This is a genomic window from Tessaracoccus coleopterorum (genome assembly GCF_011174705.1).
Taxonomy (GTDB): domain Bacteria; phylum Actinomycetota; class Actinomycetes; order Propionibacteriales; family Propionibacteriaceae; genus Arachnia; species Arachnia coleopterorum.
In genome coordinates, this window is sequence record NZ_JAANIJ010000001.1 from 3,443,954 (window position 1) to 3,499,451 (window position 55,498).

A 55,498-nucleotide genomic window follows, 5' to 3' on the forward strand; every position below is an offset into this window, starting at 1 on the left:
CGATCGTCAGCCGACGAGTCAGGCCACCTCGGAAGCATCATCTGCACCACGTCGGACCCCGGTGCGGCCTTCCTGCGGTCCGCCTTGTATCTCCATCGAGCAGGATCGATCACCAAGGCAGGGCGCGAGCGGATCGCCAGGTAGAACGCGGTGAGGATCTCGCCGAAGTCACCGGACATCACCGAACCAGGATCGGGGATCTTGGCAGCAGTGATCACAGAGCTCGCGACATTGCCCGCTTGCGCTCGCTCGACAAGTTTGTCGTCCGAGATGTAGCAGCGGCGGGCGGGAACCCCAAGGAGGTGGCTCCACTTCTGGCTTTCCTTGGCGTCCGCGCGGACAACAAGGAAGGGCGTGTCGCTCACATCGACGAAGGATGCGGCGAAGGCGTCGAGGTCGAGTCCTAGAATGATGGCGCTCCTCGCCACGACAACGTCGTGCGCATAGATGGCAGGCAACCCGCATTATTTCACCCTTCCCTCGCCTCTGCATGCAGCGAGCCCACAGGGTGCCGACGTCGGCGTCGCCGCACGCCCTTCGGGCATCTGCGGACATCCACTCATCGGAAGTTTGCGGACATTCTCGACACGGCATGAGCGTGATCCCGCACGGCCCATCCTTGTCATCCCGCGAGGACACACCCATGAGCAGGGAGCCGCCACCGCAACAGGAAGGCCCATCCCGACTCTCGACGAATTTCCGCCCGGGCGTCCCGATCTACACTGCCGAGCGCATACGCCATTGGGCAAAGCCCAGCTCGACACCTCGTCCGTCCTGCAGAAGCGACCAGCTTTGTCCGACGGCCACCGTGGTGCGGACCATATGGGACGTCTCGACGGCCAGGAAATGCATTCACGGGCCGGCCACTAACCCACCGCACTCTATACGGGACTGCTAGCTATGGTGGGGACAGGGTGATTCAAGGAGGAAGCTCAATGGATGAACCACAGGAGTCGCAGGTCCCACCGTGGCCACGGCTGACCGCACCGTGCCTGAGAGCGCTTAGTGATGGGTCGGTGAAACAGCGGCGGGCCGTCCGATCCGAAGCCGTTCAGTTGGCTGACCTCCCTCCCGGAGCGGAAGAGGAAAGACTCAATTCCGGTGGCACGCGCCTGCACCAACGCCTCAACTGGGCCATCACCCACCTGAACAAGGCTGGCCTGATCGAGCAGATGGGCAGGGCGCAGTACCGCATCACCGACAAGGGGCGCCAGTGGCTTACCGCGCACCCCAACGGGATGGACTACTCCGAGGCGAACCTCTACTTCAGCCCGTACTGGCCCGAGAAGACAGCCCGTCCAGTCCCGAAAGCAATCGAGACGGCGCAACCCTCCGCCATCGAGGACCCGGATGAGGTCATGGACGCCGCCCAGGCAAGCAACCGTGCCGCCGTCGGAGAATCGCTGCTGGAACAGTTGCGGGCCTCGGATCCCAGTTTCTTCGAGCAGGCGGTGGTCGATCTGCTCCTGAAGATGGGGTACGGCGGCGCCGAGAAGCGCGGCACGGCTATCGGGAAGAGCGGGGACGGGGGCGTCGATGGGGTCATCGACGAGGACGTGCTGGGCTTGGACCGCATCTACATTCAGGCCAAGCGTCATGCCGATGGAAACAACATCCCCGCAGATCGCATCCAGGCATTCGTGGGTGCATTGCATGGACGGGCAGCGACCAAAGGTGTGTTCATCACCACGAGCAAGTTCACGCCGGCGGCTTTGACCTATGCAGAGAACTTGCCCACCCAGGTGCGCCTGATTGATGGTGAACGGCTGGTGGCGTTGATGATGAAGTACGAAGTCGGGGTGCAGACGAAGACGACCTACACGACGGTGGAAGTCGATCAGGACTACTTCGAGTGAACAGGTAGAACTCATGGTTGGAGACGGGCTTGAGGAGTGACTTTCTAACGGGTTTGCTCCCGTGCTTGGGGCGTCGTCGGAGCTCGGCTTCAACGTCTTCGACGTCATGCACCACGGTCTCCATGAGAAGCAGATCTCCAACGTCTTCCGGTGGCTACTCGACTCCGGAGGGACCCACCGCATGGGTGACACGTTCACCCGCATCTTCATGGACGAGGTCAACCGTGCCAAACCATCTGAGGATCCGTTCCCTCTCGATGGTTACTGGGTTCGGCAGGAGGTGAACACCTCGGATCCGACCGACCCCGAGGACATCGCCGATTTGGTGTTGGAGAGCCGGACCTCTGTGGTGGTGATCGAGAACTTCGTCACCTCCGACGGGCACGGACACGACTACGACCGCTACTTGGCCTACAGCCAGCGAAAGGGTGGGCGAGGCGTTGTGGTGCTGCTGTGCAGGGACGAGGACCGCTCGCTCCAGACGAACGGCTGGCAACATGCTTGCGTCGTCACCTACGCCACCCTGATCACCCGCCTGCGGGAGGAATTGGCCAGCGACGGTAGGTGGGGACGAGACAATCCAGAGGCGTACACGTTCATCGAGCAGTTGTACCGCAAGTTCGTAAGGGGGAGAGGGCCCGTGCAGGATGGGAAGTGCTGGATTTCGTGGTGGCGATGTGCCAGACGGGCGAGGCGCGCAGGTACCAGATATCGAGCAAGGCTGTCGCAGCCGAGCAGTTCGCCAGCGACGTCGCCGAGCAGGCTCGCGAACGCTTTGGCGAGGGGCGAGAGCTGCTGCAGCGAGTCAGGACGAAAGTCAGGAATTTCGGCGCTGACGTACTCGCACCCCAGCTGAACGCGACCCTCGGGAGGGAACAATCACCAAGGTCGGTGCAGCCTTTCGAGGGATCTACCAGTGGACCGTCAACTTCGATCTGGGTTCGGAAAGCGGAGAGTTCGGTGAGCCTCCCCTTCAGATCAAGTTTGGACCGTCGGCGTGGTTCGCCATCGAAGAGGACCCTAACTGGCAGCACACAGTCGACCCGGACGTCGCGGACTACTCGCGTTTGTTCCTCACGAGGTCAGCGCAGCGTGAGATCCGGCAGTCAAGCGTCACCTTGCAGGAGGTCCTCGACGGGCTAGAGCCTACGGATCGCCGACTTCACGATGAGATCCTGCAGCTGATCAGACCTCCGGCTACTGCGCCTGAGGGTGGCGCATTTTCATGATGCGTCTGAACATGGCTGTCTCTCGGGAAGTCCGCGCGGAACTCGAGCGTCAGGAGTTGAAGCCGAAGGCCCTCACCTTCTGGCTGGGCGTGGGAGACGCCAAGGCGCGGTCGCTCTGCGCCGGCAAGTCGGTGTGGACACTGGCTGATTTGGAGTCGGTCTCCGATGGGCTCGGCGTCGATCTCCCGGAGATGCTTGCTCGATGTGCCGCTCGGCTGCAACCACAGTAGAGGGGGCGCATCCGACAGGTTCGTCAGCGGTACTGGCGTTGCTGAGCTGAAACGATGGCCGCGACCATGTCCGAGGGCAACTCCACTACTTCGATGGTCACTCCCAGATCCGAAATTGCCGCCGCTTGCCAGGATGATCCTTGTAGATGCCGGACGGCAGCCGCGTCGCTGACGCAAAGCACAAGCCGTTCAGGAGGAGGATCAATGGAGCGGGCCACCCAATGGAGCTTCACCGCATCGGTCACGAGTTTGCTCTTCTGAGCGACTTTGGCGGGCCCCTGATGTGCCCAGCACTCGACGAGGACGGTGAGGTCCTCGTCAGCGCCGTCCAGCTCAACCCGCGGCCCGGACGGGTGTACGAAGCGTCGAGGGCGGAGGGTGACTCCGAACCTCTCCGAGAGGCGATCCAGCATGATTCTCTCGGCGGCTCGCTGCTCATGTGACGACCCTGCTGGTGGCGTGGCGGAGGAGGCTGTTCGATCTAGTTGCTGTGGGGCGTCCACCGGTGTGCTGACTCCGTAGACCATCGCGGTGTCGTTGGTTTGATCGAGTATCTCGTTCACGATCTTGCCGGCTGGCCCGATGGCTCTGCGCACCAAGCCCTCGGCTGCGAGCTGTCGGCAAATGGCGTTGACGGCTTGGCGCGGCTTGACGCCCGTTCTCTGGGACAACTCATCGTCGTCCAGTGGAGTACTGGAGGTCTCGATCGCACGCAGAACCTTGTGACGATTACTCAGGACAAGGCCATGGTTCACGGGTTTCTCCTTCGGGCGACCCCTGAGGCGAATCCACTCCTGTCATTGACGTGTCTCGATCTCAAATCCGAGTCGCTGCAATTGCGTTGCTGCCGCAGGGTCGAGACCCATATCGACGAGGTTACAGACATGTCCGCGAAATCCTCCCCATTCGCAGAGGATCCGTCACGCCGATCTTCGATAGGTTGGTGCCATTGAGGGAACTCAACGTCCGATGCAGGAGGAAGATTAGTGGCTCATCACAGATGAGGGTGTAGGGGGCTGTTCGGCGCGTCGGGCCGGGTAGGGGTCGAGGTCTCCCGATGATGGAAGTTCTCACACTGCCCATCTGGAAGACCTCGACGTGTCTGATGCTACCCCTGTGGCGGGGTTCGCCTGCCCTGACCTGACCTCGTTCTGTCGGCTCGACGAGCTCGGCTTGGAGGTCACCGGCCAACTGCTGGAGCCTGGCCGCGCGGTCCTCGCCTGCCGGGTGGTGGAGCCGGATCAGTGGTGCCGACGTTGCGGCTGCGAGGGCCTCGCGCGTGACACCGTGACGCGGCCGTTGGCCCACGAGCCGTTCGGCTGGCGGCCGACGACGTTGCTGGTCACGATCCGCCGCTACCGCTGCACCGGCTGCGGGCATGTGTGGCGACAAGACACCAGCCTCGCCGCGGAGCCGCGGGCGAAGCTGTCACGCCGCGGGCTGCGGTGGGCGTTGGAGGGCCTGGTAGTTCAGCACCTCACCGTCGCCCGCGTCGCCGAGGGGCTGGGGTGTCGTGGAACACCGCCAACACGGCGGTCCTGGCTGAAGGCAAGCGGGTCCTGATCGATGACCCGACCAGGTTCGACGGCGTGAAGGCCATCGGCGTGGATGAGCATGTGTGGCGCCACACCCGCCGCGGTAACAAGTACGTCACCGTGATCATCGACCTGACCGGCATCCGCGACCGGACAGGGCCTGCCAGGCTGCTCGACATGGTCGAAGGGCGCTCCAAGCAGGCGTTCAAGCAGTGGCTGTCCGAACGCGACCAGGCATGGCGCGACAGAGTTGAGGTCGTCGCGATGGACGGGTTCACCGGGTTCAAGACCGCCACCACCGAAGAGTTGCCCGACGCGACCGCCGTCATGGATCCCTTCCACGTCGTCCGCCTCGCCGGCGACGCCCTCGACCGATGCCGGAGACGCGTCCAACAGGCCATCCACGGACATCGAGGACGCACCAGTGACCCGCTCTACTCGGCGCGCCGCACCCTGCACACCGGCGCCGACCTCCTCACCGACCGGCAGAAGGACCGGCTCACTGCCCTGTTCGCGGGCGATGATCATGTCGAGGTCGAAGCCACCTGGGGTATCTACCAACGGATGATCGCCGCCTACCGTGAACCCGACCGGACCAGAGGCCGGGCCCTGATGACCAGCCTGATCGCCTCGGTCAGCCACGGCGTCCCGCCGCGTTGAGCGAGGTGATCACACTCGGCCGAACACTGAAGAAGCGAGCAGACGATGTGCTGGCCTACTTCGACCGGCCCGGCACCTCGAACGGTCCGACCGAGGCCCTCAACGGCCGCCTCGAACACCTCCGCGGATCGGCACTCGGCTTCCGGAACCTCACCAACTACATCGCCAGATCACTGCTCGAGACCGGCGGATTCAGACCCCGACTACACCCTGGATTGTGATGAGCCAGATTAGTGAGCGAGTTGCTGCCCGGCCTCCAGGCCATGCGGCTGCGCGCCGGTCTGATCGACTACCTCACCACTACCTTTGCTCTCGTCGACTCCGATGCGCAGGCCGCGCTTCGCGAGCTCCTGGAGGACGAGGCAGAGGGGATGTTCAAGGGCCCCTATCTCCGCACCGGGATGCCGTTCAGCGCAGCCCCACGCCGAGCAGTCTCTCCGTTGGACTGGATGCCGCCCGGCTTCGACCCCTACGCCCACCAGGCAGCAGCGTTCCGGCGGCTCTCCAGCCTGAACGGCCATCCTCGGCCCACGTTGGTCACCACTGGTACCGGCTCGGGGAAGACGGAGGCCTTCTTGCTACCCATCCTGGACCACTGCCTGCGTGCCCGTCGGCAGGGCGTCGCTGGCATGAAGGCGCTCATCCTCTACCCGATGAACGCGCTGGCCAACGACCAGGCGCAGCGCCTTGCCCGCCTGATCACCCGGTGCCCGCACCCCGAGGCGTCGCGGGTGCGGGCAGTTCCGTCAGGCCACCCGGAGCGTCGTCACGCAGGTCGGGTCGTCGTCGCTGGTGCCGAGGTTCACCTGGCCGGTGCGGCCGTCCTCGGTGGTGACGGACAGCGTGCCGGTGGTGCCGCGTGGCAGCCAGGTGCCGACGAACCCGTTGGCGCCGGTGCGGGTCTCGGCGGTGTGGACGACGGTGCCGTCCCGTCCGTGACGGTGAGGGTGACGGGCGTGTCGACGAGCTCGCCCTGGCAGGTGGTGAGCGAGTGGTAGAAGCACTCGTGGGTCGTCTCGGCGAAGGGTGCGACGGAGACGTAGAAGAGGTCGGCGGGCAGCGGCAGGGTGGCTTCGCCGGCGTCGGTCGTGAGGAGTAGGTGGTCGGTGCGGACGCTCGCCATGAGCTCGCTGGGGCGGTCGTCGCCGCCGAGGGTCTCGAGGTGGTCAACGAGCTCGCGGCCGTCGCGGCCGGTGAGGTCGAACGGTGCGAGCAGTGCTGCGGCGTCGATGGCGGCCGGTGCGGTCGACGGCGCGGTGGGGCGGCGTCGGGCCCGGGGGTGCAGGCGCTGAGCACAAGGGCTGCGGCCAGGGCGGGTGCTGCGGTGAGCAGGTGGCGGCGTCGCACGTGCGGTCTCCTTCTGTCGGGACTCAAGGCCCTAGGCTACCCAGCCGGGGTATCGTGCGCGGGAGGGACGAAGGTCCTTCGAATCTGACACGCGAGCAACGTTGCAGCGAGCACGCATATGCTGGGTGCGTGACCCGCAGAGCGCCCAGACCACGCCCGCCACGACCCAGCCCTGGTGGCGCGAGGCCGTCTTCTACCAGGTGTACCCGCGGTCCTTCGGGGACACGACGGGCGACGGTGTCGGCGACCTCGCCGGCATCACCGCCCGCCTCGACCACGTCGCCTCGCTCGGTGTCGACGCCCTCTGGCTCTCGCCCTTCTACCCGTCGCCGCAAGTCGACGCGGGTTACGACGTCGCCGACTACTGCGACGTCGACCCCATGTTCGGCACGCTCGACGACCTCGACACGCTCGTCGCGGCCGCGCACGCGCGCGACCTGCGCGTGACGATCGACCTCGTCCCCAACCACTGCTCCGACCAGCACCCCTGGTTCCAGGCCGCGCTCGCGGCCGGCCCCGGCAGCCCGAGCGGGAGCTCTTCCACTTCGTCGACGGACGCGGTGAGCGCGGCGAGCTCCCCCGAACAACTGGCGTTCCGCGTTCGGCGGACCGTCGTGGACGCGCGTCACCGAGCCCGACGGCACGCCGGGCCAGTGGTACTACCACCTCTTCGCGCCCGAGCAGCCCGACTTCAACTGGGGTCGCCCCGAAGTCCTCGCCGAGTTCGAGCGCATCCTCCGCTTCTGGCTCGACCGCGGTATCGACGGCTTCCGCATCGACGTGTCCGACGCGCTCATCAAGGACACGGCGTGGGAGGACACGCCTGACGGCAACCCGCTCATCCCCAAGGACGACGCGAGCGGAGTCCACGAGATCTACCGGGCGTTCCGCGCCGTCATGGACTCCTACGACGGCGACCGCATGGCCGTTATCGAGACGGGGGCGCCCGACGATGTCGTCGCGCTCTTCCTCCGGCCCGACGAGATGCACCTCGCGTTCAACTTCCGCTTCGTCAAGGCGGGTTGGGACGCGGCCGCGATCCGCGCGGCGGTCGACGACTCGCTCGCGGCGTACGGCGCGGTGGGTGCGCCGACGACGTGGGTGACGGACAACCACGACACGACGCGCTCGGTGACGCGCTACGGCGCGGACGTGCGGCTCGAGGGCGAGTACGTGCCGGGCTCGACTGCCGAGCTCCCGCTCGACGACGCCGCGCTCGCTCGCGGCACGCGCCGCGCTCGCGCGATGGCGGTGCTCCTGCTCGGGCTGCCGGGCGCGGCCTACGTGTATGCGGGCAGGAACTTGGGCTCCCGGAGGTCGTCGACCTCCCTGCCGAGGTCCTCCAGGACCCGATCGTCGCGCGCTCGGGCGGCACGTCGCGCGGGCGCGACGGCTGCCGCGTGCCGCTGCCGTGGGCGGGCTCGCGGCCGCCGTTCGGCTTCGCGCCCGACGGCACGACGACGTGGCTGCCGCAGCCGGAGGACTGGGCGTCGCTGACGGCGGAGTCCCAGGCCGACGACGACGCCTCGATGCTCGCGCTCTACCGGGCGCTCGGCACGCTCCGGCGTGCCGAGCCCGCGCTGCGGGCGGTGACGTCGAGTGGCTCGAGCAGACGGCGACGCGCCTCGTGCTGCGCCGGACCCCTGCCGCGGGCGTCGGGGGCCGGGCGCTCACGCTCGTCGTCAACCTCGGTGAGGAGGCGGCGCCGCTGCCCGACGGTGAGCTGCTCCTCGCGACTGCGCCGCTCGTCGGGGGATGCTCGCGGGCGAGTCTGCGGGTGTCCTCGCCTGACCGCGGGCGGTCGGGCGGGTGAGGGTGCTCGGCGACGGGTGACCCACTTCTGTACCGGTTGCTGACCCCCGTGCGCGTTGTCAGACTTCTGAGTGCACGACCCCTGTCCGCTCTGCGCCAGGGAAGGCGGTGCGCCCGGAACGATCCGGTCGCCCTCACACCGAGGAGTCCTGCGATGGCCGCAGACACGACGACGCACTCGCACCCGACGACGGTGTCGGAGCCGCGCGACGCAGCGGAGGATATCCGCGTCGCCCTGCATCGGCTGAGCTCGTCGGCGCCCGAGGAGTTCTTCAACATCGCCAACGACCTGCGCGCGCTCGGCTGCGACGACGCGGCCGTGCCGTTCTACGAGAAGGCCATCGAGGCGGGTGTCCCGAGGCCACATACAACCTCGCGCTGCTCCACCACGAGCGTGGCCGCACCGAGATCGCGCGCTCCGGGTTCGTTGCGGCCTCGGAGGCGGGTGACGCCAAGGGTGCGTTCATGGCGGCGCAGATCTTCGAGGCCTGCGGTGACGACGACCGTGCGGCGCTCCACTACGCGCGGGCGCTCGAGCTCCCGGAGACCCCTGTGCGGCTTGCGTGCGTCCTGCGTCGCATCGGCCTCGCACAGGAGGCCGACGACATCGTCGCCGAGTCCGCCGCCATGAGCTGGGAGTCCGCCGTCGAGCACGCGCTGCGCGACGCGACCCGGTGGCCGAGGGCTCACGCACCTCGACCACCACTGGTCGCGCGGCGAGACGCGCGTCGCCGTGACGCTTGCGCTGCTCCTCGAGGAGGACGGCCGGGCCGACGACGCCGAGGCGGTGCTCCTCGTCGCCGCCGAGGCCGGTGACGTCCAGGCGCTCACGAACCTCGGCACGCGCTGGCGTGACAACGCATCCATCACGCCGATGTTCGATAGGTTGAGGCCGTCGAGGGAAACTCATCGTCCAGTGCGGGGAGGGTACGTGAGCGAGCTGCTGCCGGGGTACCAGGCCACGCGCCTGCGCGCCGGTCTGATCGACTACCTCACCACCACGTTCGCTCTAGTCGACTCCGATGCACAGGCCGCTCTCCGCGAACTCCTGGAGGACGAGTCGGAGGGGATGTTCAAAGGCCCCTACCTCCGCACCGGGATGCCGTTCAGTGCAGCCCCGCGCCGTGCCGTCTCACCGCTGGACTGGATGCCCGCCGGCTTCGACCCGTATGCCCACCAGGCAGCGGCGTTCCGACGGCTCTCCTGCCTGAACGGCCGTCCCCAGCCGACGCTGGTCACCACTGGTACCGGCTCGGGCAAGACGGAGGCCTTCCTGTACCCGATCCTCGACCACTGCCTCCGCGCTCGCCGGCAGGGCGTGGGTGGGATGAAGGCCCTCATTCTCTACCCGATGAACGCACTCGCCAACGACCAGGCGCAGCGACTTGCCCGGCTGATCACCCAGCGGGACTCGGACGGGCACCAGCCCCTCGGTTCGGTCACAGCCGCCCTCTACACCGGAGAGGCGGCCGTCTCCGCCGATGGGAAGCGCTCCGGTCCCACCACCAAGGTCACGGAGACCGGGCTCATCACCGACCGGGCGATCATCCGGGACGACCCACCGGACATCCTGCTGACCAACTACAAGATGCTCGACCAGCTTCTGCTGCGTTCCGTCGACCAGAAGCTGTGGGAGAAGTCGGCTGATTCGCTGACGTACCTGGTGCTCGATGAGTTTCACACCTACGACGGGGCGCAGGGCACGGATGTCGCGATGCTGTTGCGTCGGCTTGGTCTGGCGCTGAAGTCGTACTGGCCGGAACGGGGAGCGCTGGCGACACCCACAGTGTCGAGGAGTGGGGTCGGCCGCTGGGACGAATCACGCCGGTGGGGACGTCCGCGACACTCGGGCCGCGGGAGGATGCGCCGTCGGGTGCGATGGACATCGTCGATTTCGCCACTCGGGTGTTCGGGGAGAAGTTTGATGACGGCTGTGTCGTCGGCGAGCAGCGTTTGGCTCCGGATGAGTGGTCGGATGTGGGGCTGGGTTGGGCGGTCGGCCGCCGGTTTCTGAGGCTTCGAGGCTCGCTAGCGCTCGCACCTCAGCCAGCGGGAATGGAGCTCGCACGTCAGTCGGCGGAGTTGGCGCGAGTCAGGAGGCTTCGAGGCTCGCTGGCGCTCGCACCTCAGCCAACGGGTTGGGGAGGTCACGGAGCAGGTGGCCGCCGACGTCGTGGCTCAGATTGACGACGACACCGATCCAGCGGAGCTGTGTCGGATCGTCCTGACCGCTCTTCACGAGGATCCGCACACCGCCGACCTCAAGACGCTCGCGAAGTCCAGCGCATTCATCCGAGACTTCCTGGCTGCCACCGCCCAAGCTACCCACGTCACCGAAGTCGCCCGGCTCATCCGTGGCACCCGGAGACGCTGGACGTTCGCCGTCGGTTCGTCATCGCCGTCCACGGGCCCTCGGTCACCTGCGGGCGCGCGGCAAGGACGGCGGGCCCGATCGCGACATGCCGTCCACCGAGGCGCACATGTGGGTGCGGGAACTCAGCCGCATCGACCGCTACGCCGACTCCGCCGCCCGCTTCCGCTGGGGCGACGACGGTCCGCCCGTCGCGAGCGAGGACGCCACCCAGGGCGGCGGTATCGCGTTCCCCGCCGTCCACTGTCGGTTCTGCGGCCGTTCCGGCTGGGGTGTGGAGCTCGGACCGGTCGGAGACCAGCTCGCGGCCAACGACGAGAACATCCGACGCCACCACGTCACCCGCGAGGGCAGGTTCAGACCCTCCTCAACGCCTCGGCGGATGTCGACTCCGACGCCCCACCCGAGACAGGCCTGGCCTGGTTCGACCCCGCGAGCGCCGGATCACCACCACTCAGAGTGACGTCGACCCCACCGCCGTCCGCGAGGGCCGCGTGCTGCGCGTCGTCACCCACGTCGGGAGGACGCCGACGACGACTCCGCCAAGGACACCTGCCCCAGCTGCGGCCAGACCGACGCCATCCGCTTCACCGGCAGCGCCATCGCCACCCTGATGTCGGTGACGCTGTCCAACATGTTCGGCCAGGCCACCCTCGACGAGGCCGAGAAGAAGTCGCTGGTCTTCGTCGACTCAGTCCAGGACGCCGCCCACCGCGCCGGCTTCGTCTCCTCCCGCTCCCACACCCTCACCCTGCGCTCCGTGCTGCGCGCCGCCGGCGACGCGCCGCGATCGCTGCCCGCGCTGGTAGAGCACGCCGTCGAGCAGGCCAAGGACGACAAGTTCAAGCGCTACCGGCTGCTGGCACCCAACCTCACCGCCCGCGAGGAGGAGTTCAAGCCCTTCTGGGAGAAGGACAACCCGCCGGCCAAGCTCACGGCCATCGCGCGGGAGCGTCTCCTGTTCTCCGCCACGCTTGAGTTCGGCCTCACCAGCAGCTTCGGCCGCACGCTGGAGCGCACCGGCACCATGAGCGCCCACGTCGCCATCGACGGCGCCGACCTGTTGCGCTCCGCCAGGAAGGCACTCGACTCGCTCGACCCCGGCCTGTTCCCCACGACGTCGACGACTGGATGCTCACCGCCTGGGCCCGCGGCGCCGTCGAACGCATCCGCACCCAGGGCGGCATCTGGCACCCCTGGCTGCAGAGGTACGTCACCGAGGACGGCAACCGCTGGCACCTGTGGAGCCGCAAGGGCCGCGCCAAGTACATGCCGCCCTTCCCTCCCGGCCGCTCCACGCCCGCCTTCCCGCGGGTCGGCGGGGCGAAGATCGAGCCGAACAAGGCGCTGCTCGACCCCGTCACGGACACCCGGGCCTGGTACGCCCGGTGGGCCAGGCGCTGCCTCGGCTTGGACGGCGCCGCCGGGGAGTGCTCGCCCGCACGCTGCTGGACCAGCTCGCCAAGGATCAGCTGCTCCGAGCCGTCGAGACCCGCAGCGGCGCCACGGTCTACGCCATCGAGCCCGCGCGTGTCGTCGTCGCCCCACCGAGGATTCGGATGTCGACGCCGGCCGCCACACCTTGCGCTGCACCACCTGCCACGGCGAGTTCCCCGTCAGCCTCGCCACCGGCGCGGAGCTCGCCGGCGGCCCTGCCTCCACGCCACCTGCGCCGGCACCCTCGCCCCGCACCCGGGCGACGCGGACAACTACTACCGCCGCCTCTACCGCTCCTCCGAGGTGCGGCGCGTCGTCGCGCGCGAGCACACCAGCCTCCTCGATACCAAGAAGCGCCTCGAGTACGAGAACGCCTTCAAGTCCAGCGCCGACGACCCCACCGCGCCCAACGTGCTGGTGGCCACCCGACGCTGGAGATGGGCATCGACATCGGCGACCTGTCCTCGGTGATGCTCGCCTCCCTGCCTCGCACCGTCAGCAACTACGTCCAGCGCGTCGGCCGCGCCGGCCGCCTCACCGGCAACGCGCTGGACCTGGCGTTCGTCCAGGGCCGCGGGGAGTTCCTGCCCCGCCTCGGCGACCCGCTCTCCCTCATCAACGGCGCCGTCACCCCGCCCGCCACGTACCTCAGCGCCGAGGAGATCCTCCGCCGCCAGTACATCGCCCACCTCGCCGACAGCCTCGCCCGCGACCCCGACGCCATCCACCCCGCACCACCGGCACCGCCCTCGCGCAACCCACCGGGGGAAGAACACCTTCCTCGACCAGCTCGTCGAGGCCTCCCGGAAGCCCGGCGCCGTCGACCGCTTCCTGGCGGCGTTCGCCGTCGACGGCGACCTCACCGCCACCCTCCGCCCAGACGCCGCGGAGGCGCTGCGTGCATGGGCCACCCGGGGCCGGACGGCTCCAGCGGGCTGGTGGCCACCATCGGCCGCGCCGCCCAGCGCTGGCACGCCGAGCAGCAGGACCTCAAGGACCGCCTCGACCAGCTCGTCGGGAACTGCCCGACCTTGAGGCCCGCGAGCAGGACAGCGACGACGACGCCCGCGCGCTCAAGGAGGCCCGCGCCGAGCAGCGCATGCTGGAGGCCCAGATCGGCGCCGCGTACGGCGACTTCTGGATCTCCGCGCTCGAGCGGATCGGGCTGCTGCCCAACTACTCGCTGGTCGACGACTCCGTCCAGCTCGACGTCACCATGAGTTGGATCGACTCCGACACCGGCGAGTACCACTCCGAGGCCGCCGACTACTCCCGCGCCAGCGCCAACGCCCTGCGGACTTCGCCCCGGGGCGTCGTTCTACGTCGGCGGCCACCAGATCGACATCGACGCCGTCGAGGTGGGCCACGACGGCTCCGCCATCCGCACCGTGCGGCTCTGCCCCACTGCGGCTACAGCCACGACGGCGACGACACCCCACCACCTGCCTGCGCTGCGGGAAGTCCGGCATCAACGACGTCGGGCAGCGGTTCGAGACCATCGAGCTCACCCGCGTCTCAGCGTTCGTGCGGCGCGACGAGTCCCGCATCGACGACTCCAACGACGAGCGCGTCCGCGCCGGGTTCGCCATCGTCACCGCCGCTGACGTCGACCCGCAGACCGTCCAGCACCGCTGGTACACCACCGGGGGCTGGGGTGGCGTACCTCAAGGGCATGGACGTGCGCTGGTACAACCTCGGCCCCGCCGCCACACCGCCGGCGAGATCACCATCGCCGGCAACCGGCTCGCCGGGCCGCGGTTCCGGATCTGCGAGGCCTGCGGCCACCTCGACCGCACCGGGCTGGCCAACAAGCGCGACGAGCACCGGCCCTGGTGCAAGCACCGCCACAGCCACGAGGAGCACACCCGCTCCGTGCTGCTCACCCGCAAGCTCACCACCGAGGGCGTCGTGCTCACCCTGCCGCAGGGCATCGCGTTCGGCGACGACGTGTTCGCCGTGCCCAGCCTCACCGCCGCCGTCCTGCTCGGGCTGCGCGAGAACTACGGCGGCGCGCCCGACCACCTCGACGTCGCCTTCATCAAGGACCCGCTGCTCGACAACCGCGACGCCCTCCTCCTGCACGACCTCGTCCCCGGCGGCACCGGCTACCTGGCCGAGCTGGCCGACCCCGCGAGCTGTGGCAGGTGCTGATCGGCGCGCTGGAGCGGGTCAAGGACTGCGCCTGCGCCGAAGAGGGACGGCTGTCCTGCCACCGATGCCTGCTGCCCTTCGCCGCCCGCACAACCGCGAGGTCACCTCCCGGGTCGCCGCCGAGCGGCACCTGCGCACCCTGCTGGGGATCGACGGCGGGGAGCCGCCGCTGGTGCCGTCGTGGAACGTCACGGAGGCCCGCCGGCGCCGGATCCGACGGGGAGTCGTGGCTGGAGGAGCGGTTCCGCGCCGCGTTCCTGCGGCTGGCGGCCAAGCTGGGCGGCACCGTCAAGCAGACCCCGAGCATCTCCGGCGGCAACATCATCACCGTCTCGCTGGGCTCCCGTACGTTCCGGCTCCGCCCGCAGGTGCACATCGCCAACTCCAAGCCCGACTTCGTCCTCTCCAGCGAAGGTCTGCCGGACGTCGCGATCTTCACCGACGGCTGGCAGTTCCACGCCTCGCCGAAGTGCAACAACATCGCCGACGACGCCGCCAAGCGCCGCATCCTCCGCCAGGGCGGCACGCTGGTGCTCGCGATCACCGCGCAGGACCTGGCGCTCGATGAGGCGGGCGACGCGGCCACGGCACCGTCGTGGTTCAAGGCGCCGCTGGTGCAGAGGCTGAACGCCGAGCCGGCGATGCAGCACACCGCGGCCGCACGCGAGGCGCTACTCGGCGGGCCGCTGGCGTTCCTGGCCGGCTGGCTACAGCAGCCCGACCCCGACAACCTCGAGCGCTTCGCCCGGGCGGCCGCGTTCTCGGTGTTCGCCTCCGGTGCCCCTGGGGACAGGTCGGTGGACGAGCTCGCCGTCGGCCTGGTGTCCGGGTCGGGCGTGCAGACCCGCGTCTGGCGCCACGGCAGCCTCACCGTCGCGGTGGGCGTCCCGGCCCCGGGCTCGGTGCGGCTGGCCGCGGTGCTCGACGACACCGTCGACCTCACCACCCCGAGGCCAAGGAGGCCTGGCGCGAGTGGCTGCGGCTGGCCAACGTCCTGGCGCTGCTGCCCGCGTCGATCGCCGCGTTCGAGGCCCGCTCGGCCGCCGCGCTCCCGGCAGCCCCGGTGGTGGACATCGTGCACGGTGGAGTCGTCGTCGGCGCCGAGTGGCAGCCCATCGTCGAGGAGCTGGCGGGGGAGTCGGCCGAGGTGCTCGACCTCATCGCCGCGCTGAGCGACGCCGGCGTGGCCGCGCCCGACGGCGAGGTGGGATACGAGCTCGACGGAGTGCCGTTCGAGCTGGTGTGGACGAGCGAGAAGATCGCGGTGCAGCTGGACCCGGCCCCGGGCGTCGAGGTGGACGGATGGCGCATCCTCGCGCCCGACGCGGCTGTGATCGCGGGTGCATGGAAGGAACGAAGCGATGCCTGAGAGCGTCATCATCTACCCGAAGCAGGACAAGCTGCTCGACTCGTCCATCAAGCAGAAGGCCTACAGCTTCCTCGAGAAGCTCGCCCAGGACGACAGCGCGCCCGGCCTGCACATCGAGCCCGTCAACAACGCCGCCGACGCGCGCGCCCGGACCGGCCGGGTGGACCAGCAGTACCGGGCGCTGCTGTTCAAGCTCACCACGCCCACCTCCACCGCCTATGTGGTGCACGGCATCTACAACCACGACGACGCCTACAAGATGGCGGCCAAGGTGCAGCTGACGATCAACCCGATCAACGGGCTGCCGGAGTACAGCTCAGTGGCCGCAGCGGAGCCCGAGCTGACGTGGGCGGAGCCGGTGGCCGTTGAGGCGCTGCCGTCGGCACCTCAGCCGCTGATCGCGTTCAGCGCCGCCGACCTCACCGTCTCCCTCGGCATCCCGCCCGCCACCGCGGAGCAGGCGGTCGCGCTGACGAGCAAGGACGCGATGCAGGCCTTCGCTCAGACGCTGCCCGAGTGGCAGGGCCTCGCGCTGCTGTTGCTGGCCGACGGGGAGTCGATCACACAGATCCAGCAGGAGCTGGAGATCATGAACCGGCCGATGAGCCCCGCGGAGGCCGCCACCCGGTTCGTCGAGCCGGAGCCGGTCAGCGACCAGGAGCTCCTCGACAGCTTCGACCACCCCAGCGCACAGATGGGATTCGCCAAGCTCGCCGGCGCCGACGAGCTGCGCCGGGTCATCACCGGCGGCGACTTCTCCGCCTGGCGCGTGTTCCTCCACCCGCAGCAGCGCACCTGGGTGCGGGGCAGCTGGAAGGGGCCGTACCGGATCTCCGGCGGCGCCGGGACCGGCAAGACCGTCGTCGTGCTCCACCGGGCGCGGCGGCTCGCGGTCGAGGACCCGGACGCGCCCATCGTCGTCACGACGTTCACCACCAACCTGGCCGCCGAGCTGTCGCGGAGCCTCGAGCGCCTCGACCCCGACCTGCGCTTCGCCGACGCCCTCGGCGCGCCCGGCCTCCACGTCAAGGGAATCGACGCGCTCGCCCGGGCGGTGGTGCAGTCGGCGGGTGCGGAGGTGAGCGAGGCCGTCGCGGCCGTGCTGGGCGTGGGGCGGACGGACATCGGGGCCGGACCGACACCGACGCCGCCTGGCGTCAGGCGGTGCTGCGCGCCGGTGAGGACCTCGACGAGAAACTGCGCAAGCCCGCGTTCCTGGCCGCGGAGTACGAGATGGTGATCCTGCCGCACCGCATCACGCAGCTGGCGGACTACCTGAAGGTGGCGCGGCCGGGTCGCGGAGTGCGGCTGTCGCGGGCAGGGCGCAAGGCCGTGTGGGCCGTCGTCGAGGCCTACCGCGGGGCCGCCCGCGAGGCGGGGACGCTCGACTTCGCGGAGGCCGCCTCCATCGCCGCGGCCCACCTCGAGGCGACGGGGGAGCGACCCGCCCGGCACGTGCTCGTCGACGAGGGGCAGGACTTCAAGCCCTGCCACTGGCAGCTGGTCCGGGCGCTGGCGGCGGAGGCGCCCAACGACATCTTCATCGCCGAGGACGCCCACCAGCGGATCTACGGGCAGAAGCTGATGCTCTCGGCGTACGGGATCCGAACGCAGGGCCGGTCGCGGGGCTGAAGCTCAACTACCGCACCACCGCGCAGAACCTGGCGTGGGCCGTCGGCGTGCTGACCGGGCAGGAGGTCGTCGACTCCGACGGCGAGGCCGAGACCATGGCCGGCTACCTGTCGGCGCGCACCGGCCCGAAGCCGGAGGTGCGCTCATTCCCGACGCTGACGGCGGAGCTGGACTTCGCGGCGGACCTGGTCGGCTCGTGGGCCTCCAGTGGCGAGGTTGCGCCCGAGACGATCGCGGTGCTGGTCCGCGACCGGGTCACGCGAGACCGCGTCGTCGCCGGCCTGGGGAGCGCGGCGTCGACGTCCGGGCCCTGGAGGCCGGCACCGTCAAGCCCGGCTACCCGCTGGCGCTGACGATGCACCGCGCGAAGGGCACAGAGTTCACCCGGGTGCTGCTGTTCGGGCTGAATAGGGACTCGATGCCGATGGGGCTCAAGGCCTACGACTACGACGACGAGGAACTCGGCGAGGCGCAGCTGCGGGAACGGTCGCTGCTCTACGTTGCCGCGTCCCGTGCCCGCGATGAACTGGTGGTCACCTACAGCGGCACCGCGTCGTCGCTGCTGCCGCCAGTGGGGTAGCCCACGCCGGTTCGCTCCCGGCCGACGGCGCCGAGGTCAGCCGGATGCCCCGGTTCGCTGACACTGTCGGTGCCAAGCGGCAAGATGGCGATCGTGGAAACCGCAGTACGAACGCCGATGCAGATCTTCAACCTGCCCCAGCAACTGGTGGTGCCGCTATTCCAGCGGCCGTACGTGTGGGATGAACAGAATCAGTGGTCCCCGCTCTGGCAGGACATCCGCCGCCTCGTCGAGGCCCGGGAGCGGGATCCCTACGCTCAGCCGACCCACTTCCTCGGCGCGATCGTCGTGCAGGCCAACGACATGCAGCTGGGCCATCTTCCCGGCAGCAACATCATCGACGGCCAGCAAAGGCTCACCACTCTCCAGCTCCTCATGGACGCCGCTGCCGGCGTGCTCAAGGAGAACGACCTCGATACCCTCGCCGGGCAGCTCGAAACCCTGACCCACAACCAGATGAACTTCGTCGGGCCCGACGACTCGGCGCTGAAGGTTCGCCACACCAACAAGGACCGGGCCGCGTTCGACGAGGTCATGGAGGCCGAGCCGCCGGTCCCACACGAGGCATTGAAGCACTCGGGGTCGACCATTACCCGGGCCCACGGCTACTTCACCCGGATGGTCTCGGACTGGCTCGGTGACCCCGACTCCGAGGGTTTCTCGCGTCGCGCCGACAGCCTTGTCTCGGCGCTGCTCAATGGCCTGCAGTTGGTCGCGATCAATCTCACGGCGGCCGAGAACTCCCAGGAGATCTTCGAAACCCTCAACGCCCGCGGCACCCCGTTGACCGCGGCCGACCTGATCCGCAACTTCGTGTTTCAGAGGCTCGCGGCCGAAGGCGCCGACACGCGACGCGCGTACACCGAGGACTGGCCGTTCGAGAAGAGGTTCTGGGAGGACGAGCTCAGCGTAGGACGCAGTCTCGTGAGCCGCAGTTCGCTGTTCTTCAACCAGTGGCTCGTCTCCCGGGTGGGGGAGGAGGTCGGCCCCAGCAGACCTTCACCCGGTTCAAGGCCTATGTCGAGCACGACGGCAATCACCGGATGACCGAACTGTTGCCGATCATCAAGGCGCAGGCCGATCTCTACGAGGCGTGGACCAAGGCTGCGAACGACACTGATCGGCAGCTCACCGTGGTGGAGATGGCCGTCTACCGGATGAAGGCAAACGGTATCGAGCTGCTCAAGCCCCTACTGATCTGGCTGCACTCGCCCGAACGGGACCTGCCCACACAGGTCATCGACCGCGTCGTGGCCGCGGCCGAGAGCTGGCTCATGCGCCGCCTCATGCTGCGGCTCGCAGGTTCTGACCTCGGGCGCGTCGTCGCCGACGTGATCCGGGTCTTCAATCAGACACCTGCGGCAGATCTCGTGGACGGCGTCACCTCGTATCTCTCGCGCCTGGACGCCGTGAGCACCTACTGGCCCGGCGACGAGGAGATCAGGACGGCGCTCGCCACGGAAGGCGTGTACCGGCGCTTCCGGCGTGGCCGGCTGAGGGTCCTGCTTGAGGCGATCGAGAACGACTTCAGGGCGGGCACCGACCAGCCGCAGGTCCCGCGAAGGGGATACCCCATCGAGCATGTCCTCCCGCAGGCATGGTCGGATCACTGGCCGGTCGAAGGGGAAGCTGCGGAGGCGGAGCGTGCCGCGCACGTCCACCGACTCGGCAACCTGACGCTGTTGACGAGGTCGCTCAACTCCAAGGTGTCCAACGCGGACTGGACCAGGAAGCGCGAGAAGCTGCGTCTGAACGACACCCTGCTGCTCAACAGCCGCCTACTCAACGGTGCCGGCGACGCAGCCTGGGACGAACAGCAGATCGACGCACGCACGCCCGCCCTGGTCGACGTCCTTCTCTCGACCTGGCCCGTGCCCGCCGGCCACACGGGAACCGTGGTCGATCCGCACAACAAGGTCAAGAGCGATTGGATCGAGGTCAAGCACCTCGTTGCTGCGGGCCTCCTCGCCCCGGGACCGTCCTCACGCCAGGTCCCGACGGACCCTGGAGGCACCGGCATGCGACCGTCCTCGCCGACGGTCAGCTCGCGGTTGAGGGCCGGCACTTCGACTCGCCGTCAGGTGCGGGGAAGTTCGCAAAGGGCGGAGTGACCAACGGCTGGTCTTTCTGGAAGTTGGCCGACGGCCGTCGGCTGCTCGACGTCCGTTCGGCCTTCACCGGCAAGCACAATCCCAGCGAGCGCGCGGGCTACTTCGACTGGTCCGCGCTGCACACCATCCTCGAATCGCTCCCGGCCGGTCACTGGACGACCTACGGCAGCCTGGCGGAAGTGATTGGCACCTCGCCCCAACCGCTCGGCGGTCACGTCGCTGGCTGCGGCCAATGCTCGAACGCCCACCGGATTCTGCAGCGTGACGGCTCCGTCTCTCCGGGCTTCGCATGGACGGATCCCGATGACACCCGCAGCCCGATCGACATGCTGGAGGACGAGGGCCTGGTGTTCTCCAACGGCAAGGCCGACAAGGACCGCGAGTTGTCCGCAGACGATCTCGCCGCTCTGATCGACGACTGACGAAGCTGCGAGTGATGGAGTCTGCGCCATCATCTGCGCCATCGCCCTCCCGGTGCGCTCGATGGAGGCCGGTGGGTGCTTACGATCGACAACGGAATGCCGTCAGTGCCGACTGGGACCATGGAGGTGTCGAGGGGAGAAGCGTTGAGGGAGATCGCTGAGGTTCCGTTCTCTCTGGCCGGGCTGCAGGTTGATGCCGTGGTCGAGGTCGAGACCTGGCTGCAGACCCAGGCGGAGCCCGAGTTCGCGCTGTGGTGGCGTCCGTCCGGCGCCCGGAGTGTTCGGGTGCGCAGCACCGCGCAGCTCACTGACTGCCTTGAGGGCTGTGGGGCCTGACCGCCTGGGGGTGTTGGAGCGGGAGGGCGGGAGCCCGTGGGGCAGACGATGCGCGTCCGGGCGGTTTCGTCGTGGAAGTGACGGGGACGGTTGGGCGCAGCGCGTCACACCGATCGGCAGCCTTGGCCCGGACGGGTCCCCGTACCCGGGCCACCAACTCCGACAGTGCGAGCTTCTCTGGGACCTCGTTCTTGGAGGGGGAGAACATTCCCACGGCCTCGGGTGTCGCCCAGATCCTGTGGGGTTGGGTGTGCGGTGGCATTCTGCCGGCGGGCTATCAGCTGCGCGATGTCCTCGACCGTGGCGAATGACCATTTGCAGCCGCGGCTCGTCGAACTGCCCGGGCGACTCGTCGATCGGGTTCATGTGGTGTTGGACAGACTCCCAAAATGAGAATGTTCCGCCCCGGGATACTGGAGACAGTGAAGCCACGGAAAGGAAAGTTGACTTCATGCCAGCACCCGTAAGTACCCCAGGAGTTGCGTGAACGCGCGATCCGGATGGCCCTGGACATCCTCGATGAAGACCCTAACGCCCGTGGCGTGTTCAACCGGATCGGTCACCAGCTCAACGTGTCTCCCGAGACCCTGCGCGGCTGGGTCCGGCAGGCCCAAACCGACGGCGGACAACGCCCCGGGACCACCACCGCTGACGCCCGCCGGATCGCCGAACTCGAACGCGAGAACCGTGAACTCCGACGCGCGAACACGATCTTGAAGTCGGCCTCAGCTTATGTGGGTGATCGCTGTCAAGCGGTGGCTTGATCGAGGCCTTCGAGGAGGTTGGTGTAGATCTCGGCGCGGCGGGTTTGGCCTTTGGCGCAGGCGTCGTCTCGTTGGGCGATGAGGGTGGGCCGGTGCTGCTGGGTGGTGAAGAACATGGGGCAGGTTTCGCAGATCGTTTCGTAGCGGCAATCGAGCTCGACGGGCCGGCGGCAGTAGCCGTTGCCCAAGAGTCGTTTGTTGACCTCCGCATGCAGGGCGGTCATGGCTGGCCCGGCGGCCTCGGCGGGCAGGACGGGGATGGCGGGCTCAGCATCTTGGTAGAGGGCTTCGATCTTGCTGGTGACTTGGAAGTACTGGTCGGCGACGGTGCGGTCACCGATGCGGGCGTAGACCATCGTCATCGACAAGTCGGCGTGGCCCAGTAGCGCGGCGATCGCTTCGAGGCTCATGCCGCGGTTGATGGCTTGGGTGGGGGTCTGTCAAATTAACGGTGTATCTCATGGTTGTTTGACTCTCAGTATCGGCGGCCGGCGGAGAGCCGTCCGTCGAAGGTGATCTCGAACGCGTTCAGGGCACCCTTCCAGCGCTGCGTCCAACGGGCTCTGCCCTTCCCGGTGGGGTCCAGCGCCATCACAGCGAGGTAGACGCACTTGAGCGCGGCCTGCTCGTTGGGGAAGTGCCCACGGGCCTTGACGGCCTTGCGGATCCTGGCGTTGACCGACTCGATCGCGTTGGTGGTACACACGATCCGGCGGATCTCCTTGTCGAACTGCAGGAACGGAACGAACTCGGCCCACGCGTTCTCCCACAAGCGCACGATCGCCGGATATCGGGTGCCCCACTGCTCGGTGAACTCCAGGAACCGGTCCTCGGCCGCCGAGACGGTGTCAGCGGTGTAGATCGGCCGCAGCGCGCGGGCGATCTTGTCCCAGTCCTGCCTTGCCGCGTAACGGAACGACCCGCGGATCAGGTGGACCACGCAGGTCTGCACGATCGTTTGCGGCCACACGTTACCCACCGACTCGGGCAGCCCCTTCAGCCCGTCACACACCAGCATCAACACGTCCGTCACGCCACGGTTCTTGATCTCGGTCAGCACCTGCTGCCAGTACTTCGCGCCCTCGCCGCCGTCACCGGCCCACAGCCCGAGGATGTCGCGGTTCCCGTCGACAGTGACCGCCAACGCGACGTAGATCGGCCGGTTCGCGACCTGCCCGTCACGGACCTTCACATGGATCGCGTCGATGAACACCACCGGATACACCGGGTCCAGTGGTCGGTTCTGCCACTCGCCCATCGAGTCCAGGACCTTGTCGGTGATCGTCGAGATCGTGGTCTTCGACACCTCAGAGCCATAAACATCGGCCAGATGCGCCGCGATGTCGCCATGGGTCAGCCCGCGAGCCGACAGCGACAACACCACGTCCTCGATCGCCCCAGACGCCGTTGCCGCTTCGCCACCACGACCGGCTCAAACGACCCGGCCCGATCCCGAGGCACAGCGATCTCGACCGGGCCGGCCTTCGTCAGCACCGTCTTCGACCGCGTCCCGTTACGGGCATTGTCGCTGCCCTCGACCCGCTCGTGCTTGTCGTAGCCCAGATGCGCGGTCATCTCGCCCTCCAGTGCCGACTCCAGGACCAGCTTGGTCAGCTGCGCCAGCAACCCGCCCTCGCCCTCCACCGACAGCCCCAGCCGCTGCGCGTCGCCCACGAGCTGCGCCACCAAATCCTTGTCCACCAGCGGGGCCGTTCCCGTCGCCGTCACCTCGTCACCCTCCATCACGACCGCCTCAGCGACCGGCTCAACCTGCATCCTCATCGGGTACCTCCTACATCGGAGTTACACCGGAAAACGTACAGTCCCGCGATTGGGCCGATCACGTCGTTCACTGGAGCCGCGGCGGCCGCACCGAGCTTACCAACGGCCAGATGCTGTGCCGGGAGCACCGGAATGGCAAGGCTCACAAGATGCCGAGCCGCCTCTACCGTTGGCACCTGGCGCGATGTCGCTGGCGCTACTAGCGGGATCCCTCCGCCCGGCGACGGGAGGGTGAGACCGGGGCCTGGCTACTCTGGCCCCCATGACTCGTGATGGAAGGCCCTCCAGGCTCAAGGATCTCCGACTCTTCGGTGCAGACGCCAAGAGACCGGGCATCGCCGAAGCGACAGCATTCGGGCGGCGCCTGGCATGGTGGCTGAACGGCGAGGAGTTCGCGATCGGCCACGAGCCCGCCTCTACGTCACGTTCGACCCCGCTCTGCCCGAGGGCAGCCTGGAGGCCAAGCCGCAGAGGTTCACCCGGACGACTGGTGGTTTCGGGAGGTGTCGGTCGGCGTGCCCGGCGACTTCCCCGGTGACGACGACGCAGCTGTCGCTAGTGCAGGCATCATCGCCGCCCTGCGGATGCTGCGACCCGACCAGACCGAGCTCGTCGAGCGTGCCGCGCAGACCGTTGCCACGGAGGGCGAGCGCTGCCGGTTCCTGCTGCGCGTCAAGGAAGGGGCCAAGGACATCCTGGAGATCTCCACCACGATCGGCACCTGGCCTGAGCCTTCTCTGTTGTACGCGGGCGTCGTCGACAAGGCGACGGGAAGCTATCGTGAGGCGCCTCCGGTGGAGTTGGGGTTCTACGACGACGGGGTCCTGTTGGCCGGCAAGGTCAAGGTGGCGCGGCGTGGCGTCGATCTCGTCCCGCGCACCTCAACTCCCGGCGGATGGTGGCCGACCGGCACGGCGGGGGAGTCGCCTGGCACATCGACAACTTCGTCGAGGCGCAACGCCCTGCGATATCGGGCCTGTTGAAGTTCAGGTGACCGCCGCAGGCCGTTGTCAGGGCCCCGGCCTCGACTGAGGATCCGCGGGTGCGGAGGAGGCTTCGGTCAGCCTGCCGTCGCCGGTGCAGGTGGGCGCACCGGGCAGGCAACCTGCCCCGGAGCCGCCCGACGAGCGCCACGCCCGTCAGGATCAGGGCGCCAAGGGCGAGGAAGGGCTGCAGTGGGGCGAACCAGGTGATCGCACCGGAGTAGCCGAGCGCCAGCAGGGCGATCTTGTTGCACACCGGGCACCCGACGGCGAACCAGGCCAGGATGCCGCCGGCCATCCCCATCCGGCTGCCCGGGGATGCGGTTCCTCCTCGTCGGCTGCTGTCGCCGCTGCGCCGCCGGGGCGCTTGCGCACGTAGGTGGCGATCAGCATCCCCGAGAGCGCCGAGGTGACCAGCCAGACGGGGTAGTTCCACCACACCGGCGCGATCTCCCGCCCGAACACCGGATTGGGGATCAGGACGGTCGCCGTGCCGATGACCAGCGCGACGACCACGCCGGAGACGATCGCCGCCCGGGCCTGGCTACCGGTCCAGAGCCTCAGTGCCCGGCCCGCGAGCCGGAGGCTCTCGCCCAGGTGCTGTGCCGACGGGCGCGAAAGGAAGGGCATGCGGACGGTCCTCTCGCGATCAGGCGGTGACGATGTCAAGGCCGGTGGCGTCGGATGCCGCCTGCAGCCCGCCGGCGTCGCTGACGTGCTCGAAGCCGAGGTCTTCCATGATCCCCACCGCCTTGCTGGAGCGGTTGCCTGAGCGGCAGTAGACGACATAGTCGCCCGCCGGGTCGAGGGTGGAGATCTCCTGCTCGAAGGCGCCCGAGTTCAGGTCGACGTTCACGGCGCCCTCCAGGTGCCCGGAGCCGAACTCGTCGGGCGTCCTGACGTCGACGATGACCGTGTCGGCCCCGACCGCCAGCGGCTCGGGGGCGCTGCACGCGGACAGCGCGACGGTGGAGAGAAGGAACAGCACGGCAAGGAGGGCGCGGACGCGGGTCATGGTTCACCTCAGGAGAGCGGTCAGATACCCCCAGGGTATCGGAACGGCAGCGTGTCCGCGAACCGGCCGCGGCCCGCAATCCGATCGAGCCCGCTCCCGTGGGCGTAGGTTGACCGACATGTTCATCCTGATGTCCGTGCATCACCCACACCCGAGCACCGCGGGGCGCTGATCGCATCGATGCACCGGTACGGTGCCGCGATCGTGGGCAGGCCGGGGTTGGTGTCGGTGCACACCCTCGAGGATGTGGGCTCCGAACGTCTCGTCGGGTTGGCGATCTTCGAGTCGGAGGCCGACTTCGAGGCTCTCGCCCCGGTCGCCCGCGCCGCGGTGGCCGACGACCCGTTCGAGGTCTGGGAGAGGCAACCGATCGAGGGGTTGCGACTCACCGATGTCTAGTGTTTGGTGTCAGAGGTTGGTTGGTGCGCAAGGCGTGGGGCAAGGGCATCGGCGCCACCGTCCACCTGATCATCGCCAAGGGGGTAGCCGCCGACCCACAAGACTCCTTTCCGTGATGATGCCCGGTGGGCCGCTATGGCTCCTCGTGGGGCCCCGTTGGAGGGCGGGGAGGTCGTCATGGGCGAGCTGGTTCCACGTCCGTTCGCCGAGCCGGGTGAAGATGAATGCGGCGGCCGCAGATCCGAGGATGACGGCCACCAGGGCAGCGAGGATCACGAACTGCCACCCGCCGGTGACGAACATCGCGGTGGGGATGAGGGCGAGCGCCGCCGTGATCAGCGTGTTCACGCCGGAGCGGGCGGCCCGGGTCTGGGCCTCGGCGCGGGCCACCCGCTTCGCAACGGACGCCTCCTCCTGCGCTCGGCGGGCCGGGTCGACGGTGAAGCCGTAGCGCTGGCCGAGGCGCGACAGGCTGACCGCGTCGGGAGGCCGGGCCGGATCGCCTCCCACTGCGCCAGAGCGCTCATCCCAGCCCGGTATCCCTCTGCCGTGGCGTCGTCCCACCGGCCGAACTCGATGGCGCCCGCGTCGAGCAGGCCCTCGTTGATCAGAGCCTTCTGAACCGCCTCGACCGGCACGGGGAACGTCGGACCGACCTTGTCGTGATGGTCAACGGTGGCGGCGATCGCCAGGTCGGAGAGCCGGATCCGGTTGTGTAGCGGAGAGATCACCTGCGGGTAGGGGAGCCGCCGGCCGACCTGCATGCCGGTGAAGGACTCGACCGCCCCGACCACCTTCTCGGCCGCCTTGGCGGCCAGGTCGGTGAAGACGGAGACGGCCGGATGCGTGCCGGGAGCCTCGATCTTCCGGCTGCTGAGCGCGACCTCGGGCCAGGGGACCGGCAGGTCTGCGAACAGCCCCCGTAGCTGGGTTTCATCCTCGGCGGCCAGCGCCTGCTCGACCCGTCGCAGGAACGTGGCCTCGTCCATCCGGCCGGCGACGCGGTGCTGCGTCAAGGCCTCGACGGCCTCGTCGCGGTCTGCGTCGGAGATCCTGACGGACACTGAATCCTCCCTGCTCTGGCACGGACAGGATCAATCGTGCCACCCGCCCAGCCGGTCGGCCACCATGCCGGGGTCTGGTCCCGCTGCAATGCCTGGCTTCTGTGGGTTTCGGGAGTGTCGCGGGGCCACCAACTCCTCAGCGGTCAGCCACGGTGGTCAAGTGATACTTTTGCCCGGTCCGTGCAGCAGATGGAGGAGGTGAGACCCGTGATTGTTTCGACGTGGGTGCTCCTCTCTGGAGTCACGGTCGGGCGATAGGTCGTCCGGGAGCGCCCACCCCTCGGCGCTCCATCCGAAAGGCACGACCATGCACCTCACCTTCACCTCTGATCCAACACTCCACGACGGCGTCGTCGAGCGGGAGTTCACCCTTGACGACATCCCAGGAATCCTCTGGTTGCCCGAGGAGGTCTCGACCCCTCGACCGCTGATCCTGCTCGGCAACCCGGGCGACCTGGGCCGGATGTATCCCCGGCTGGCCGCCCGCGCACGGCAGTGCGTCATCGACGGCTACGCCGCAGCCACCCTCGAGCTCCCGGGAAGCGGCACCCGCCCGCGGCAGGCCGCCCTCGAGGAGGCGCGGACCGAGCTCCGCGGTGCGGTCATGGCGGGTGAGAAGGTCACCGCCGACGTGACCGACCGCCTCGTACTACCCATCGTCGAGCAGGCGGTGCCCGAGCTGCGGGCCCTGATCGACGCACTGCTGGCGGTGCCCGGGGTCCGCGGGCCGGTCGGCTACTCGGGCGGCGTGCTCTCGATCGGTGTCCGGCTCGCGGTCGTGGAGCCGCGCATCGTCGCAGTGGGTTTGTTCGCCGGCAGCTGGATCCCGCAGAGCATCACCGAGGAGGCGCGTCGGATCACGATCCCGGTGCACGTCCTTCTCCAGTGGGACGACGAGGGCAACGACAGGCAGCAGGCGCTCGACCTGTTCGACGCGATCGGCTCGCACCACAAGACGCTCCAGGCCAACATGGGCGGACACACCGGCGTTCCGGGGCACGCGGGTGAGGATGCGGCCAGGTTCTTCGACCGGCATCTGCAGGGCCCCGCCGTGTGACGGTGCCGCGGCCGTCGGTTTCCCCGTCAGGGGTGCCGTTGCGCCTGGCGTGTTCGGAGGCGCCCGGTTCCAGGCGAGCACCCACCCGGGCACCCCCTGCATGGGGAAGGCCGCCGAGCGCCGCCTCGATCTCGTCGTGCTCGACGGAGCCGCCGGTCTTCCTGAGGAACCGGGCCCGCACGATCGCCTCGGCGCACAGGACGTCGCCGCGCACGAAGCGCTGCTCCAGGTAGATCCAGCGGTCGTCGAGGCCGAGCACCCGCGTCTCCAGCGTGAACCTCTGCCCGAGCGTGAGCGACCTCCGGTACGTGATCGTCTGACCGGCCACCACCGGATACCAGCCACGGGAGGTGATCGTCTCCCAGAAGCCCGAACGCAGCATGAGATCCATCCGGCCCAGGTCGAGCAGCGAGAGGTACTTGCCGTTGTTCATGTGCCCCAGCACGTCGAGGTCGGTCGGCACCACGCGGAAGGGGGTGCGGGCAGTGTCCCACAGCTCGAGCGGGCCGCGGCGGCGTGATGCGAGGCGTAGGAGGAGCAACCGGAAGAAAAGGTTCATGGACGCCTCAGCCGCGAAGAGCCGTGGCGATCGGCGTCGCCCCGTTGCCGAAGGCGATCGTGCGGCCCACAGTGGAGGCGTCGGCCAGCGCCTCCGCGACCACGGCCGCGACGTCGCCGCGGGTCACGCGCCCGTCGCCTGGAGCCTCATCGCTGACCAGGTCGATGAGGCCGGTCGGGTCGTCCAACGTCAGCGGGCCCGGCGCGACGATCGTCCAGGCGAGAGTCGATGCGCGGAGGTTCTCGTCGGCGGCGGCCTTGGCCTCGGCGTAGGCGAAGAAGGAGTTGTCCGCCGGCACCCCATGGTCGGGGCGGGAGCCGAGGTAGGAGACCATCACGTAACGCGACACCCCGGCGTCGGCGGCGGCGGCCATCGACCGGATCGCCGCGTCACGGTCGACGGCGTAGGTGCGTGCGGGGTTGCCTCCCCGGCGCCAGCCGACCACACGACCGCGTCGTTGCCGCGGAACAGGTCCGCCAGCTGCGGGGTCGTGAGCAGTTCGACGTCGGCCAACACGGGCACCGCGCCCGTCGCCTCGACGTCGGCCTTGTGATCGGGATTGCGGATCAGGGCGGTGACGGTGTCGCCGCGCCCGGCGAGCAGTGGCGCCAGCCGCAGCGCGACCTTGCCGTGTCCGCCGATGATGACGATTCGAGCCATGCGCGAGAGGCTACCCGTCCTGCCGCAGGCGCACGGCGACGGCGGTGGTTCCCTCGTTTCGGAGCTCGTATTCGGGCAGTCCCTTGAGTACCTTGCTCCAGGTCGCCTTCCCATGGTCCTTTGCCGACTGTCCGTGCTCCTGGCTCATGTTCTGCGCCACCGAGTTGAGGCGTGCCCAACCGTGCTTGTCCGCGTTCTTCGTGATGGACGTCGCGAGCAGTTCGGCCAGGGTTGGCGCCTTCGGCTCGGGCTTCGGCCTGGTCTCCACCTTGGCGGGGAGACCGACATAGGTGGTGCAGGCCGCCTGGAACGATGCCGGGGCGTCCGGACGCCCGAACCCGAGCACCTGGTGCCCTCGCTCCCGGAGGTAGGTCGCGAGCGGCGTGTAGTCGCTGTCGCTCGACACGATCGCGAAGATGTCAGGGCGCAACGTGTGGTGGAGGTCGACGGCGTCGATGACGAGGGCCAGGTCGGTCGCGTTCTTGTGCTTGACGGGGTCGGACTGCTGAACGGCCCGGATGCCGCGGCCGGTCAACCCCGCATCCCACTTGCGGAGCGTGGGTTTGAACCAGTTGCCGTACGCGCGACGCACGGTGATGACTCCCGCTGGTCGAGCTTGCCGAGCACCTTGTCGAGGGTCTCGAGGGCGGCGTTGTCAGCGTCGATCAGCACGGCGATCGTGGGTTGATTGGTCACGACTTCGACTGTACGACCGTGCTCACAGGGGGGCGTGGCGACACACGGTCGGCTAGGGCTCGGAGCCAATCAGGTCCGCAAGGCCCGCCAGCACCCGGTCGAGGCCGAAGCGCCACGCGTAGGACGCGTCGTAGGGTGAGCCGGTCACCTCGCCCGCCGCGCGGCCCACCCGCTGGGCAAGCGAGAACCCGGTGCCCAGATACCGCGCCAGCGGAGCCACGGAGTCGGCCCAGGTGGCCGTGAAGTCGACGGCAGGCGGGATCAGTCTCGCCGCGGATGCCCGCACGAAGTCCAGCACGAACGAGAGGGCCGCGTCCCGCTCGAGATCACCCAGGCCGGTCCGGTCGAAGGCTCGAAGCTCGTGCTCGTAGCGCTCGATCGTGCCCGGCCCGAGCGCGATGCGCGGGTCGTCGACCTCGAGCAGCCAGGGGTGCGCGCGCAGCATCGCGAGGTTGTCGTCGGCGACCCGGCGCACCCTGGTCCGCCAGCCCGAGCGCCCGAACCCGGTTCTCGGAGCGGCCCCATGGACCAGATCCGCCATCAACACCAGCAGCTCGTCTCGGTCGTTCACATAGGTGTAGACGGACATCGGCGTCACCCCGAGGGCCGTGGCGAGGGTTCGCACGGTGACCGCGGAGAGGCCTTCGGCATCGGCCACCCGGACGGCGTGCGCGACCACGTCCCCGGTGGCCAGCCTTGCCCTGGGGCCGCGGCGACGGGGTGGGGCGGCTGCCGGGTGGTCGCGCCACAACAGGTCGATCAGCGGTGCCGCCATCTCCGCTCCGTTCGCTTGAAGACACCTTCTATACTGTACTGCGTATAAAGAATAAGCGAGGAGTCGCCATGCAGATCACCCAGACCGCCATCTCCCTCAACGTCGCAGATGTCGCAGCGTCGGCTGCCTTCGCGACCGGCCACCTCGGCTACCGCATTGCGATGCAGCAGGAGGGGTTCATCTCGCTGGAACACCCGACCGTCGGCACCAACCTGATCTTCCTCGCGACCGGCCTTCCGACCTTCAAGCCGGCCGAGGCAGCCGGCGCGGCGGGGCAGGGACTCCTCCTGGTCTTCGTCGTGGAGGGGATCGACGCAGAGTTCCGTCGGCTCGAGGCGGCCGGGGCGCGCGTGGTCACCCCACCTGAGACCGAGCCCTGGGGCGAGAGGTTCTGCCAGTTCGCCGATCCCAACGGCATTATCTGGCAGCTCGTGGAGTGGGTCGCCTGACGGGCCTCCCGTGCGTCGCGACCACCGGATCCGTGGGAGCGACCCGAACCTCGGCACCCGCGTATACCTTGACCCGATACGGGAGGTGGTGCCAATGGCGAGGGTGACCTGTGACGTCACGGTTTCGGCGGACGGATTCGTCGCGGGCCCGGGCCAGACGCTGGAGTTGCCGCTCGGACGCGGCGGCCTGGCCCTGCACCGCTGGCAGTTCGAGCCGCAGGAGGAGAACGCGGCCGACCTCGCGGGCATCCTCGAGGCCGGGGCCTACATCATGGGGCGCAACATGTTCGGGCCGGTGCGCGGCGCCTGGTCGGACGACTGGAGGGGCTGGTGGGGCGACGAGCCGCCCTACCGGGCCCCGTGTTCGTTCTTACGCACCACGCGCGGGAGCCGCTTGTGATGGCGGGGGAACGACCTTCCACTTCGTGACCGGGGGCATCGAGGACGCCCTCGCGGCCGCGATCGCCGCGGCGGGGGAGCGTAGCGTCGCGATCGCGGGCGGGGCGGCCACGATCAACCAGTTCCTGGCCGCGGGGCTCATCGGGGAACTCAGGCTGCATGTCGCGCCGATCCTGCTCGGTGAGGGCGAACGGATCTTCGACGGCGTGACGACGCCCGAGACGACCCTGACCCTCTCGCGGCGCGGGTCACCGAGCAGGTGACCCACATCACGTACCTGGTGACCAGCGGCGACGAGGTGGGGGAATGACCGCTGCCCGAAACCGACGCGTCCCGAGGGAGACGCCGTAGAGTGACGGAGCCGGGCACGGTGGCCCGGGCAGAGCAGGGGGACAGCATGGGGACGAAGCCGGGCCACAACGGGCCCCCGTCAATCATGGCCGGCGTTCGAGCGTTGCGGCCGCGGAGGCGGGCCGCCTCCGCAGGGTGACGACCCCCGGAGCGACCTCGGCGTGGCTCCGTCCGGCCCGCGCGACCCGCTGGGCATCCTCGCCGAGCAGAACCGCACCAGGCTGCAGGAACTCCTGCCCTGCGTCGCGAACGCATGAGCCAGAGTGTGTTCACGTTCTACCGCGGAACCGCCGCCATCATGGCAGCCGACCTGGCCAGCGCCCCTCACAGCGGGATCCTGGTCGCCTCCTGCGGCGACGCCCACATCAACAACTTCGGCTTCTACGCCTCCCCGCAGCGCACCCTCCTGTTCGACCTCAACGACTTCGATGAGGCGGCCTGGGCTCCCTGGGAGTGGGATCTGAAACGCCTGGTCACGAGCGTCATCCTCTCCGGTGAGTCCGCTGGCAGAGACGCGGCGGTGGTCGCAAGGGCGGCGAGGCGCACCGTCAACGCCTACCTGGGTGCCACGCGCGGCATCTCCGAACTCGACCCCGTTGACCGCTACTACACGCACTTCGACCCGACCGTGACCATGGCACATGGCGACCGGTCGACCCGGCGTGTGCTGAAAGCCGCCGTGGCGGACGCGACGAAGCGGACGGGTGCCCGGGCCGCCCGGCGCCTCACCGAACAGGGCGTCGACGGCGAGCTGCGGTTCATCGAGAACCCGCCGGTGGTCACCCACCCGGCCGGCGACACCGAGTCGGTCGTCCGGTGGGCCTACGCGACCTATCTGGCCTCCGCCAACGCCGATGTCCGGCTCCTGCTCAACACCTACGAGGTGACCGACGTCGCGCGCCGCGCCGTCGGAGTGGGCAGCGTCGGGACGCGCTGTTTCGTGGTGCTGGTGCGCGACGGGGACGGCCACACGCTGATCCTCCAGACCAAGCAGGCCAACCGCAGCGTCCTCGAGCAGTACGGCGGGATCGTCCAACCCAGGGCGGTCGCCTCGGGGTCCGCTCGCACGGAGAGGGTGCCCGCGTCGTGAGCCTGCAGCGGGTGCTGCAGGCGTACTCGGATCCGTTCCTCGGGCACCTCGCGGGCGTGAAGGGCGACTACTACGTGCGTCAGTTCCACGACATGAAGGGCGGCATCGATGCAGGTGGCCTCGACGACGCGGCCAGCGAGCGGTTCGTCGAGGCCTGCGCCGTCGTGCTCGCCCGCGCGCACGCCCAGTCGGGCCTGTCCGCCGAGATCCTCGGCTACGTGGGACGCGGCGGCAGGCTGACCTCGGCGATCCTCGACTGGTGCCACGCCTATACCGCAACGGTGAAGGCCGACTTCGAGGCCTTCCTGGCGCAGCCCTGACCGGGTCTGGTCTCGCCGCAGCGACGAGCGCACAGGTTCTCCACAGGAGAGGTTGCTACCTTGGAACCCGGACGGGCCACGGGTATCCCGCGACCCCCCCGGATCCAAGCACCCCGAGCGGCCGAATGCGGTTGCGGAGAGAGTTCCCATCCTGATGAAGCTCAAGAACCTGACTATTGCCGCCCTCGGCCTGCTCCTACCGCTGAGCGCATGCGGCGCCCAGGACGCGGCCCCCGAGTCGAGCCCGAGCGCCTCGGCGAGCGCGAGCGCCGACGCGGGCGGCGACGTCGCGGCGGCCCCCACGGTGAACCGCGCCCCGACGGCGCGCTGCCGGAGATCTCCTTCAGCGATGACGGCATCCCGACCATGGAGGCGATCCCGGATGCGGCTCCCACCGACATCACCGTCAAGACCCTCGCCGAGGGCGACGGCGAGACCGTGGCCGCCGGAGCCTACGTCACCGTCAACTACGCGGGCTTCCTGTGGACCGACGGCACCCAGTTCGACTCCTCCTTCGACCGCGGTGAGCCCACCAGCTTCTCGCTCAACCAGGTCGTCGACGGCTGGAAGTACGGCCTGATCGACACCAAGATCGGCGACCGCGTCCAGATCATCGTCCCGGCCGAGTACGGCTACGGCGATCAGGAGAGCGAGACCATCCCGGCCAACTCGGTCCTCGTGTTCGTCGTCGACATCGTCTCGACCACCAACCTGAGCAGCGACATCCTCGCTGAGGCCTCCGCGACGGGTGCCGAGCTTCCCGCCGGGCTCACCGTCTCCGGGGAGATCGGCGCAGAGCCCGAGATGGTCTTCGAGGAGGGCTCCAGCGCACCCGCCGAGGCCCAGGTGGTCGTGCTCTCTGAGGGCACCGGGGCGGCCATCACCGAGAACGACACCGTGTTCTACCTCGCCGCCGGTGCCGAGTGGGGCGGCGAGACGTCGACCACCTGGCCCGACGAGTTCCAGCAGGTCTCCGGTGGTGGCGGTGAGGAGACGATCGGCAGGAAGATCGGCTCCCGGATCCTGCTGGTCTATCCGGCGAGTGAGGAGAACGGCACGGCGGCCCAGGCCCTGATCATCGATCTGGTGGGTGCCGTCCCGCAGCCTGATTCTGAAGGCCCCGACCGGCCGCGTCCCAGCCCGGGACGCGGCCGGTTCTCTTTGTGGGTGCCACCCGGGCATCACACGGCGGGACCGGCGGGGTACGTGACTTGGCAGTCGGTCCCCACGACCGCGCCGGCGCTGAGCAGGGCGTCCGTGTTCCGGCCGGGGCCCATCAGGTGCACCACCGGTACCCCAGCGCGATCAGATGGTCGGCGATGATGCGCCGGTGGCATCGCCACCAGACGGCCTCGGAACACATGACGGCGGTCGGCGCCGCGGCGCCCGCATCCAGCAGGAGGCGCAGCGCAGCGGCGAACTCGACGGAGAGCGCGTGGTCGGCATAGTTGTGGAAGCTGCGGTTCTCCCACCAACCGTTGACGGCGGGGTCGACGCCATGGTCGATCGGGCGCCGGCCGGTCAGCGCGGGGCTCGCGGTGAGCTCGACGCCGACGTCCCCCAACGTCTCTCGCAGGCGACCTGCGTCGAACTGCGGATACCTCTCCGAGCCGCGGAGCCTGCGCACATCAACCACTCGCGTCACCCCGACGGTCTCGAGGGTCAGGGTGAACTCCCGGATGCTCCGGTTGGAATGACCGACGGTGTAGATCGGCGTCACCCCGGCAATCCTGCCGCCTGCTCAGGCGCTCCGCAGCGACTCGCGCGTCACGGCGAGCGCGCACACCGCGCAGACGCAGGCCACCACGAGCATGGTCGCCGCGTAGCCCGCGAACGGAAGCAGCGCGGCGAGCACGCTCGGCAGCAGGAAGCCGGTGTAGGTGAGCGCGTAGTAGATGCCGGTCAACCCGGCCAGATCCCGATCGGTTGCGATCGCCTGCACCTGGATGAGCCCGGACGTCACGCAGATGCCGTAGGCGAGCCCAGCAGCACCGCCACCGCCAACGCGAGCGCCGGTCGCTCCAGCCGCGCGGCGAACGCAGCCAGGAACATGCCGAGACACATCAGCCCCATCCCGAGCATCAGGGAATGCCCGCCGACAAGGCGGTTGATGGCGGGCACGAGGTTCTGGACGGAGGCGCCCGCGCCGAGCGTCGCCACCGTGAGCACCGTCGCATAGAGGGTGTTCCAGTCGCCCATCCTGCCCTGCACCGTCGCGGGCATGATCGCGTAGGCCGTGGCCGCCGCCGCGAACACCCAGGGGCCGCGGGGACCACGAGCCGCATGAACCGGCGGTGACCGGCCGAGGGAACCCTGAGGTCGCGCCACCACGGCCCGGGGTTGCGGCGGCCGACCGGGAGCGACTCGGGGCAGGTGAGCAGCACGGCCAGCGAGCCGAGGGTGAGGACGCCGTGCACGAGGTAGGGCGTCACGGACGGCGCCGGGCCCCACTGGGCGAGGACGCCGGTGACGGCCGCGCCGATGCCGAAGCCCGCGGTCAGGGTCAGCAGCGCACGCCGGGCGCCCGCAGTCCGGCCGGCCGCGGTGTCGAACGGTGCCGAGGACAGCTCCTTGACCCAGCTGGAGCCCACCGACATGGCCGCCCCGACGCCGACGCCGGCAAGCACCCGTCCGAGGCAGAGCAGCGGGAACGACGCCAACCCGGCGGCGAGCAGGACGCTCGCGAGCAGGCTGGCCACGACGCCGGCCAGCATCGCGGGACGACGGCCGTGACGGTCCGAGATCGGCGCGAGAAGCAACAGGCCGGGATCAGCCCGGCGACGTAGGTCCCGAGGAGGAGGTTGGCCTGCCAGGGGCGTAGTGACCGAGGGTCTCGTAGAGGTGGAGCAGCGGGTGAAGTGGTTGCCACCCCAGGCGAGCATGAGCATGGCGGGCAGCGCACGACGCCAGGCCTTGGCCCGGTCGGGGCGAGCGGGCTCACGAGCGCACCCCGTCCGCGTAGTACGTGTCACGGATGTGTGCGTGCATGGTGGCGGAGAAGCCCGCGACGTCGCCGTCACCGGCCCGCACGGCGAGCGTCTCGTGCTCCCGAGCAGTTGGGGAGCGACCAGGGTCGATCGAGGCACGCCTGATGGGTGAGGCGCGCGAGCCGCGGGGCGAGCGTTGCGAGGAGCTCGCGCACGACGGCGTTGCCGCCGGCGAGGATCACGGTGGCGTGGAAAGCGTAATCGGCGGCGGCGAAGGCCAGCAGGTCGCCGGCGTCGAGTGCTGCCCTCTGCTCGTCGAGCCGCACGCGGAGGGGTTCTGCCAGGGCGTCCAGGCCTCCGCCGTCGGCGGTCAGCGACGCGACGGACTCGACCTCGAACATGGTGCGCACCGCGAGCAGGTCGTGCCTCTCGTCCGCGGCCACCGGTGTCACGACGGCGCCCTTCTTCGGCATCAGCCGAACGAGCCCCATGCCTCGAGCTGCAGCATCGCCTCCCGGGCCGGGGTGCGGCTGACGCCGTGCTCCGCAGCCAGGTCGAGCTCAGTCAGGAGGGTGCCGGGGAGAGGTGCCCTGGATCACCTGGCGGGCGGCGTCGGCGGCCACCCTTTGGGCGAGGGGCCGTCATCGCGGTGGTTCCAGGGCAGTGCCGGGTCGTGCATGGGGTCGATCCTACGCCTCATGTATGCATCCATGTATGCATGAGGGTCGCGGTGGACACCCGTCGACCCGAGGAGGGGTAATCTGGCGAGAATGCCGGGGCCCCGACCCGGCCGACGAGGAGGATCACTGTGGCCGACCAGGCCGGACGCGATGAGGCGACGGCGCCGAGGCAGGTGGGACGCCCGCGGAACCTCATCCGCAACGAGGCCACCCATCGGCGCACCCTCATGACGGTCAGCAAGGCGTTCTACGTCGAGGGCCGCTCGAAGGTCGAGATAGCCGAGCAGTTCGGTATGTCGCGTTTCAAGGTGGCGAGGGCCCTCGAGGAGGCAAGGGAGGTGGGCATCGTCTCGATCACCGTCAACAGCAACGCCCCGCTTCCCGAGCTCTCCGACGAGCTGGCCCGCCACCTGCACCTGCGCCGCGCGTGCGTGGTGGAGGTCTACGGCGATCAGGAGAACGTGCGGGCGGCCGTCGGACGCACGGCGGGCACCTTCCTGAGGGAGGGACTCGACGACGGCGAGGTGCTCGGCATCGGGTGGGGTCGCACGCTCAACACCATGTTCGACAACATCGATCACCTGCCCAGGTGGAGATCGTGCAGCTGTCGGGCCGCTTCGGCGGCGACGTGCACAACTCGGCCAACGAGCTGACGCGCCGCACCGCGGCCCTCACCGGAGGCAGCGTGCGCGTGATCCGCGCCCCGTTCTTCATCGATGACGCCCGCCAGGCCACCGCGGTGCGGCGGCACCCGAACGTCGCCTCGGTGGTGGCCGACTTCGACCGCATCACGACCGCGGTGGTCGGTGTCGGGCCGTTGTGCCCACGCCGATCTCGGTCGCCTACACCGCGGTGCCTGAGCGCGTCTTCCAACGCGTCGTCGCATCGGGGCCGTGGGCGAGGTGCAGGGCTCCCTGTTCGCCGCGGACGGGCACACCGTCGACATGCGCCTCTGGCGACACACGCTGGGCGTGGCGCCCACCCAGATCGCGCGCGTGCCACGCGTGCTTGCGGCCGTGGCGGACGAGCGCAAGGCGCAGGCCGTGCGCTCGGTGTGCTGCTCGGGGATCCTCACCGACCTCGTGGTCGACGTCGAACTCGCTGTCAGGCTGCTTTCGATGCCGCAGGTGCGAAGTGTCCGGCACAGGTTGCGCGGCGACGATCCACCCGGTCCGGGCCGGGCGTTACCAATTAGTTATTGCTCGTTTGAGCACAACGGGGCCAGCTGGCCCGGTCCCCGGTCGATGGCGGCGTAATGTCCGTCGACGTCGGGACAGAACGCACTGCCCCACAAGAGACAGAACACGCAGGGCCGCGGGCCACTGCCGCCCGGCGTCGACGCCCCGCGGCCGGCCCCTGGGTCCGATCAAGCACGACCATGGAGCCCACGTGAGCATCAATATCAGGATTCGGGACGCCGTGAAGCGCTACGGCGACACGACGGTCATCCCCGGCCTTGACCTGGACATCGAGCCGGGTGAGTTCTTCACCCTCCTCGGCCCTCGGGTTGCGGCAAGACGACCCTGCTGCGCATGATCGCGGGCTTCAACTCGATCGAGGGCGGCGACTTCTACTTCAACGAGACCCGCATCAACGACACCGAGCCCTCGAAGCGTCGGATCGGCATGGTGTTCCAGAACTACGCCATCTTCCCGCACCTCACCGTGCGCAAGAACGTCGAGTTCGGGCTCCGCAACATGAAGTTCCCCAAGGAACAGATCCGCGAGAAGGCGGAAGAGTACATCAAGCTCGTCCAGATCGAGCGCTGGGCCGACCAGATGCCCGACCGCCTCTCCGGTGGGCAGCAGCAGCGCGTCGCCCTCGCCCGTGCGCTCGTCACCAACCCGGATGTCCTCCTGATGGACGAGCCGCTCTCCAACCTCGACGCGAAGCTCCGCATCGAGATGCGCGACGTGATCCGCGAGATCCAGCGCGAGGTCGGCACCACCACCGTCTACGTCACCCATGACCAGGAGGAGGCGATGGCCGTCTCCGATCGGATCGCGGTCATGAAGGACGGCATCATCCAGCAGCTCGGCACCCCGCCGGAGCTCTACCACCGTCCGAGCAACCTGTTCGTCGCCACCTTCATCGGTCGCTCGAACGTGCTGCCCGGCACCCTCGAGTTCCGAGGGGACAGGCGCTGCTCCGCGTCGCGGGCGGCGAGTTCGTCATCCCCGGCATCCGTGAGGGGTCGGCCACTCCCGCGGCGGTCCAGGTTTCGGTGCGGCCGGAGCAGTTCATCCTCGACCCGCACGCCACCGACGGCATCCCCGCCACGGTCGACCACTCGATCTTCCTCGGGCTCAACACCCACCACGTGCTCCGGCTCACCGACGGCACCGTCGTGGAGGTGACCCACGAGTCCGAACTCGAGGACGTCCTCGAGCCCTGTGCGCGCGTCTTCCTCGACGTCAAGCGCCACAAGGTCAACGTCTACAGCCAGGACGGCGAGACCAACCTCACCGGCGTCCTCGGCGCCGTCCCCGCTCGCGAGGCGGTGGCCGCATCGTGACCACAATGACAGCCCTCCCGGCGGAGAAGCTGCATCGGCGTCGGCTTCTCCGGCCCGACATGTGGACCTTCGTCACGATCTTCATGTTCGCCGTCTTCGGCCTCTTCCTCGTCTACCCGCTGTGGGGCGTGCTGAAGGAGTCTGTGGTGGCGGCCGACGGCGGCTTCACGCTCGAGTACTTCGTGAAGTTCCTGTCGAAGACCTACTACCTCGGCACGATCCGCAACAGCTTCCTCGTCAGCATCGCCGTCACGCTGGTATCGCTGGCGATCGGCATCCCGTTCTCGTACTTCTACACCTACTTCAAGCTCAAGGGCGCCAAGTTCCTGTTCGTCGGGGCGGTCCTCTCGTGCATGTCGGCCCCGTTCATCGGCGCCTACGCCTGGATCCTGCTGATGGGCCGCGGCGGCATCGTCAACACCTTCATCCGCGACTTCACGCCCTTCTCCGAGGTCAGCATCTACGGCTTCGGCGGCATCGTCTTCGTGCTCGGCCTCAAGCTCTTCCCCTCGTGGTCGTCTACATGAACGGCGCCTTCCGCAGCATCGACACATCCCTGCTCGAGGCCGCCTCCATGATGGGGAGCACCGGCATCAAGCGCATCGTGCAGGTGATGCTCCGCCTCACCATGCCCACGGTGCTCGCCGCCTCGCTGCTGGTGTTCATGCGTGCGTTCGCCGACTTCGGCACCCCGCTGCTGATCGGTGAGGGCTACCGCACCTTCACCGTCGAGATCTACAACCAGTACCTCGGCGAGACCGGTCAGAACCACAACTTCGCGGCGGCCATCGGCGTCATCGGCGTCATCGTCACCGCCGCCGTGTTCCTGCTGCAGAAGTACGCCACCAGCAAGTTCAACTTCACCATCAAGTCCAGCCGTCCGGTCGAGCAGAAGAAGCCCAAGGGCGTCGCCGGGGTCCTGATGTACATCTACATGTACGTGGTCGTCGCGCTCGGAGTGCTGCCTCAGCTCTACATCATCTACCTGTCGTTCCGTAACAGCAGCTCCGCGGTGTTCCTGCCCGGCTACTCGTTCGACAACTACCGGGCCGCGGCCGACCGCCTGCTGCTCCGCTCCACCTGGAACACGCTGTGGTTCGGCTTCGCGGCGCTCGCCATCATCATCGTGATGTCGATCCTGATCGCCTACCTCGTGGTCCGCCGTTCCAACTGGGCCAACAACCTGGTCGACACGCTCTCGATGATCCCTACATCCTTCCCGGAGCGGTGATCGGCATCGGCCTCGTGCTCGCCTTCAACGGGGGAGCCCTCGCGCTGACCGGCACTGCGACCATCATCATCATCGCGCTGGTGATCCGACGGATGCCCTACACGATCCGCTCGGCGACGGCGACCCTGATGCACATCCCGATGTCGGCCGAGGAGGCCGCTCGCAGCCTCGGTGCCTCGAAGCTGAAGACGTTCTTCCGGATCACCACCCCGATGATGGCCTCCGGCATCGCGTCGGGCGCGATCCTGAGCTTCGTGGCCATCGTCACCGAGATGAGCTCGGCGATCATCCTGTACAACAACAAGACGATCACGCTGACGATGTCGGCCTACGTCGCCATCTCGCGCAACAACTACGGCCTGGCCTGTGCCTTCTCGGCGATCCTCACGGTGCTCACCGCGGCCATTCTGCTCATCTACCTCCGCTTCACCAAGGAGGAGGACATCAAGATGTGATCCCGCGGGTCGGTCACCCGGCCGGCCTGCCCGCCCATACCCGTCAACGACGACACCTTCACAACAACAGGGAGATACACAAAACATGTTCGGCAAGAAGTTCCTGGCCATCGGCACCGCGCTCGCGGCAAGCCTGGCCCTGACCGCCTGCGGCGGCGACAGCCCCGAGGGCGCGGACAACATGAACCTGGTCCTCTACTCCTCGATGACCGAGAACGACCTCGGCATCCTCCAGGACCTCCTCACCGAGAAGTTCCCCGGCATCGAACTCGAGGTCGTCAACGGCTCGGCCGGCGAGCTGACCACCCGCATCGCCTCCGAGTCGGGCAAGCCGCAGGGCGACATGATGTGGGCGGCCTCGACATGGCCGACGGCGACAAGCACAGCGAGATCTTCGAGCACTGGCTCTCCGACCATGAGGGCGACGTGCAGGACGCCTACAAGTCGCCCAACGGCTTCTACAGCGTCGATCACCTCTCCAGCGTCGCGTTCGCCGTCAACAACAACCTCGAGAAGGAACTCGGCCTCGAGATCAACGGCTACGAAGACCTGCTCGACCCGGCCCTCAAGGGCAAGATCGTGATGGCCGACCCGACGTCCTCGTCCTCGGCGTGGAACAACATCTCCAACATCATGGCCGTCTACGGCAACGACACCCCGAGGCGTGGGCCTTCATCAAGGGCCTCCTCGAGAACGACATCGTCATCGCAGGGTCCTCCTCGGCCGCCTTCGGCAGCGTCGAGGACGGCGAGTACGTCGTCGGCCTCACCTATGAGGACGGCATCGCCTCGCTCCTCAAGTCCGGAGCCAAGAACATCCGGCTGCAGTACCCGAGGAGGGAACCAGCGCCTCCGCCTTCGGCACCGCCGTCATCAAGAGGGGCCCGAACCCCGAGCTGGCCAAGCAGGTCATCAACTACATCATGAGCCCGAGGGCCAGGTCGCGTTCGGCGAGGCCGTCGGTACCGTCCGCATGACCACCACGGCCGAGGTGAACTCCGAGTTCCTGCCGAAGCACTCCGACCTCAAGTGGGTCGAGCGCGACGTCACGTGGCTCACCGAGAACCGCGACGCGGTCGTGGAGAAGTGGACCGACCTCTTCACCGAGGTCAACGGCTGATCCAGCCGCCAGATACCTGTCCGTGGTCGGCCCGCTGAGCCGGGCCGACCACGGGCGAGCTCGACACAGCGGGCCCACCAGCGAGGGTGGGCGGCCGACGTGCCGAGGTGCATCCGGGAGGGCGAACCTCCCTCCCTCACGTCCAGACCCTGGCCCCGCCATGCCCGAAACCGGGTCCGCGGGCGTCACCTGGTCCCCGCAGTTACACCCAGACCGTTCCCCGATACCCCCACATGGAGGAAGACAACAATGGGATTCAACCGCACAGGAGCCACGAAGCGGTGGCTCGGAATCGGCATGGCGGCGCTGCTCGGCGCCGTCGGCTTCATCGCCCCGGCCCAGAGCGCCGCTGCCGACACCTTCGACGGGCTCGAGCTCACGCTCAGCAACGGCCCATGGCCGACGTCACACGTCCAGGGCATCGCCGTCGATGTCGAGAAGGGCTACATCTACTACTCGTTCACCACGCTGCTGGTGAAGACCGACCTGCAGGGCAACCTGGTCGGCACCGTCGGAGGCTTCACCGGACACCTCGGTGACCTCGACATCAACCCCGCCGACGGTCGCGTCTACGGCTCACTCGAGTACAAGGCCGCGGAGGCCTTCTACATCGCGATCTTCGACGTCGACAAGATCACCGAGGTGGGCATGGACGCCCAGAACTCGCACGTGGTCTCCACCGTCCACCTGCAGGAGGTCGTCGACGACTACGCCGCGGACATGGACGGCGACGGCGACTTCGACGGCAACATCGGAAACACCCCGATCACCGGTACGGCAGCTCCGGCATCGACGGCACCGCCTTCGGCCCGAAGTTCGGCAAGACCGGCGGCAAGCAGTACCTGACCGTCGCCTACGGCATCTACCGCAACGTCGACCGCGTCGACAACGACCACCAGGTGCTGCTGCAGTACGACACGAGCAAGTGGGCCGCCTACGAGCGTCCGCTCACCGAGGCAGATCCCCACCGGTCGGGGCCCGCCAAGGTCGACGGGAAGTACTTCGCCTTCACCGGCAACACCCACTACGGCGTGCAGAACCTGGAATACGACCCGTACCTGCAGCGCTGGTGGATGGGCGTCTACCGTGGCACGAAGACCCAGTACCCCAACTACCTGATGTACGCGGTCGACGCCAAGGACAAGCCAAGGATGCAGACGCTGACCGGTCTCGACGGCGAGAAGGGGCTGTTGCTCCCGCTCGCCCAGGACGGCCTGCTCGATGAGGCCACCGGTATCCGCGGCTGGCAACAGGACGCCTCCGTCGGCATCCAGAGCCTCGACAACGGCCTCTACTACCTGGCGACGCAGACCAAGGTCGACGGCAAGCAGGCCTCCGTCATCAACCTGGAGACGTGGAACGGTGATGCCGCCGACCCGTTCGTCCCCGTGACAAGCGACTTCGAGTACCCTGGCAGCCCGGAACCGTCTACACGGCCGGCCAGGAGACCCGGTTCGCCGGATCGGACTGGAGCGCCGCGTGGTGGACGCAGAACCAGCGCCCCGGCGACGTCAACGGCCCGTGGGAGCAGATCGTCACCGCCGAGGACGGCACGGCCGTGTGGACCCCGACGCGGATCTTCACCGCAGGTGACGTCGTCGTCCATGACGGCAACACCTTCACCGCCAAGTGGTGGACCCGTAACCAGGAACCGGGCGACCCGTCCGGCCCCTGGCAGCGGGCCTGAGCACAACCAACCGCCTGCCCCGGGCACACCCGGGCAGGCCCCCAAACGGAAGGCAAGAGATGGACCCGATCCGGCCCGGACGACCCACCGGATTCCACGACGCGTACCTGTTCGACCTGGACGGGACGATCTACCTGGGTGAGGAGTTGCTGCCCGGCGCCCTCAGACTGATCGACGAACTGCGGCGTCGCGACATCCCCGTGCGCTTCCTCTCCAACAACCCGACAAAGGCCCGTGGCAGTATGCCGAGAAGCTGGCGCGCCTCGGCCTTCCGACCCCGTCTCCGACATCGCCAACACCGTCGCCACCATGACGAACTGGCTGACGGCCAACCACCGCGACGCCACCGTCTACCCGATCGCGGAGCAGCCGCTGATCGACGCGCTGCGGGAGGCGGGCATCCGGATCAGCGATGATCCGCCGAGATCGACATCGTGATCGCCTCCTACGACCGTGGCTTCACCTACCAGAAACTGCAGATCGCCTTCGACGCGATCTGGTACCACCGGCGCGCCATGCTGGTGGCCACCAACCCGACCGGTACTGCCCGTTCCCCGGCGGACGCGGCGAGCCCGACTGCGCGGCCATCGTCGCCGCGATCGAGGCCTGCACCGGTGCCGAGTGCCAGCAGGTCGTCGGGAAGCCCGACCCCAGCATGGTGACCCAGGCCCTCGCCGGACTCGACGTCGACCCTCGCCGCTGCGTGATGGTCGGCGACCGGCTCGGCACCGACATTGAGCTCGCCGTCCGGGCGGGAATGAGTTCCGCGCTCGTGCTGACGGGCGACTCCACAGTGGAGGACATGTTCGCCGTGCCGGCGGCAGCCAGACCGACGTACGTGCTCGACCGCGTCGACCAGCTGATCCCATCGACAGCCTGGGCCGATCTCGGCTGGAACGAAACCGGCGCCACCCGATGACCACGACCAGCCCCAGCACCAGACGGGCGGAAGGACACCCATGACACAGCTTGAGCGCGCCCTGAGGACGGCCGACCAGACGAGGGCGATCGAGTTCGGCCCGGGCGTCCTGGACCGCGTCGGCGAGATGTTCGCCACGCTCTTTCCCGGACGCAGCGTGCTCGTGGTGGCCGACGGCAACACGTTCGCGGTTGCGGGGAGAGGGTGATCGCCTCCCTGCTCGCCGCGGGTGTCGAGCCGGCCGCTGCACCGCTGGTCTTCCCGGGACCCCGACGCTGTACGCCGACTACGGCAACGTGTCGGTCGTGAGGGACCGGCTCGCCGAGCTGCCCGGCGCGGTGGCCTGCTCCATCGCGTCAGGCTCGCTCAACGACATCACGAAGCTGGCCTCGGGTGAGATCGGGCGACCCTACCTCAACGTCTGCACCGCTGCCTCCGTCGACGGGTTCAGCGCCTACGGCGCCGCCATCTCCATCGATGGATTCAAGATCACCCGCGACTGCCCCGCCCGGCCGGGCTGGTCGCCGACCTCGACATCATGTCGGCCGCGCCCTCGCGCCTCACCTCGACCGGCTACGGCGATCTTCTCGAGAAGATCCCGGCGGGTGCCGACTGGATCCTGGCCGACGAGCTCGGCATCGAGCCCATCGATCCCGACGTGTGGAGCCTCGTGCAGGGCGAACTGGCCGAGGCGCTCGGTGACCCGTGCGCGGTCGCAACCGGCGACCCCGAAGCCATCGCGAAGCTTGCCGAGGCGAACCTGCTCTCGGGGCTCGCCATGCAGGCCGTGAAGTCGTCGCGTCCCGCGTCGGGCGCGGGCCACCAGTTCTCGCACACCTGGGAGATGGAGGGCCATGGCCTCGACTGGGAGCCGCCGCTCAGCCACGGGCACAAGGTCGGCATCGGCACCCTCGCCTCCTGCGCCCTGTGGGAGGAGGCGCTCCGGATCGACATGGAGGCCATCGATGTGGAAGAGGTGGTCGCGACGGCACGGACGCGGGACGACCTCGTCTCCAGCATCGAGGCCCTCCTCCCGGAGCAGATCCGTGAGGCGGCCGTCGGTGCCACCCTCTCCAAGCACATCGAGGGTGACGAACTGCGTGCCCGCCTGGCCACCATCAAGGAACACTGGGGCGTCATCCGGGAGCGGGTCTCCGCCCAACTCGTTACGCCCGAGCGGGCGGCCGCCATGCTGCGTGCGGCCGGGGCGCCGCACCATCCCGAGCTGATCGGGATCGACTGGGACCGGTTCCGTGGTACCCACCTCAAGGCGAACCTGATCCGCAGCCGCTACACGGTGCTGGAGCTCCTCGTCGAGACGGGCCAGTTCGATGCGGTGGTGGACCGGCTCTTCTCGCCGACCGGCTTCTGGGGCGTCACCGCGACCCGGATTCCCTGGGCGGCTGAACCCACGGTGGGGAGCGCAACCTCTGCGGCCCCACCCACCAAGATCCGGGTGCCCGGCAGGCTCATCTCCCGTTCCCTGCCGGGCATCCGACCGACCGGGCGTGGTCACCGTCCAGGAAGACGACGATCGGACCGTGCACGACAACCGCCCGGCCCGATCAGGATGTGACCGGGCGTCCCGGGTGGTGAGGGGCGGGTCATGGACTGGGCAGCGCCCCACGGGGCGTCCCGACGCGCTATCTTCCGGATCACCCGACACTTCTAGGAGACGCGATGACCCACCGACCGGAGACCCTGGCCGTGCACGCAGGCCAGGAGGAGGCCGACCCGGCGACCAACGCCAGGGCCGTGCCGATCTACCAGACCACCAGCTACGTCTTCGACGATGCGCAGCATGCCGCCGACCTGTTCGCGCTGCGCACCCCGGGCAACATCTACAGCCGCATCATGAACCCGACCCAGTCGGTGCTCGAGGCCCGCGTCAATGCCCTCGAGGGAGGCGTCGGCGCGCTCGCCACGGCATCGGGCGCGGCCGCCGTCACGTACTCGGTGCTCAACCTGACCTATGCGGGCGACAACATCGTCGCCCTCGCCACCCTCTACGGCGGCACCTTCGCGCTCTTCGCCCACACCCTTGCGCAGTTCGGTATCGAGGCCCGCTTCGTCGACCCCGCGAAACCCGAGGAACTGCGCAACCACGTCGACGAGAAGACCAGGCTGGTGTTCGGCGAGACCGTGGGCAACCCGGCGCTGAACGTGGTCGACCTGGATGCCTGGTCGGCCGCCGCGCACGAGCTCGGCCTGCCGTTCATCGTCGACAACACCGTCCCCACGCCGTACCTCACCCGGGTCTTCGACCACGGCGTCGACGTCGCGGTGCACGCGGCCACCAAGTACCTCGGCGGCCACGGCAACTCCCTGGGTGGGGTGATCGTCGATTCAGGCCGGTTCGACTGGACCGCACACGCCGACCGGTTCCCGGGCCTCACCGGGCCGGATGACGCGTACCACGGCGTGGTGTGGACAGAGGCCGCCGGACCCGCCGCCTACATCATCCGCGCCCGCACCGTCCTACTGCGTAACACCGGGGCGGCGATCGCGCCGATGAACTCCTTCCTCCTGCTCCAGGGAATCGAGACCCTGCACCTGCGCATGGAGCGCCACTCCACCAACGCCATGGCGGTGGCCGTCCACCTCGAGAAGCACCCCAAGGTCGCGTGGGTGAACTACCCGGGTCTCGAGTCGAGTGACACCCACGAGATCGCCAAGCGGATCCTCAAGGGCGGATTCGGCGGCCTCGTGTCGTTCGGCGTGGCCTCCGGCCGCGAGGGAGGCACCCGTTTCGTCGAGGGCCTGAAGCTGTTCAGCCACCTGGCCAACATCGGTGACGCGAAGTCGCTGGCGATCCACAACGCGTCGACCACCCACTCGCAGCTCAGCGACGAGGAACTGGTGGCTGCGGGGGTGCCCGCCGAGATGGTGCGCCTGTCGATCGGTATCGAGAACATCGACGACATCCTCGCCGACATCGACCAGGCGCTGGAGCAGCTCTAGCTCTCGGGTCGCCGTCGTCGGCTTCGCGCGGGTGCTCGGTCAGCGGGAGCCCTGGGTCCGCGGATGGTCCTGGTGTTTTCGTCGCGGGTGGACGTGTTTGTTTCTTCCATCGCACCGGCGGTAGTTCGCGGCGGCTCACCGGCAGCCAGGCAAGCCTTTCCTGGGTGGAACGAAACGGGGAATCGGCAGAGAATGGGCCCATGACGACGATGGAGGACACCACGGACAAGCGGCACTCGACGGAGTTCTCCGACCGCCTCAACTGGCTGCGCGCGGGGTCCTCGGGCCAATGACGGCATCGTCTCGGTCGCGGCGACAGTGGTCGGCGTGGCCGCCGCCGTCGACAGCGTGACGCCGATCCTGCTGGCAGGCGTCGCCGCCGTCGTCGGCGGGGCGATCTCGATGGCGTTGGGGAGTACGTCTCCGTGTCCAGCGCCGCCGACTCCCAGCGCTCCGTGATCGCCCGGGTCGGCGGCCTGTTGCGGGGTGACCGCCGCGCGGCAGACGAGCAGCTCGTCGAGACCTTCCGGTCGCAGGGCCTCAGCCAGACGACCGCGGAGGCGGTCGTGGCGGAGTTGTCGGATTCCAACCGGTCGAGGGTGCTGCTGTCGCAGCGCTACCACCTGGCCGAGGATGAGGTCCTCAACCCGTGGCACGCCGCGATCGCGTCGGCCGTGGCCTTCCTGGCCGGGGCGATCCTGCCGTTCCTGACGATCCTGCTGGTGCCCTACCGTGGCGCATCCCGGTCACGGTGCTCGCGGTCCTCGTGGCCCTCGCCATCACCGGGGGCTCGGCGCAAAGCTCGGCGACTCCCCGGTCGCGCCCGCCATCCGGCGCGTGGTCTTCGGAGGCCTGCTGGCGCTCGGCGCCACCTACGGCATCGGAGCGCTGCTCGGTGTCGCGGTCGGTTAGCAGCCGCTACACGATGCAGAACTCATTGCCCTCCGGGTCGGTCATCACTATCCAGTAGCCCTTGAAGCCCTCGTCGACCGTCCGCACCCGGGTCGCTCCGGCGGCGACCAACTGGTCTGCCTTCTCCAGCATCCCGGCCCGGTCCTTGTCGTCGGGGCCGCTGGAGACGCGGACATCGAGATGCATGCGATTCTTTGCCGTCTTCGGTTCCGGCACCTTCTGGATGAAGATCCGGGGCCGATGCCGTCGGGGTCGACTATGGCGTTGGCGTCGTTCCAGTTCTCCCGGGCAGGCCCCAGGCGATCAGTGTCTCCTCCAGGTGGCGTGCGGCGGCGGGGAGGTTCACGCACGTATCCCAGTGCAAGGGCCCAGAACTCGCCGAGGGCGAGTGGGTCTGTCGCGTCGAAGGTGACGGTGAACTTCGCAGGAGTCATCCCCCAACACTGGTACACGGCGGCCCGGCCGCTGGCGGTTTGCCGGCCCGCACGTGGTCTCGTGCGGGCGTCGGCGCGTCGTTGCGCAACAATGGGGCATGTGAGCGGAACTTCCCTCGGCCTCGTCGAGACACAGATCGCGACCGTCTTCGGCCCCGGCGACCCGTTGCGGATGCGCAGCGGCACGACCCTCGCGCCCGTGGAGGTCGCCTACGAGACCTATGGCGAGCTGAACGCTGAGCGCAGCAACGCCATCTACATCTGTCACGCTCTGACCGGCGACGCGCACGCCGCCGGCTACCACGAGGGCGACGAGCGCCCCGGCTGGTGGGACAACATGATCGGGCCGGGCAGGCCCATCGACACCGACCACTGGTTCGTGGTGGCCTCCAACATCCTCGGCGGTTGCCGCGGCACCACCGGCCCCTCGTCGATCAACCCGGCGACCGGCGAACCGTACGCCCTCGACTTCCCGCTGCTCGACATGGCCGACTTCGTCGAGGTGCACCGCGGGTTGGCCCGCCACCTCGGCATCGAGCGGTTCGCGGCCGTCGTGGGCGGATCGCTCGGCGGGATGCAGGTGCTGCAGTGGGCGTTGACCCACCCGCGCGAGATGGGGCGCGCCCTCATCTTCGCGACGTCCTCCCGGCTCACCGCCCAGAACATCGCCTTCAGCGCCGTCGGCAGGCAGGCCATCATGCGTGACCCGGGCTTCAACGAGGGCCTGTTCCTCACCCGGGGCACCACACCGTCCCGGGCCTCTCCGTCGCGCGGATGATGGCGCACATCACCTACCTGTCCGAGGAGGCGTTCCAGGAGAAGTTCGGCCGCTCCGCCCAGGAAGGCGAGCTCTCCCCGAACTTCGGGATCGACTTCGCCGTCGAGAGCTACCTCGAGTACCAGGGGCAGCGGTTCCTGTCGCGGTTCGACCCTCTCAGCTACCTGTACTTGACGAGGGTGATGGACTACTTCGACCCCTTTGCCGACGACCACGTCCTTGACGCGCTGGCCGCCGACCCCGTCCGGTTCCTGGTGGTCAGCTTCGATTCCGACTGGCGGTTCTCGACGGCGCACTCGCGCCGCATCGTCCGCCACCTCGAGGGGCCCGGGTGCCGACGTCCTTCCGCGAGATCCATTCGCCGTGGGGACATGACTCGTTTCTTCTCGAGTTGGAGCAGTACCACGACACCGTGCGTGCCTTCCTCGACAGGGCAGCGGAGGAGATCCTGTGACCGAGAGATTCCGGGCCGACCTCGCGGTCATCGCCGACCTCATCCCGGAGGGTTCCCGTGTGCTCGACCTTGGCTGCGGCAACGGCGATCTGTTGCGGCTGCTGATGGAGAAGGGCTGCACCGGCACCGGCGTCGACCTCGATCCGGCCAACGTGCTCGAGTGCCTCCGGGTGGTGTCAATGTGATCGAGCTCAACCTCGACACGGCGCTGGGCGAGTTCGGGGACGACAGTTACGACTTCGTGGTGCTCTCCAGGACGCTGCAGACGGTGCACCGGCCGCGGGCGTGCTCGCCGAGATGGGGCGCATCGCGCTGCACTCGATCGTGTCGATGCCGAACTTCGCGCACTGGCGCAACCGGGTCCGCCTGCTGGGCGGCAGGATGCCGATGTCGAAGGACCTTCCCTTCGACTGGTACGACACACCCAACCTGCACCACTCGTCGATCCCCGACCTCGAGCCGCTGTTCGAGAGCCTCGACATGGTCATCGACCGCAGGATCGCCCTGGACGCCGACGGCCATCGGCTGCGCACCGGCAGGATCGGGGCGAACCTGCTCGCCAGCTCGGCGATGTACATGCTGCACGCCGCCCGCTGACCCGGAGGGGGAAGCCCCACAGACCCACCGGAAAAATCGGCCAGTAGCCGATTCTGGTCGGTCCGGCCGAAACTATCGGCCACCGACCCTCTCCCGGGCTTCCGTAAAAACCGGCCAGTGGCCGATTCTGGTCGGTCCGGCCGAAACTATCGGCCACCGACCTCCGGCGTGTCGCCGCGGTCGGGTTCCGGTCAGCCGCGCCCGTCCTCCCGACGCTGCCGAAGCAGGGCGACCAGCCGCCCCATCGAGCCACCCAGATCGAGTTCCTCGGTGATGGCGTCGACCCGCTCCTCATCGATGGGGCCCCGGCGCACGGGCGGAAGCGGCAGGGTGTCGACGCACGTGACAACCTCCCGTGCCTTGACGAGGTAGTCGACGTCGGCGAGCAACTTGGAACGCATGGACGGCGACATCTTCGACGCCGGATCGGCTGCGGCCTGCACCATGTCTTCGAGCGTCGGGTAGGTACCGACCAGCGATGCGGCCGACTTCTCGCCGATCCCCTTGACACCCGGGAGCCCGTCGCTCGGGTCGCCCCGCAGGACGGCGAAGTCGACGTAGCGCTCCGCGGCCAACTGGTACTTCGCCGCCAGCACCTCGGGGTGACGAGTTCGTGCTTCGCGACCCCGCGGGCGACGTAGACCACAGAGGTCTCCTGGTCCACGAGTTGGAACAGGTCGCGGTCACCGGTCACGACGAGGCTCGTGCCGTCGTGTTGCCGGGCGAGCGAGGCGAGGACGTCGTCGGCCTCGTGCCCGGCCACCCGACGACCTGGATGCCCAGCGCGTCCAGGCAGGCCCGGATCAGGGGCACCTGGATGCTGAGGTCGTCCTCCACCGACTCCTGCGCGACCCTTCCACCTCGACCACCCGGTGGGCCTTGTACGAGGGATCAGGTCGACGCGCCAGGCAGGGCGCCAGTCGTCGTCCCAGGCACAGACGAACGAATCCGGCCCGTACTGGTCCACGAGCCGTGAGATGAAGTCGAGGGTGCCCCGCACCGCGTTGACGGGCCGCCCGTCCCGGGCCCGGAACGTCGCGGGGACGCCGAAGAAGGCACGGAAATACAGATACGAGGTGTCGAACGCCATCAGTGTGCTCACCCGACACATGCTGGCACATGTCCGGGCCCGGGTAGGCTTCGTGCGTGCTGACCCGCTCCTCCCTCCCGCCGCTGCTGATGCTCGTCCTCTCGGCGGCCACCGGACTCCTGCTCGGCGCAGGGCAGGCCCCGATGGGAGTCTGGCCCGCGACGATCGCTGGGGTTGGTCTCTTCGCGTGGCTGATGCTCGGCTTACGTGGCAGGGCCGCCTTCGGCTGGGGCTACCTCGTGGGCCTGGTGCACAACGCGCTCACCATCTCCTGGGTGTCCGTTCTCGGTGTCTGGGTCGGGGTTGCGCTGGTGGCCTTCATGGCGCTGTGGTGGGGGCTGCTCGGCCTGCTGGTGGCGCGGCTGATGCGCCTGCGGGCCTGGCCCTGCTGGTGCCCGCAGCGTGGGTCGCCGTCGAGTACGGCTCCGGGAAGGTCCCGTTCGGCGGATTCCCGTGGACCAGGCTTGCCTACACCGCCATCGACCAGCCCATGAGCGGCCTCCTCGCCTGGGTCGGTGTGACGGGCGTCAGCTTCATCGTCGCGCTGGCCGGGTGCCTCGGGCTCCTCGCGGTGGCAGACCGCGCGTTCCGGCTGAGGGCGCTCGCCGTTGGCCTCGCCCTGTTCCTCGTCGGCGGGCTGCTGAACCTCGTGCCCGTGAGCACCCAGGAGCAGAGCGTCACCGTGGCCATGGTGCAGCCCAACGTGAACCGCGCCGAGCACGGCACCGCCAGCTACGCGCGCTCCGTCACCAACAACGCGCTCAGCGAAACCATCTTCGCCACCGCGCTCGCCCGCACCGGAGGCACCGAGGTCGACTTCGTGCTCTGGCCGGAGAACGCCACTGACGTCGATCCGGTCCTCGACGCCGAGACCCGCCGCCTCGTCGAGCTGTCGGCATCAATCGCGGGCGTTCCCATCTTCGTGGGGCCGTCACAGACGGGCGGAGCCCGACACGCGGCAGACCTCCAGCATCTGGTGGGACCACGAAAGCGGGCCCGGGCGACCTACAGCAAGCGCAACCTCGTCCCGTTCGGTGAGTACATCCCGTTCCGGGCACAACTGCTGCCAGTGCTGCCGATCCTCAAGCAGGTCGGGAGGGACTCGATCCCGGGGAGGGCCGGGTGTCGTGGAGGCCTCAGCGGGCGGGTTCGGGGCGCTCCGAGTCGGCACGATCATCTGCTTCGAGCTCGCCTACGACGAGACCTTCTACGACCTCATCCGCGGCGGGCGGAGGTCGTCGTGTCGCAGTCCAACACCAACACCTACGCGGGCACCTTCGAGCCGCACCAACAGCTCGTGCTCAACCGGGTCCGCGCCATGGAGAGCGGCAGGGAGATCCTCGCGAGCACCCTCAACTCCTACTCCGCGGTGATCGACGCGAAGGGACGCGTGCTCCAGCAGACCGACGAACTGGACGCCGTCACCATGTTCGCAACGGTGCCGCTCCGCTACAACAGGAACCTCTCGGTCACGCTCAACCCCTGGTTGTCCTGGTTGGCGGTCGCTACGACCGTCGTCGCCATCGGAGTGACGCTCGTCCGCCGGGAACCGGCCCCGGTAACATGGGATAGACCCTCGACCACAAGGAACCACATGACCTCCAAGGAAGCGCTCGGCCGAGTGCTCGTGATCATCCCGACGTACAACGAGTCCCAGAACATCGAGAGCATCACCAACCGGCTCCGCCGGGCCGTCCCCGAGGCCGACATCCTGGTCGCCGACGACAACTCGCCCGACGGCACCGGCCGCATCGCCGACCGGCTGGCCGCCGAGGACAGCCACATCCTGGTGCTGCACCGCAAGGGCAAGGAGGGCCTGGGCGCCGCCTACCTGGCAGGTTTCCACTACGGCCTCGAGCGCGGCTACGGCGTGCTTGTGCAGCACGACGCCGACGGCTCGCACCAGCCCGAGGAACTGCCCCGCCTGATCCAGGCCCTCGCAGACGGCGCGGACATGGCGAAGGGTCCCGCTGGGTCAAGGGCGGTTCCGTCGTGAACTGGCCGAAGTCGCGCGTGTTCATCTCCAAGGGCGGGTCGCTCTGGACGAGGTTGTGGCTCGGCATCCCCGTCAAGGACGCCACCGGCGGCTTCAACGCGTACCGGGCGGACACCCTGCGTGGCATCAGCCTCGACGAGGTGGCCTCGGCCGGCTACTGCTTCCAGATCGATCTGGTGTGGCGGACCATCCGCAACGGCTTCAAGGTCGTCGAGGTGCCCATCGAGTTCGTCGAGCGGGAGTTCGGCGATTCGAAGATGAGCCGCAACATCGTCGTCGAGGCGCTCATCCGCACCACCCTCTGGGGTGTCGAATACCGGTTCGGGCAGCTGATCGGGGCGCCCGCAGGGCGATCGGCAGGAAGTAGCTGGAAATGAGGAAGGGACTGACGCAGCGATGAAGACACAACGTGGTGGTGGCGTCCTGCTCGCGCTCACCGGCGTGGGCTGCTCGTCTATGTGATCGCAGAGGTGGCCGCACTGATCTGGGTTTCCGGCCAGATCGGCTGGTGGACACTGGCCGTTCTTGTCCTGACGAGCCTGCTCGGCATCTTCCTCCTCGGGCGGGAGTGGACCAAGACATGGGGAAAGCTGTCGGAGTCGCTGCGCTCAGGTCAGCTTCCATCAGGTCAGCTCGCGGATGCGAGCCTCGTGATCGCCGGTGGCATTCTGCTCATCCTTCCCGGTCTGCTTTCCGACATTGTCGGCGCCCTCCTGCTGCTGCCGTTCACCCGTCCGTTCATCCGGTCCGCCATCTCGTGGTGGGCGAACAGGACCCTGCAGCGCAGTGGGGCCGCTCCCACCGTGATCAAGGGGAGACGGTGGACGAGCCGGGCGGGTCGCTGATCCCCGGGATCGGGGCCGTGGCCGACGAGGAGCCGGTGTTCGAGGGAACGATCATCGAGCAGGATCCACGCGACTGATCAGGCACGCCTGTTGTGAGGGAACTGTAAGGAAAACGACAGCGAAGAGTCAGTGAGCTCCCCGAAACTGGAAGGCGTGAATCAACATCGTGTACCGGTCATGCCGGCCGATGTCACCGGGCCAGGGAGACCACGATGCACACTGCGGCGACAGAGCATGAGCACCTCATGATCACGCACTTCAGCGTGATCGAGGGTGGCTTGCGCTGCTCGAGGACGGGATACTCGACGACGCCGCCCGCAGCCGTGCCGCACGGGTCATGAACGAGCGGATGGTCACCATGCGCACCGACATGATGACGTTCCTGGCCGACCTCAAGGGCGGCTGCGCCTAAGCCTCCTGGCCCTCAGACTGACCACGAACTCGGCCCCGCCGCGCC

At 68.6% G+C, this 55,498-nt stretch carries 58 protein-coding genes and 19 pseudogenes (2 of these 77 cut by a window edge); 53 read left to right on the forward strand and 24 right to left on the reverse strand.

All coding sequences use genetic code 11. The annotated features are described in order from the left end of the window. On the reverse strand, window positions 1-458 hold the 5' portion of the coding sequence (locus G7085_RS21975) for a hypothetical protein (RefSeq protein WP_197512580.1). The gene continues 481 nt to the left of window position 1, outside the view; the window shows 458 of its 939 coding nt (coding positions 1-458); it begins with the start codon at window positions 456-458; its stop codon lies beyond the left edge, outside the window. 477 nt (window positions 459-935) lie between these two features. Between G7085_RS21975 and G7085_RS21980 the strand changes: the two genes are divergently transcribed. The 3 genes from G7085_RS21980 to G7085_RS21990 all read left to right on the forward strand — a co-directional run bounded on the left by G7085_RS21980 (window position 936) and on the right by G7085_RS21990 (window position 3,315). Continuing rightward, window positions 936-1,856: a restriction endonuclease gene (locus G7085_RS21980; RefSeq protein ID WP_197512581.1), complete on the forward strand. Its 921-nt coding sequence runs from the start codon at window positions 936-938 to the stop codon at window positions 1,854-1,856. A 61-nt stretch (window positions 1,857-1,917) separates the two neighbouring features. After that, a complete protein-coding gene (locus tag G7085_RS21985; protein ID WP_331715881.1) occupies window positions 1,918-2,712 on the forward strand; it encodes a PD-(D/E)XK nuclease family protein in 795 nt (264 codons plus the stop codon). Window positions 2,713-3,096: 384 nt separating this feature from the next. After that, the gene (locus G7085_RS21990; protein WP_197512583.1) at window positions 3,097-3,315 is read left to right on the forward strand and encodes a hypothetical protein; all 219 of its coding nucleotides are present in this window, start codon (window positions 3,097-3,099) and stop codon (window positions 3,313-3,315) included. A gap of 23 nt (window positions 3,316-3,338) precedes the next feature. Here G7085_RS21990 and G7085_RS21995 read toward each other — a convergent pair whose 3' ends face one another. After that, window positions 3,339-4,070: a hypothetical protein gene (locus tag G7085_RS21995; protein WP_197512584.1), complete on the reverse strand. Its 732-nt coding sequence runs from the start codon at window positions 4,068-4,070 to the stop codon at window positions 3,339-3,341. A gap of 343 nt (window positions 4,071-4,413) precedes the next feature. Here G7085_RS21995 and G7085_RS22000 point away from each other — a divergent pair. Then, a pseudogene (locus G7085_RS22000) lies at window positions 4,414-5,731 on the forward strand (ISL3 family transposase). 12 nt (window positions 5,732-5,743) lie between these two features. Then, window positions 5,744-6,265, forward strand: a pseudogene (locus G7085_RS22005) (DEAD/DEAH box helicase); the annotation flags it as partial. Here the strand turns inward: G7085_RS22005 and G7085_RS36040 are convergent. After that, window positions 6,257-6,633: pseudogene (locus G7085_RS36040) on the reverse strand (CueP family metal-binding protein). The pseudogenes G7085_RS22005 and G7085_RS36040 sit on opposite strands and share 9 nt — an antisense overlap. Window positions 6,634-6,982: 349 nt before the next feature. Here G7085_RS36040 and G7085_RS36045 point away from each other — a divergent pair. The 14 genes and pseudogenes from G7085_RS36045 to G7085_RS28640 all read left to right on the forward strand — a co-directional run. Then, window positions 6,983-8,670: pseudogene (locus tag G7085_RS36045) on the forward strand (glycoside hydrolase family 13 protein). A gap of 153 nt (window positions 8,671-8,823) precedes the next feature. Further along, entirely contained in the window at window positions 8,824-9,300 is a 477-nt protein-coding gene (locus G7085_RS22020) for a hypothetical protein (protein WP_197512589.1), read from the forward strand. A 300-nt stretch (window positions 9,301-9,600) separates the two neighbouring features. Beyond that, window positions 9,601-14,628: pseudogene (locus tag G7085_RS36050) on the forward strand (DEAD/DEAH box helicase). Then, window positions 14,622-15,800 carry a hypothetical protein gene (locus tag G7085_RS22060; protein WP_197512601.1) on the forward strand — a complete coding sequence of 393 codons (1,179 nt, stop codon included), beginning with the start codon at window positions 14,622-14,624 and terminating at the stop codon, window positions 15,798-15,800. The pseudogene G7085_RS36050 and the gene G7085_RS22060 overlap by 7 nt, the downstream one beginning before the upstream one ends. Further along, entirely contained in the window at window positions 15,776-15,997 is a 222-nt protein-coding gene (locus tag G7085_RS22065; protein ID WP_197512603.1) for a hypothetical protein, read from the forward strand. The genes G7085_RS22060 and G7085_RS22065 overlap by 25 nt, the downstream gene beginning before the upstream one ends. After that, window positions 15,990-17,237, forward strand: a complete 1,248-nt coding sequence (locus tag G7085_RS22070; RefSeq protein WP_231979802.1) for a UvrD-helicase domain-containing protein — start codon at window positions 15,990-15,992, stop codon at window positions 17,235-17,237. The genes G7085_RS22065 and G7085_RS22070 overlap by 8 nt, the downstream gene beginning before the upstream one ends. Continuing rightward, window positions 17,162-17,629 (forward strand): UvrD-helicase domain-containing protein, encoded by a 468-nt coding sequence (locus G7085_RS28620; protein ID WP_331715882.1) that lies wholly within the window; start codon window positions 17,162-17,164, stop codon window positions 17,627-17,629. The genes G7085_RS22070 and G7085_RS28620 overlap by 76 nt, the downstream gene beginning before the upstream one ends. A 47-nt stretch (window positions 17,630-17,676) precedes the next feature. Beyond that, window positions 17,677-17,982 (forward strand): hypothetical protein, encoded by a 306-nt coding sequence (locus tag G7085_RS28625; RefSeq protein ID WP_231979803.1) that lies wholly within the window; start codon window positions 17,677-17,679, stop codon window positions 17,980-17,982. Between the two features lie 2 nt (window positions 17,983-17,984). Continuing rightward, entirely contained in the window at window positions 17,985-18,209 is a 225-nt protein-coding gene (locus G7085_RS28630; RefSeq protein WP_231979804.1) for a 3'-5' exonuclease, read from the forward strand. A gap of 84 nt (window positions 18,210-18,293) precedes the next feature. Next, a complete protein-coding gene (locus G7085_RS22080; RefSeq protein WP_197512605.1) occupies window positions 18,294-19,256 on the forward strand; it encodes a DUF262 domain-containing protein in 963 nt (320 codons plus the stop codon). A gap of 239 nt (window positions 19,257-19,495) precedes the next feature. Continuing rightward, a pseudogene (locus G7085_RS28635) lies at window positions 19,496-19,999 on the forward strand (HNH endonuclease family protein); the annotation flags it as partial. A 137-nt stretch (window positions 20,000-20,136) separates the two neighbouring features. After that, the gene (locus tag G7085_RS22085; RefSeq protein ID WP_197512606.1) at window positions 20,137-20,742 is read left to right on the forward strand and encodes a restriction system modified-DNA reader domain-containing protein; all 606 of its coding nucleotides are present in this window, start codon (window positions 20,137-20,139) and stop codon (window positions 20,740-20,742) included. Between the two features lie 75 nt (window positions 20,743-20,817). Continuing rightward, entirely contained in the window at window positions 20,818-21,078 is a 261-nt protein-coding gene (locus G7085_RS22090) for a hypothetical protein (protein ID WP_197512608.1), read from the forward strand. Window positions 21,079-21,578: 500 nt separating this feature from the next. Next, a pseudogene (locus G7085_RS28640) lies at window positions 21,579-21,812 on the forward strand (transposase); the annotation flags it as partial. A gap of 14 nt (window positions 21,813-21,826) precedes the next feature. On the opposite strand, the gene G7085_RS22100 reads toward G7085_RS28640, so the two are convergent. Continuing rightward, the gene (locus tag G7085_RS22100) at window positions 21,827-22,252 is read right to left on the reverse strand and encodes a hypothetical protein (RefSeq protein ID WP_197512611.1); all 426 of its coding nucleotides are present in this window, start codon (window positions 22,250-22,252) and stop codon (window positions 21,827-21,829) included. Between the two features lie 65 nt (window positions 22,253-22,317). Further along, window positions 22,318-23,585: pseudogene (locus tag G7085_RS22105) on the reverse strand (IS256 family transposase). A gap of 53 nt (window positions 23,586-23,638) precedes the next feature. On the opposite strand from G7085_RS22105, the gene G7085_RS36055 reads away from it, so the two are divergent. Both G7085_RS36055 and G7085_RS22110 read left to right on the forward strand, forming a co-directional pair. Continuing rightward, window positions 23,639-23,827, forward strand: coding sequence for an HNH endonuclease (locus tag G7085_RS36055; RefSeq protein WP_408647241.1), 189 nt, complete (start codon window positions 23,639-23,641; stop codon window positions 23,825-23,827). Between the two features lie 300 nt (window positions 23,828-24,127). Then, entirely contained in the window at window positions 24,128-24,607 is a 480-nt protein-coding gene (locus G7085_RS22110) for a hypothetical protein (protein ID WP_197512612.1), read from the forward strand. Window positions 24,608-24,769: 162 nt separating this feature from the next. On the opposite strand, the gene G7085_RS22115 is transcribed toward G7085_RS22110, so the two are convergent. Continuing rightward, the gene (locus G7085_RS22115) at window positions 24,770-25,237 is read right to left on the reverse strand and encodes a hypothetical protein (RefSeq protein WP_197512613.1); all 468 of its coding nucleotides are present in this window, start codon (window positions 25,235-25,237) and stop codon (window positions 24,770-24,772) included. Window positions 25,238-25,256: 19 nt separating this feature from the next. Continuing rightward, complete coding sequence (locus G7085_RS22120) at window positions 25,257-25,622, reverse strand: rhodanese-like domain-containing protein (RefSeq protein WP_197512614.1); 366 nt, start codon at window positions 25,620-25,622, stop codon at window positions 25,257-25,259. 180 nt (window positions 25,623-25,802) lie between these two features. Between G7085_RS22120 and G7085_RS22125 the strand changes: the two genes are divergently transcribed. After that, on the forward strand, window positions 25,803-26,021 hold the full coding sequence (locus G7085_RS22125; protein WP_197512615.1) for a hypothetical protein: 219 nt from the start codon (window positions 25,803-25,805) through the stop codon (window positions 26,019-26,021). A gap of 69 nt (window positions 26,022-26,090) precedes the next feature. Here G7085_RS22125 and G7085_RS22130 read toward each other — a convergent pair whose 3' ends face one another. Further along, window positions 26,091-26,411, reverse strand: coding sequence for a hypothetical protein (locus G7085_RS22130; protein ID WP_197512616.1), 321 nt, complete (start codon window positions 26,409-26,411; stop codon window positions 26,091-26,093). Beyond that, complete coding sequence (locus tag G7085_RS22135; RefSeq protein ID WP_197512618.1) at window positions 26,366-27,085, reverse strand: DUF1707 SHOCT-like domain-containing protein; 720 nt, start codon at window positions 27,083-27,085, stop codon at window positions 26,366-26,368. Before G7085_RS22135 ends, G7085_RS22130 begins: the two co-directional genes overlap by 46 nt. Window positions 27,086-27,392: 307 nt before the next feature. Between G7085_RS22135 and G7085_RS22140 the strand changes: the two genes are divergently transcribed. Next, window positions 27,393-28,142: an alpha/beta hydrolase gene (locus tag G7085_RS22140; RefSeq protein WP_197512619.1), complete on the forward strand. Its 750-nt coding sequence runs from the start codon at window positions 27,393-27,395 to the stop codon at window positions 28,140-28,142. A gap of 211 nt (window positions 28,143-28,353) precedes the next feature. Here G7085_RS22140 and G7085_RS36060 read toward each other — a convergent pair. The 6 genes and pseudogenes from G7085_RS36060 to G7085_RS22165 all read right to left on the reverse strand — a co-directional run. Continuing rightward, window positions 28,354-28,701, reverse strand: a pseudogene (locus G7085_RS36060) (acyl-CoA thioesterase); the annotation flags it as partial. Window positions 28,702-28,708: 7 nt separating this feature from the next. Next, window positions 28,709-29,074, reverse strand: coding sequence for an NAD(P)H-binding protein (locus G7085_RS28645; protein ID WP_231979805.1), 366 nt, complete (start codon window positions 29,072-29,074; stop codon window positions 28,709-28,711). Beyond that, a complete protein-coding gene (locus G7085_RS28650) occupies window positions 29,035-29,361 on the reverse strand; it encodes an NAD(P)H-binding protein (RefSeq protein WP_231979806.1) in 327 nt (108 codons plus the stop codon). Before G7085_RS28650 ends, G7085_RS28645 begins: the two co-directional genes overlap by 40 nt. Before the next feature lie 10 nt (window positions 29,362-29,371). Then, window positions 29,372-29,953, reverse strand: a complete 582-nt coding sequence (locus tag G7085_RS22155; protein WP_331715883.1) for an NYN domain-containing protein — start codon at window positions 29,951-29,953, stop codon at window positions 29,372-29,374. After that, on the reverse strand, window positions 29,893-30,057 hold the full coding sequence (locus tag G7085_RS22160) for a PIN domain-containing protein (RefSeq protein ID WP_197512620.1): 165 nt from the start codon (window positions 30,055-30,057) through the stop codon (window positions 29,893-29,895). The genes G7085_RS22155 and G7085_RS22160 overlap by 61 nt, the downstream gene beginning before the upstream one ends. Window positions 30,058-30,109: 52 nt before the next feature. Then, on the reverse strand, window positions 30,110-30,832 hold the full coding sequence (locus G7085_RS22165; protein WP_197512621.1) for a TetR/AcrR family transcriptional regulator: 723 nt from the start codon (window positions 30,830-30,832) through the stop codon (window positions 30,110-30,112). Between the two features lie 68 nt (window positions 30,833-30,900). On the opposite strand from G7085_RS22165, the gene G7085_RS22170 reads away from it, so the two are divergent. The 6 genes from G7085_RS22170 to G7085_RS22190 all read left to right on the forward strand — a co-directional run bounded on the left by G7085_RS22170 (window position 30,901) and on the right by G7085_RS22190 (window position 34,764). Further along, window positions 30,901-31,281: a VOC family protein gene (locus tag G7085_RS22170; protein ID WP_197512622.1), complete on the forward strand. Its 381-nt coding sequence runs from the start codon at window positions 30,901-30,903 to the stop codon at window positions 31,279-31,281. 103 nt (window positions 31,282-31,384) lie between these two features. Then, complete coding sequence (locus G7085_RS28655; protein WP_231979807.1) at window positions 31,385-31,681, forward strand: hypothetical protein; 297 nt, start codon at window positions 31,385-31,387, stop codon at window positions 31,679-31,681. A gap of 25 nt (window positions 31,682-31,706) precedes the next feature. Then, a complete protein-coding gene (locus G7085_RS28660) occupies window positions 31,707-31,943 on the forward strand; it encodes a dihydrofolate reductase family protein (RefSeq protein ID WP_331715884.1) in 237 nt (78 codons plus the stop codon). 341 nt (window positions 31,944-32,284) lie between these two features. Beyond that, complete coding sequence (locus G7085_RS22180; protein WP_197512623.1) at window positions 32,285-33,121, forward strand: DUF2252 family protein; 837 nt, start codon at window positions 32,285-32,287, stop codon at window positions 33,119-33,121. After that, a complete protein-coding gene (locus G7085_RS31615; RefSeq protein WP_197512624.1) occupies window positions 33,118-33,441 on the forward strand; it encodes a DUF2252 family protein in 324 nt (107 codons plus the stop codon). The genes G7085_RS22180 and G7085_RS31615 overlap by 4 nt, the downstream gene beginning before the upstream one ends. Before the next feature lie 210 nt (window positions 33,442-33,651). Beyond that, complete coding sequence (locus G7085_RS22190) at window positions 33,652-34,764, forward strand: FKBP-type peptidyl-prolyl cis-trans isomerase (protein ID WP_197512625.1); 1,113 nt, start codon at window positions 33,652-33,654, stop codon at window positions 34,762-34,764. Here the strand turns inward: G7085_RS22190 and G7085_RS22195 are convergent. From G7085_RS22195 to G7085_RS36065, 5 genes are all read right to left on the reverse strand, one after another. Beyond that, the gene (locus G7085_RS22195; protein ID WP_197512627.1) at window positions 34,718-35,161 is read right to left on the reverse strand and encodes a DUF488 domain-containing protein; all 444 of its coding nucleotides are present in this window, start codon (window positions 35,159-35,161) and stop codon (window positions 34,718-34,720) included. The genes G7085_RS22190 and G7085_RS22195 overlap by 47 nt on opposite strands. 21 nt (window positions 35,162-35,182) lie before the next feature. Further along, window positions 35,183-35,383, reverse strand: a complete 201-nt coding sequence (locus G7085_RS22200; RefSeq protein WP_197512629.1) for a hypothetical protein — start codon at window positions 35,381-35,383, stop codon at window positions 35,183-35,185. 139 nt (window positions 35,384-35,522) lie between these two features. Beyond that, entirely contained in the window at window positions 35,523-36,323 is an 801-nt protein-coding gene (locus G7085_RS22205) for an MFS transporter (RefSeq protein WP_197512631.1), read from the reverse strand. A 134-nt stretch (window positions 36,324-36,457) separates the two neighbouring features. After that, window positions 36,458-36,859, reverse strand: coding sequence for an FCD domain-containing protein (locus tag G7085_RS22210; protein WP_197512633.1), 402 nt, complete (start codon window positions 36,857-36,859; stop codon window positions 36,458-36,460). Beyond that, window positions 36,841-36,936, reverse strand: a complete 96-nt coding sequence (locus G7085_RS36065) for a GntR family transcriptional regulator (protein ID WP_197513012.1) — start codon at window positions 36,934-36,936, stop codon at window positions 36,841-36,843. The genes G7085_RS22210 and G7085_RS36065 overlap by 19 nt, the downstream gene beginning before the upstream one ends. A gap of 405 nt (window positions 36,937-37,341) precedes the next feature. Here G7085_RS36065 and G7085_RS31620 point away from each other — a divergent pair. From G7085_RS31620 to G7085_RS33550, 18 genes and pseudogenes are all read left to right on the forward strand, one after another. Next, a pseudogene (locus G7085_RS31620) lies at window positions 37,342-37,805 on the forward strand (sugar-binding domain-containing protein); the annotation flags it as partial. A gap of 127 nt (window positions 37,806-37,932) precedes the next feature. Further along, window positions 37,933-38,304 (forward strand): sugar-binding domain-containing protein, encoded by a 372-nt coding sequence (locus G7085_RS31625; RefSeq protein WP_331716046.1) that lies wholly within the window; start codon window positions 37,933-37,935, stop codon window positions 38,302-38,304. A gap of 133 nt (window positions 38,305-38,437) precedes the next feature. Beyond that, a complete protein-coding gene (locus tag G7085_RS22235) occupies window positions 38,438-38,584 on the forward strand; it encodes a hypothetical protein (RefSeq protein WP_197512639.1) in 147 nt (48 codons plus the stop codon). Then, entirely contained in the window at window positions 38,581-39,405 is an 825-nt protein-coding gene (locus G7085_RS33540; protein WP_197512641.1) for an ABC transporter ATP-binding protein, read from the forward strand. Before G7085_RS22235 ends, G7085_RS33540 begins: the two co-directional genes overlap by 4 nt. Beyond that, window positions 39,318-39,563: a hypothetical protein gene (locus G7085_RS28675; protein ID WP_331716047.1), complete on the forward strand. Its 246-nt coding sequence runs from the start codon at window positions 39,318-39,320 to the stop codon at window positions 39,561-39,563. The genes G7085_RS33540 and G7085_RS28675 overlap by 88 nt, the downstream gene beginning before the upstream one ends. Before the next feature lie 5 nt (window positions 39,564-39,568). Continuing rightward, complete coding sequence (locus tag G7085_RS22250) at window positions 39,569-40,090, forward strand: ABC transporter permease family protein (RefSeq protein ID WP_197512642.1); 522 nt, start codon at window positions 39,569-39,571, stop codon at window positions 40,088-40,090. Continuing rightward, complete coding sequence (locus G7085_RS22255; RefSeq protein ID WP_197512644.1) at window positions 40,087-40,794, forward strand: ABC transporter permease; 708 nt, start codon at window positions 40,087-40,089, stop codon at window positions 40,792-40,794. The genes G7085_RS22250 and G7085_RS22255 overlap by 4 nt, the downstream gene beginning before the upstream one ends. Beyond that, window positions 40,791-41,249: an ABC transporter permease gene (locus G7085_RS22260; protein WP_197512646.1), complete on the forward strand. Its 459-nt coding sequence runs from the start codon at window positions 40,791-40,793 to the stop codon at window positions 41,247-41,249. The genes G7085_RS22255 and G7085_RS22260 overlap by 4 nt, the downstream gene beginning before the upstream one ends. Window positions 41,250-41,675: 426 nt before the next feature. Beyond that, the gene (locus tag G7085_RS28680) at window positions 41,676-42,368 is read left to right on the forward strand and encodes a type 2 periplasmic-binding domain-containing protein (RefSeq protein WP_231979808.1); all 693 of its coding nucleotides are present in this window, start codon (window positions 41,676-41,678) and stop codon (window positions 42,366-42,368) included. Between the two features lie 249 nt (window positions 42,369-42,617). Further along, a complete protein-coding gene (locus G7085_RS22275) occupies window positions 42,618-43,214 on the forward strand; it encodes a hypothetical protein (RefSeq protein ID WP_197512649.1) in 597 nt (198 codons plus the stop codon). Between the two features lie 53 nt (window positions 43,215-43,267). Next, window positions 43,268-44,197, forward strand: coding sequence for a hypothetical protein (locus G7085_RS36535; protein WP_231979809.1), 930 nt, complete (start codon window positions 43,268-43,270; stop codon window positions 44,195-44,197). Continuing rightward, window positions 44,115-44,974, forward strand: a pseudogene (locus G7085_RS22285) (HAD-IIA family hydrolase). The gene G7085_RS36535 and the pseudogene G7085_RS22285 overlap by 83 nt, the downstream one beginning before the upstream one ends. Before the next feature lie 40 nt (window positions 44,975-45,014). Beyond that, window positions 45,015-45,182 carry a hypothetical protein gene (locus G7085_RS28690; protein ID WP_231979810.1) on the forward strand — a complete coding sequence of 56 codons (168 nt, stop codon included), beginning with the start codon at window positions 45,015-45,017 and terminating at the stop codon, window positions 45,180-45,182. A gap of 130 nt (window positions 45,183-45,312) precedes the next feature. After that, a pseudogene (locus tag G7085_RS33545) lies at window positions 45,313-45,411 on the forward strand (hypothetical protein); the annotation flags it as partial. Between the two features lie 101 nt (window positions 45,412-45,512). Beyond that, window positions 45,513-46,550 (forward strand): dehydroquinate synthase/iron-containing alcohol dehydrogenase family protein, encoded by a 1,038-nt coding sequence (locus G7085_RS22290; RefSeq protein ID WP_269451954.1) that lies wholly within the window; start codon window positions 45,513-45,515, stop codon window positions 46,548-46,550. Window positions 46,551-46,654: 104 nt separating this feature from the next. After that, window positions 46,655-47,935 (forward strand): O-acetylhomoserine aminocarboxypropyltransferase/cysteine synthase family protein, encoded by a 1,281-nt coding sequence (locus G7085_RS22295; protein ID WP_197512654.1) that lies wholly within the window; start codon window positions 46,655-46,657, stop codon window positions 47,933-47,935. 327 nt (window positions 47,936-48,262) lie between these two features. Continuing rightward, a pseudogene (locus G7085_RS36075) lies at window positions 48,263-48,606 on the forward strand (VIT1/CCC1 transporter family protein); the annotation flags it as partial. A 61-nt stretch (window positions 48,607-48,667) separates the two neighbouring features. After that, window positions 48,668-48,847 carry a hypothetical protein gene (locus G7085_RS33550; RefSeq protein WP_331715885.1) on the forward strand — a complete coding sequence of 60 codons (180 nt, stop codon included), beginning with the start codon at window positions 48,668-48,670 and terminating at the stop codon, window positions 48,845-48,847. Window positions 48,848-48,853: 6 nt separating this feature from the next. Here the strand turns inward: G7085_RS33550 and G7085_RS28695 are convergent, their stop codons facing one another. After that, the gene (locus G7085_RS28695; RefSeq protein ID WP_331715886.1) at window positions 48,854-49,063 is read right to left on the reverse strand and encodes a VOC family protein; all 210 of its coding nucleotides are present in this window, start codon (window positions 49,061-49,063) and stop codon (window positions 48,854-48,856) included. 309 nt (window positions 49,064-49,372) lie between these two features. Here G7085_RS28695 and metX point away from each other — a divergent pair. From metX to G7085_RS22315, 3 genes and pseudogenes are all read left to right on the forward strand, one after another. Continuing rightward, window positions 49,373-50,513: pseudogene (gene metX / locus G7085_RS36080) on the forward strand (homoserine O-acetyltransferase MetX). Continuing rightward, on the forward strand, window positions 50,510-50,698 hold the full coding sequence (locus G7085_RS33565) for a methionine biosynthesis protein MetW (protein WP_331715889.1): 189 nt from the start codon (window positions 50,510-50,512) through the stop codon (window positions 50,696-50,698). The pseudogene metX and the gene G7085_RS33565 overlap by 4 nt, the downstream one beginning before the upstream one ends. Continuing rightward, window positions 50,695-51,110: pseudogene (locus G7085_RS22315) on the forward strand (methionine biosynthesis protein MetW). Before G7085_RS33565 ends, G7085_RS22315 begins: the two are co-directional and overlap by 4 nt. A 191-nt stretch (window positions 51,111-51,301) precedes the next feature. On the opposite strand, the gene G7085_RS28705 reads toward G7085_RS22315, so the two are convergent. Together G7085_RS28705 and G7085_RS36085 are read right to left on the reverse strand one after the other, a co-directional pair. Continuing rightward, window positions 51,302-51,706 carry a 5'-3' exonuclease H3TH domain-containing protein gene (locus G7085_RS28705; protein WP_331715890.1) on the reverse strand — a complete coding sequence of 135 codons (405 nt, stop codon included), beginning with the start codon at window positions 51,704-51,706 and terminating at the stop codon, window positions 51,302-51,304. 80 nt (window positions 51,707-51,786) lie between these two features. Then, a pseudogene (locus tag G7085_RS36085) lies at window positions 51,787-52,221 on the reverse strand (flap endonuclease); the annotation flags it as partial. Between the two features lie 122 nt (window positions 52,222-52,343). Between G7085_RS36085 and G7085_RS22325 the strand changes: the two are divergent. The 3 genes and pseudogenes from G7085_RS22325 to G7085_RS22335 all read left to right on the forward strand — a co-directional run. Then, a pseudogene (locus G7085_RS22325) lies at window positions 52,344-52,699 on the forward strand (apolipoprotein N-acyltransferase); the annotation flags it as partial. A gap of 1,095 nt (window positions 52,700-53,794) precedes the next feature. Next, window positions 53,795-54,573: pseudogene (locus G7085_RS22330) on the forward strand (polyprenol monophosphomannose synthase). 81 nt (window positions 54,574-54,654) lie between these two features. Beyond that, window positions 54,655-55,041 carry an FxsA family protein gene (locus tag G7085_RS22335; RefSeq protein ID WP_331715891.1) on the forward strand — a complete coding sequence of 129 codons (387 nt, stop codon included), beginning with the start codon at window positions 54,655-54,657 and terminating at the stop codon, window positions 55,039-55,041. Between the two features lie 392 nt (window positions 55,042-55,433). On the opposite strand, the pseudogene G7085_RS22340 reads toward G7085_RS22335, so the two are convergent. After that, window positions 55,434-55,498: pseudogene (locus tag G7085_RS22340) on the reverse strand (sensor histidine kinase); its annotated part runs 202 nt beyond the window's last position; the annotation flags it as partial.

What these genes read in the sequence shown, in the direction of transcription:
- G7085_RS21980 (WP_197512581.1), top strand. Translation starts at nt 936, where the DNA reads ATGGATGAACCACAGGAGTCGCAGGTCCCACCGTGGCCACGGCTGACC.
- G7085_RS21990 (WP_197512583.1), top strand. Translation starts at nt 3,097, where the DNA reads ATGGCTGTCTCTCGGGAAGTCCGCGCGGAACTCGAGCGTCAGGAGTTG.
- G7085_RS22020 (WP_197512589.1), top strand. Translation starts at nt 8,824, where the DNA reads ATGGCCGCAGACACGACGACGCACTCGCACCCGACGACGGTGTCGGAG.
- G7085_RS22070 (WP_231979802.1), top strand. Translation starts at nt 15,990, where the DNA reads ATGCCTGAGAGCGTCATCATCTACCCGAAGCAGGACAAGCTGCTCGAC.
- G7085_RS28630 (WP_231979804.1), top strand. Translation starts at nt 17,985, where the DNA reads ATGCACCGCGCGAAGGGCACAGAGTTCACCCGGGTGCTGCTGTTCGGG.
- G7085_RS22080 (WP_197512605.1), top strand. Translation starts at nt 18,294, where the DNA reads ATGGCGATCGTGGAAACCGCAGTACGAACGCCGATGCAGATCTTCAAC.
- G7085_RS22100 (WP_197512611.1), bottom strand. Translation starts at nt 22,252, where the DNA reads ATGAGCCTCGAAGCGATCGCCGCGCTACTGGGCCACGCCGACTTGTCG.
- G7085_RS22115 (WP_197512613.1), bottom strand. Translation starts at nt 25,237, where the DNA reads ATGCCCTTCCTTTCGCGCCCGTCGGCACAGCACCTGGGCGAGAGCCTC.
- G7085_RS22120 (WP_197512614.1), bottom strand. Translation starts at nt 25,622, where the DNA reads ATGACCCGCGTCCGCGCCCTCCTTGCCGTGCTGTTCCTTCTCTCCACC.
- G7085_RS22125 (WP_197512615.1), top strand. Translation starts at nt 25,803, where the DNA reads ATGCACCGGTACGGTGCCGCGATCGTGGGCAGGCCGGGGTTGGTGTCG.
- G7085_RS22140 (WP_197512619.1), top strand. Translation starts at nt 27,393, where the DNA reads ATGCACCTCACCTTCACCTCTGATCCAACACTCCACGACGGCGTCGTC.
- G7085_RS28645 (WP_231979805.1), bottom strand. Translation starts at nt 29,074, where the DNA reads ATGGCCGCCGCCGCCGACGCCGGGGTGTCGCGTTACGTGATGGTCTCC.
- G7085_RS28650 (WP_231979806.1), bottom strand. Translation starts at nt 29,361, where the DNA reads ATGGCTCGAATCGTCATCATCGGCGGACACGGCAAGGTCGCGCTGCGG.
- G7085_RS22165 (WP_197512621.1), bottom strand. Translation starts at nt 30,832, where the DNA reads ATGGCGGCACCGCTGATCGACCTGTTGTGGCGCGACCACCCGGCAGCC.
- G7085_RS22170 (WP_197512622.1), top strand. Translation starts at nt 30,901, where the DNA reads ATGCAGATCACCCAGACCGCCATCTCCCTCAACGTCGCAGATGTCGCA.
- G7085_RS22180 (WP_197512623.1), top strand. Translation starts at nt 32,285, where the DNA reads ATGAGCCAGAGTGTGTTCACGTTCTACCGCGGAACCGCCGCCATCATG.
- G7085_RS22190 (WP_197512625.1), top strand. Translation starts at nt 33,652, where the DNA reads ATGCGGCGCCCAGGACGCGGCCCCCGAGTCGAGCCCGAGCGCCTCGGC.
- G7085_RS22205 (WP_197512631.1), bottom strand. Translation starts at nt 36,323, where the DNA reads ATGCTCGCCTGGGGTGGCAACCACTTCACCCGCTGCTCCACCTCTACG.
- G7085_RS22210 (WP_197512633.1), bottom strand. Translation starts at nt 36,859, where the DNA reads ATGGGGCTCGTTCGGCTGATGCCGAAGAAGGGCGCCGTCGTGACACCG.
- G7085_RS33540 (WP_197512641.1), top strand. Translation starts at nt 38,581, where the DNA reads ATGATCGCGGGCTTCAACTCGATCGAGGGCGGCGACTTCTACTTCAAC.
- G7085_RS22250 (WP_197512642.1), top strand. Translation starts at nt 39,569, where the DNA reads ATGACAGCCCTCCCGGCGGAGAAGCTGCATCGGCGTCGGCTTCTCCGG.
- G7085_RS22255 (WP_197512644.1), top strand. Translation starts at nt 40,087, where the DNA reads ATGAACGGCGCCTTCCGCAGCATCGACACATCCCTGCTCGAGGCCGCC.
- G7085_RS22275 (WP_197512649.1), top strand. Translation starts at nt 42,618, where the DNA reads ATGGGATTCAACCGCACAGGAGCCACGAAGCGGTGGCTCGGAATCGGC.
- G7085_RS28690 (WP_231979810.1), top strand. Translation starts at nt 45,015, where the DNA reads ATGACACAGCTTGAGCGCGCCCTGAGGACGGCCGACCAGACGAGGGCG.
- G7085_RS22290 (WP_269451954.1), top strand. Translation starts at nt 45,513, where the DNA reads ATGTCGGCCGCGCCCTCGCGCCTCACCTCGACCGGCTACGGCGATCTT.
- G7085_RS22295 (WP_197512654.1), top strand. Translation starts at nt 46,655, where the DNA reads ATGACCCACCGACCGGAGACCCTGGCCGTGCACGCAGGCCAGGAGGAG.